The sequence below is a fragment of the Bradyrhizobium ingae genome, assembly GCF_055791185.1.
Genome location: NZ_JBVUBB010000005.1, coordinates 228,506 through 284,970, shown reverse-complemented (window position 1 = coordinate 284,970; position 56,465 = coordinate 228,506). Strand labels below are relative to the sequence as shown.

General features: G+C 63.4%; 51 protein-coding genes (1 of these 51 cut by a window edge). 31 read left to right on the top strand and 20 right to left on the bottom strand.

The annotated features are described in order from the left end of the window. A protein-coding gene (locus tag ACV1FX_RS10405) for a flavin reductase family protein (protein ID WP_473117461.1) crosses the window boundary here: on the top strand, positions 1-438 show its 3' portion. It extends 126 nt beyond the left edge of the window; only the last 438 of its 564 coding nucleotides appear in the window; the start codon falls outside the window, past its left edge; the stop codon is at positions 436-438. Positions 439-473: 35 nt separating this feature from the next. On the opposite strand, the gene ACV1FX_RS10400 is transcribed toward ACV1FX_RS10405, so the two are convergent. Next, positions 474-1,382 carry an NAD(P)-dependent oxidoreductase gene (locus ACV1FX_RS10400; protein WP_473117460.1) on the bottom strand — a complete coding sequence of 303 codons (909 nt, stop codon included), beginning with the start codon at positions 1,380-1,382 and terminating at the stop codon, positions 474-476. A 177-nt stretch (positions 1,383-1,559) separates the two neighbouring features. Between ACV1FX_RS10400 and ACV1FX_RS10395 the strand changes: the two genes are divergently transcribed. From ACV1FX_RS10395 to ACV1FX_RS10370, 6 genes are all read left to right on the top strand, one after another. Continuing rightward, positions 1,560-2,543, top strand: coding sequence for an ABC transporter substrate-binding protein (locus ACV1FX_RS10395; RefSeq protein ID WP_473117459.1), 984 nt, complete (start codon positions 1,560-1,562; stop codon positions 2,541-2,543). Positions 2,544-2,611: 68 nt separating this feature from the next. After that, positions 2,612-4,306 carry a dihydroxy-acid dehydratase gene (gene ilvD, locus ACV1FX_RS10390; RefSeq protein WP_473117458.1) on the top strand — a complete coding sequence of 565 codons (1,695 nt, stop codon included), beginning with the start codon at positions 2,612-2,614 and terminating at the stop codon, positions 4,304-4,306. 118 nt (positions 4,307-4,424) lie between these two features. After that, the gene (locus ACV1FX_RS10385) at positions 4,425-5,270 is read left to right on the top strand and encodes an ABC transporter ATP-binding protein (RefSeq protein ID WP_473117457.1); all 846 of its coding nucleotides are present in this window, start codon (positions 4,425-4,427) and stop codon (positions 5,268-5,270) included. Beyond that, complete coding sequence (locus ACV1FX_RS10380) at positions 5,267-6,052, top strand: ABC transporter permease (RefSeq protein ID WP_473117456.1); 786 nt, start codon at positions 5,267-5,269, stop codon at positions 6,050-6,052. The genes ACV1FX_RS10385 and ACV1FX_RS10380 overlap by 4 nt, the downstream gene beginning before the upstream one ends. Beyond that, a complete protein-coding gene (locus tag ACV1FX_RS10375) occupies positions 6,049-6,816 on the top strand; it encodes an ABC transporter permease (protein WP_473117455.1) in 768 nt (255 codons plus the stop codon). Before ACV1FX_RS10380 ends, ACV1FX_RS10375 begins: the two co-directional genes overlap by 4 nt. Positions 6,817-6,854: 38 nt before the next feature. Continuing rightward, positions 6,855-7,901, top strand: a complete 1,047-nt coding sequence (locus ACV1FX_RS10370) for a 2,5-dihydroxypyridine 5,6-dioxygenase NicX family protein (RefSeq protein ID WP_473117454.1) — start codon at positions 6,855-6,857, stop codon at positions 7,899-7,901. On the opposite strand, the gene ACV1FX_RS10365 is transcribed toward ACV1FX_RS10370, so the two are convergent. The 5 genes from ACV1FX_RS10365 to ACV1FX_RS10345 are packed head-to-tail and all read right to left on the bottom strand — an operon-like array spanning position 7,898 to position 13,630. After that, positions 7,898-8,890, bottom strand: coding sequence for a 3-hydroxybutyryl-CoA dehydrogenase (locus ACV1FX_RS10365; RefSeq protein ID WP_473117453.1), 993 nt, complete (start codon positions 8,888-8,890; stop codon positions 7,898-7,900). The genes ACV1FX_RS10370 and ACV1FX_RS10365 overlap by 4 nt on opposite strands. A 3-nt stretch (positions 8,891-8,893) precedes the next feature. Beyond that, positions 8,894-9,982, bottom strand: a complete 1,089-nt coding sequence (locus tag ACV1FX_RS10360) for an NAD/NADP octopine/nopaline dehydrogenase family protein (RefSeq protein ID WP_473117452.1) — start codon at positions 9,980-9,982, stop codon at positions 8,894-8,896. Beyond that, positions 9,979-11,514 (bottom strand): class I adenylate-forming enzyme family protein, encoded by a 1,536-nt coding sequence (locus ACV1FX_RS10355; protein WP_473117451.1) that lies wholly within the window; start codon positions 11,512-11,514, stop codon positions 9,979-9,981. Before ACV1FX_RS10355 ends, ACV1FX_RS10360 begins: the two co-directional genes overlap by 4 nt. 2 nt (positions 11,515-11,516) lie before the next feature. Next, positions 11,517-12,803: an acyl-CoA dehydrogenase family protein gene (locus tag ACV1FX_RS10350; RefSeq protein ID WP_473117450.1), complete on the bottom strand. Its 1,287-nt coding sequence runs from the start codon at positions 12,801-12,803 to the stop codon at positions 11,517-11,519. Beyond that, a complete protein-coding gene (locus tag ACV1FX_RS10345; protein WP_473117449.1) occupies positions 12,800-13,630 on the bottom strand; it encodes an alpha/beta fold hydrolase in 831 nt (276 codons plus the stop codon). The genes ACV1FX_RS10350 and ACV1FX_RS10345 overlap by 4 nt, the downstream gene beginning before the upstream one ends. 190 nt (positions 13,631-13,820) lie before the next feature. Between ACV1FX_RS10345 and ACV1FX_RS10340 the strand changes: the two genes are divergently transcribed. The 3 genes from ACV1FX_RS10340 (at position 13,821) to ACV1FX_RS10330 (ending at position 16,883) form a co-directional block, all read left to right on the top strand. Next, positions 13,821-14,582, top strand: coding sequence for an SDR family NAD(P)-dependent oxidoreductase (locus ACV1FX_RS10340; RefSeq protein WP_473117448.1), 762 nt, complete (start codon positions 13,821-13,823; stop codon positions 14,580-14,582). A gap of 38 nt (positions 14,583-14,620) precedes the next feature. Further along, positions 14,621-15,457, top strand: coding sequence for an enoyl-CoA hydratase family protein (locus ACV1FX_RS10335; RefSeq protein WP_473117447.1), 837 nt, complete (start codon positions 14,621-14,623; stop codon positions 15,455-15,457). Between the two features lie 175 nt (positions 15,458-15,632). After that, positions 15,633-16,883 (top strand): flavin-dependent oxidoreductase, encoded by a 1,251-nt coding sequence (locus ACV1FX_RS10330; protein ID WP_473117446.1) that lies wholly within the window; start codon positions 15,633-15,635, stop codon positions 16,881-16,883. Between the two features lie 14 nt (positions 16,884-16,897). Here the strand turns inward: ACV1FX_RS10330 and ACV1FX_RS10325 are convergent, their stop codons facing one another. Further along, entirely contained in the window at positions 16,898-17,350 is a 453-nt protein-coding gene (locus tag ACV1FX_RS10325) for a cupin domain-containing protein (protein ID WP_473117445.1), read from the bottom strand. A 37-nt stretch (positions 17,351-17,387) separates the two neighbouring features. Beyond that, the gene (locus ACV1FX_RS10320) at positions 17,388-18,563 is read right to left on the bottom strand and encodes an ABC transporter substrate-binding protein (RefSeq protein ID WP_473117444.1); all 1,176 of its coding nucleotides are present in this window, start codon (positions 18,561-18,563) and stop codon (positions 17,388-17,390) included. A 296-nt stretch (positions 18,564-18,859) separates the two neighbouring features. Here ACV1FX_RS10320 and ACV1FX_RS10315 point away from each other — a divergent pair, with 296 nt between their 5' ends. From ACV1FX_RS10315 to ACV1FX_RS10305, 3 genes are all read left to right on the top strand, one after another. Then, the gene (locus ACV1FX_RS10315; RefSeq protein ID WP_473117443.1) at positions 18,860-19,351 is read left to right on the top strand and encodes a MarR family winged helix-turn-helix transcriptional regulator; all 492 of its coding nucleotides are present in this window, start codon (positions 18,860-18,862) and stop codon (positions 19,349-19,351) included. Positions 19,352-19,498: 147 nt separating this feature from the next. Then, positions 19,499-21,190, top strand: coding sequence for a benzoate-CoA ligase family protein (locus tag ACV1FX_RS10310; RefSeq protein ID WP_473117442.1), 1,692 nt, complete (start codon positions 19,499-19,501; stop codon positions 21,188-21,190). A gap of 15 nt (positions 21,191-21,205) precedes the next feature. Next, complete coding sequence (locus ACV1FX_RS10305) at positions 21,206-21,661, top strand: RidA family protein (RefSeq protein WP_473117441.1); 456 nt, start codon at positions 21,206-21,208, stop codon at positions 21,659-21,661. A gap of 21 nt (positions 21,662-21,682) precedes the next feature. On the opposite strand, the gene ACV1FX_RS10300 is transcribed toward ACV1FX_RS10305, so the two are convergent. Further along, positions 21,683-22,411 carry a CBS domain-containing protein gene (locus ACV1FX_RS10300; RefSeq protein WP_473117440.1) on the bottom strand — a complete coding sequence of 243 codons (729 nt, stop codon included), beginning with the start codon at positions 22,409-22,411 and terminating at the stop codon, positions 21,683-21,685. 276 nt (positions 22,412-22,687) lie between these two features. Here ACV1FX_RS10300 and ACV1FX_RS10295 point away from each other — a divergent pair, with 276 nt between their 5' ends. Together ACV1FX_RS10295 and ACV1FX_RS10290 are read left to right on the top strand one after the other, a co-directional pair. Next, on the top strand, positions 22,688-22,957 hold the full coding sequence (locus tag ACV1FX_RS10295) for a hypothetical protein (protein ID WP_473117439.1): 270 nt from the start codon (positions 22,688-22,690) through the stop codon (positions 22,955-22,957). A 35-nt stretch (positions 22,958-22,992) separates the two neighbouring features. Then, positions 22,993-24,846, top strand: coding sequence for a PHA/PHB synthase family protein (locus ACV1FX_RS10290; protein WP_473117438.1), 1,854 nt, complete (start codon positions 22,993-22,995; stop codon positions 24,844-24,846). On the opposite strand, the gene ACV1FX_RS10285 is transcribed toward ACV1FX_RS10290, so the two are convergent. From ACV1FX_RS10285 to ACV1FX_RS10275, 3 genes are read right to left on the bottom strand one after another with little or no spacing between them, the layout of a single operon-like run. Next, the gene (locus ACV1FX_RS10285) at positions 24,843-25,817 is read right to left on the bottom strand and encodes a CHAD domain-containing protein (RefSeq protein WP_473117437.1); all 975 of its coding nucleotides are present in this window, start codon (positions 25,815-25,817) and stop codon (positions 24,843-24,845) included. The genes ACV1FX_RS10290 and ACV1FX_RS10285 overlap by 4 nt on opposite strands. Positions 25,818-25,825: 8 nt before the next feature. Beyond that, positions 25,826-27,367: a bifunctional aminoglycoside phosphotransferase/ATP-binding protein gene (locus ACV1FX_RS10280; RefSeq protein WP_473117436.1), complete on the bottom strand. Its 1,542-nt coding sequence runs from the start codon at positions 27,365-27,367 to the stop codon at positions 25,826-25,828. A 12-nt stretch (positions 27,368-27,379) separates the two neighbouring features. Continuing rightward, entirely contained in the window at positions 27,380-28,363 is a 984-nt protein-coding gene (locus ACV1FX_RS10275; protein WP_473117435.1) for a zinc-dependent alcohol dehydrogenase family protein, read from the bottom strand. Between the two features lie 173 nt (positions 28,364-28,536). Here ACV1FX_RS10275 and ACV1FX_RS10270 point away from each other — a divergent pair, with 173 nt between their 5' ends. The 5 genes from ACV1FX_RS10270 to ACV1FX_RS10250 all read left to right on the top strand — a co-directional run bounded on the left by ACV1FX_RS10270 (position 28,537) and on the right by ACV1FX_RS10250 (position 35,492). Further along, positions 28,537-29,379, top strand: coding sequence for a universal stress protein (locus tag ACV1FX_RS10270; RefSeq protein WP_473117434.1), 843 nt, complete (start codon positions 28,537-28,539; stop codon positions 29,377-29,379). Between the two features lie 195 nt (positions 29,380-29,574). Next, positions 29,575-32,268 carry a bifunctional acetate--CoA ligase family protein/GNAT family N-acetyltransferase gene (locus ACV1FX_RS10265; protein ID WP_473117433.1) on the top strand — a complete coding sequence of 898 codons (2,694 nt, stop codon included), beginning with the start codon at positions 29,575-29,577 and terminating at the stop codon, positions 32,266-32,268. 198 nt (positions 32,269-32,466) lie between these two features. Continuing rightward, positions 32,467-33,603 (top strand): ABC transporter permease, encoded by a 1,137-nt coding sequence (locus ACV1FX_RS10260; RefSeq protein ID WP_473117432.1) that lies wholly within the window; start codon positions 32,467-32,469, stop codon positions 33,601-33,603. 2 nt (positions 33,604-33,605) lie between these two features. Beyond that, entirely contained in the window at positions 33,606-34,385 is a 780-nt protein-coding gene (locus ACV1FX_RS10255; RefSeq protein WP_473117431.1) for an ABC transporter ATP-binding protein, read from the top strand. Positions 34,386-34,388: 3 nt separating this feature from the next. Next, positions 34,389-35,492 carry an ABC-type transport auxiliary lipoprotein family protein gene (locus ACV1FX_RS10250; protein WP_473117430.1) on the top strand — a complete coding sequence of 368 codons (1,104 nt, stop codon included), beginning with the start codon at positions 34,389-34,391 and terminating at the stop codon, positions 35,490-35,492. Between the two features lie 5 nt (positions 35,493-35,497). Here the strand turns inward: ACV1FX_RS10250 and ACV1FX_RS10245 are convergent, their stop codons facing one another. Next, entirely contained in the window at positions 35,498-35,815 is a 318-nt protein-coding gene (locus ACV1FX_RS10245; protein WP_473117429.1) for a c-type cytochrome, read from the bottom strand. 158 nt (positions 35,816-35,973) lie between these two features. On the opposite strand from ACV1FX_RS10245, the gene ACV1FX_RS10240 reads away from it, so the two are divergent. The 3 genes from ACV1FX_RS10240 (at position 35,974) to ACV1FX_RS10230 (ending at position 37,941) form a co-directional block, all read left to right on the top strand. Next, positions 35,974-36,687, top strand: a complete 714-nt coding sequence (locus tag ACV1FX_RS10240; protein WP_473117428.1) for a helix-turn-helix domain-containing protein — start codon at positions 35,974-35,976, stop codon at positions 36,685-36,687. 103 nt (positions 36,688-36,790) lie between these two features. Beyond that, positions 36,791-36,925: a hypothetical protein gene (locus ACV1FX_RS10235; RefSeq protein WP_473117427.1), complete on the top strand. Its 135-nt coding sequence runs from the start codon at positions 36,791-36,793 to the stop codon at positions 36,923-36,925. A 287-nt stretch (positions 36,926-37,212) separates the two neighbouring features. Beyond that, positions 37,213-37,941 carry a Crp/Fnr family transcriptional regulator gene (locus ACV1FX_RS10230; protein ID WP_473117426.1) on the top strand — a complete coding sequence of 243 codons (729 nt, stop codon included), beginning with the start codon at positions 37,213-37,215 and terminating at the stop codon, positions 37,939-37,941. Between the two features lie 12 nt (positions 37,942-37,953). Here ACV1FX_RS10230 and ACV1FX_RS10225 read toward each other — a convergent pair whose 3' ends face one another. Then, the gene (locus ACV1FX_RS10225; protein WP_473117425.1) at positions 37,954-38,730 is read right to left on the bottom strand and encodes a cyclase family protein; all 777 of its coding nucleotides are present in this window, start codon (positions 38,728-38,730) and stop codon (positions 37,954-37,956) included. 601 nt (positions 38,731-39,331) lie between these two features. Here ACV1FX_RS10225 and ACV1FX_RS10220 point away from each other — a divergent pair. The 4 genes from ACV1FX_RS10220 to ACV1FX_RS10205 all read left to right on the top strand — a co-directional run bounded on the left by ACV1FX_RS10220 (position 39,332) and on the right by ACV1FX_RS10205 (position 43,028). Further along, positions 39,332-40,303 carry a TRAP transporter substrate-binding protein gene (locus ACV1FX_RS10220; RefSeq protein ID WP_473117424.1) on the top strand — a complete coding sequence of 324 codons (972 nt, stop codon included), beginning with the start codon at positions 39,332-39,334 and terminating at the stop codon, positions 40,301-40,303. Between the two features lie 64 nt (positions 40,304-40,367). Then, positions 40,368-40,916: a TRAP transporter small permease gene (locus ACV1FX_RS10215; RefSeq protein WP_473117423.1), complete on the top strand. Its 549-nt coding sequence runs from the start codon at positions 40,368-40,370 to the stop codon at positions 40,914-40,916. Further along, positions 40,907-42,199, top strand: a complete 1,293-nt coding sequence (locus ACV1FX_RS10210; RefSeq protein WP_458151354.1) for a TRAP transporter large permease — start codon at positions 40,907-40,909, stop codon at positions 42,197-42,199. The genes ACV1FX_RS10215 and ACV1FX_RS10210 overlap by 10 nt, the downstream gene beginning before the upstream one ends. A 22-nt stretch (positions 42,200-42,221) precedes the next feature. Next, complete coding sequence (locus tag ACV1FX_RS10205) at positions 42,222-43,028, top strand: SDR family NAD(P)-dependent oxidoreductase (RefSeq protein WP_473117422.1); 807 nt, start codon at positions 42,222-42,224, stop codon at positions 43,026-43,028. A 13-nt stretch (positions 43,029-43,041) separates the two neighbouring features. On the opposite strand, the gene ACV1FX_RS10200 is transcribed toward ACV1FX_RS10205, so the two are convergent. From ACV1FX_RS10200 to ACV1FX_RS10185, 4 genes are read right to left on the bottom strand one after another with little or no spacing between them, the layout of a single operon-like run. Further along, positions 43,042-43,740: a molybdate ABC transporter substrate-binding protein gene (locus ACV1FX_RS10200; RefSeq protein WP_473117421.1), complete on the bottom strand. Its 699-nt coding sequence runs from the start codon at positions 43,738-43,740 to the stop codon at positions 43,042-43,044. After that, positions 43,737-45,866 carry a xanthine dehydrogenase family protein molybdopterin-binding subunit gene (locus ACV1FX_RS10195; RefSeq protein WP_473117420.1) on the bottom strand — a complete coding sequence of 710 codons (2,130 nt, stop codon included), beginning with the start codon at positions 45,864-45,866 and terminating at the stop codon, positions 43,737-43,739. The genes ACV1FX_RS10200 and ACV1FX_RS10195 overlap by 4 nt, the downstream gene beginning before the upstream one ends. Then, positions 45,863-46,333, bottom strand: coding sequence for a (2Fe-2S)-binding protein (locus ACV1FX_RS10190; protein ID WP_473117419.1), 471 nt, complete (start codon positions 46,331-46,333; stop codon positions 45,863-45,865). The genes ACV1FX_RS10195 and ACV1FX_RS10190 overlap by 4 nt, the downstream gene beginning before the upstream one ends. A 14-nt stretch (positions 46,334-46,347) precedes the next feature. After that, a complete protein-coding gene (locus tag ACV1FX_RS10185; protein ID WP_473117418.1) occupies positions 46,348-47,322 on the bottom strand; it encodes a tripartite tricarboxylate transporter substrate binding protein in 975 nt (324 codons plus the stop codon). Positions 47,323-47,547: 225 nt separating this feature from the next. Here ACV1FX_RS10185 and ACV1FX_RS10180 point away from each other — a divergent pair, with 225 nt between their 5' ends. Both ACV1FX_RS10180 and ACV1FX_RS10175 read left to right on the top strand, forming a co-directional pair. Continuing rightward, positions 47,548-49,638 (top strand): molybdopterin oxidoreductase family protein, encoded by a 2,091-nt coding sequence (locus ACV1FX_RS10180; protein ID WP_473117417.1) that lies wholly within the window; start codon positions 47,548-47,550, stop codon positions 49,636-49,638. Between the two features lie 128 nt (positions 49,639-49,766). Then, a complete protein-coding gene (locus ACV1FX_RS10175; protein ID WP_473117416.1) occupies positions 49,767-50,549 on the top strand; it encodes an enoyl-CoA hydratase/isomerase family protein in 783 nt (260 codons plus the stop codon). A gap of 179 nt (positions 50,550-50,728) precedes the next feature. Here ACV1FX_RS10175 and ACV1FX_RS10170 read toward each other — a convergent pair whose 3' ends face one another. After that, positions 50,729-51,157, bottom strand: a complete 429-nt coding sequence (locus ACV1FX_RS10170) for a GlcG/HbpS family heme-binding protein (protein ID WP_473117415.1) — start codon at positions 51,155-51,157, stop codon at positions 50,729-50,731. Then, entirely contained in the window at positions 51,150-54,158 is a 3,009-nt protein-coding gene (locus tag ACV1FX_RS10165; protein WP_473117414.1) for an FAD-binding and (Fe-S)-binding domain-containing protein, read from the bottom strand. The genes ACV1FX_RS10170 and ACV1FX_RS10165 overlap by 8 nt, the downstream gene beginning before the upstream one ends. 180 nt (positions 54,159-54,338) lie before the next feature. On the opposite strand from ACV1FX_RS10165, the gene ACV1FX_RS10160 reads away from it, so the two are divergent. Beyond that, the gene (locus ACV1FX_RS10160) at positions 54,339-55,538 is read left to right on the top strand and encodes a pyridoxal-phosphate-dependent aminotransferase family protein (RefSeq protein ID WP_473117413.1); all 1,200 of its coding nucleotides are present in this window, start codon (positions 54,339-54,341) and stop codon (positions 55,536-55,538) included. Positions 55,539-55,573: 35 nt separating this feature from the next. Next, complete coding sequence (locus ACV1FX_RS10155; protein WP_473117412.1) at positions 55,574-56,365, top strand: enoyl-CoA hydratase/isomerase family protein; 792 nt, start codon at positions 55,574-55,576, stop codon at positions 56,363-56,365. Positions 56,366-56,465: the final 100 nt, after the last annotated feature.

The window sequence follows — 56,465 nt, the reverse complement described above, 5'->3', positions numbered from 1 at the left end:
ATTACCGCCGCGGGTCCGGACGGCAAGCCCTACGGTTTGACGTGCAATTCGTTCGCTTCTGTGTCGCTCAATCCGCCACTCGTGCTCTGGAGCCTCGTGGTCTATTCGTCGAGCCTGACCGTGTTTCAGAATGCCAGCCATTTCGCGGTCAACGTGCTCGGCGCCTCGCAGCAGGCGCTTGCGAACAAGTTCGCAAAATCCTCCGATGACAAATTCGGCGGTGTTGACTGGAGTCCCGGGCTCGGGAATGTGCCGGTGCTTGCAGAAAGCGTTGCCAATTTTCAGTGCCGCTCCGTCAATCGATATTACGGTGGCGACCACGTGATCTTTCTTGGAGCCGTCGAGGCGTACTCCTACAATAGAAACGAGCCGCTGCTTTTCGCGCGCGGGAGCTACGGACGTTTTCTGGCGGAGGATGATCGTCAGAAGCCCTCGTAAGACCAATCGGTTCGGCGCTCTGCGCTGAAGCCAATTCAGCCTTTCGGCGCGGAGAGCTTGTAGATCTCCAGTGCGTCGGCATCCACTCCGCGGGTCGCACCTGCAAGCCTGAACAGCTGCCCCGCGAGCGAGGCCATCGGCACAGGCGTTGAGGTGGCGTGAGCGACATCGGCGATGGTGTCGAGATCCTTCAGCATGGTTGCAATGTGACCGAGCGGCGGGGAGTGAATGCCCTGAACCATCCGCGGGACGAAGAGCTGGAGAGGAATGGAATCGGCGAAGCCTCCGGCGAGAGCTTCCGGGAGCCGTGCTGCGTCGATCTTCGCGTTCACGGCAAGGCGCGTTGCTTCGGCAAGGACGGCCATCGCGCAGCCAACGATCACCTGGTTGCAGAGCTTGGTGGTCTGGCCGGCGCCAATCGGGCCCATGTGCGTGAGCCTTCGTGCCATTGCGAGGATGTACGGCCGCACCCGCTCGACGTCGGCGGCGTCTCCGCCCGCCATGACCGCTAGCGTACCTTCCGCTGCTCCCTTCGTGCCTCCAGAGACCGGCGCGTCAATCCAGCCCATACCATTTGCCTCCTTGAGCCGCGCGGCGATGTCGCGCGCGGCATCTGGGTGGATGGATGAGAAGTCGGCGACGAGCTTTCCAGCGCCGGGGACTGCCGAAAGTCCTTCGGGGCCGAAGACCACATCCTCGACCGCGGCGGCATCCGTCAGGCACATGAAAACGATGCTGGCGGTGGTCAAAACGTCGCGGGGGCTTGCTGCGCGTTTTGCGCCGGCTTCGACGAGGGCGGCCGCCTTCGCGGCTGAGCGGTTCCAGATCGCCACCTCAAAACCGGCATTGAGTAGTCGCCGGGCCATGGGGGTACCCATCAATCCGAGGCCGAGATAGCCGAGCTTCTCGGCCGGATGAGGGTTCGAGCCGACGGATTCAGCCATGGGTCGCCTCCTTGTGCTGGGGTGCAATGCTGGTTGAATGTCGACCTAGTATACACGGGAGCCAATGAGGAAGTTGCGCCGGTGTGCATGGCTTGCCTGAGTGTTTGAACCATGAAACATTTGCCTCCTGGTCGGGTTGGGTGGCGCCGACGGCGCCGAAGCAGCGGAGCGGGCAAGATGCGGACGGTTTCAAAGTGGATCCTGGCATTTGGGGCGGTGGCTGTTATCGCCGCGAGCACGGGCTCATCGCAGGCGCAACGGACAATCCGTGTCGGCTGGACCATTCCGGCCGAGGAATCCAAATATTGGATGATGCGGCGACCGACGGAATTTCCCGACATCGGAAAGACCTATAACATCGAGTGGACGCAATTCCAGGGCACGGCGCCCATGACGCAGGCGCTCGCCGCCGGCGCACTCGACTGCGCGACGCAAGCCCCCTTGTCGCTCGCCAATGGCGTGGTCGGCGGTAACCTCAAGGCCTACATCGTGGCCCAGCACGTGTTCGAGAAGCCGGGCGGCTTTTCGGTCTATTGGGCGGTGATGAACGACTCGCCGATCAAGACGATCGCTGATCTCAAGGGTAAGACGGTGGGCATTTCGGTGATCGGCGGCGGCACTCAGGGGCCGTTTAACATGCTGCTCAAGCAGAGTGGCGTCGATCCTGCAAAGGACATCAAACTCGTCGAGGTCGGCTTTGCGGTCTCGGAGGACGCTTTGCGGCAGGGTCGGGTCGACGCCGTCAACATGAACCAGCCGTTTGCCGCGCGTGCTGAAGCCAAGGGGGGCACGAGGAAGCTGTTTTCGCTATCGCAGGCCATGCCGAACATCGTGCACATCCTCGAAGCCTGCCGCGCCGACTTCGTCGACAAGAACCCGGAACTGGTGAAAGCCTATGTGCGCGACATCACCTCGGGCATGAAGAAAGCGCTGGCGAACCGCGAGGAGACGCTGAAAGTGGTCTCGGAGGTGCTCAAGGCGCCGATCCCGGTCCTCGACACCTACTTGCTGAAGGACAATGATTTCGGGAGAGATCCAGGGGCCGCTCCGAACTTCCCGGCGATCCAGAAGATGCTGGACATCTACGCCGAGACCGGAATGCTGCCGAAACTGGACGTCGCGCAGTTCAAGCATCCGACCATCGTTGCGCCGTTGCAATAGGCAACTTGGCGAATATCCGGAACGATCTGCGGCGTCCCAACATCGGGTCGAATGTAGACGATACAGGCATGAAGAAACTGCGCTCCCGGGTAACGACTGACGGCCTCGATCGCGCGCCGCATCGCGCGTTCATGCGTGCGATGGGGCTGGACGATGCGGCGCTGGCCAAGCCGATGATCGGCGTCGTCAGCATGAAGGGCGAGCAGACGCCCTGCAACATGACGCACGATTTCCAGGTCGACGCGGCCAAGGCGGGCATCGAGGAAGCCGGCGGGACCCCGCGCGAGTTCACGACGATCTCGGTGTCCGACGGCATCAGCATGAATCACGAGGGGATGAAGTTTTCCCTGTTTTCGCGCGAGCTGATCGCCGACTCCATCGAGGCCGTCGTTCACGGCCTTGCCTACGATGCATTGATCGGATTCGGAGGTTGCGACAAGACGCTGCCCGGCGTGATGATGGGTATGATCCGCTGTAACGTGCCGTCGATCTTCATCTACGGCGGCAGTGCGTTGCCAGGCCGATTGGAGGGACGAACGCTGACCGTGCTCGATTCCTACGAGGCGGTCGGCGGCTTTATGACCGGGGAGATCGATGGCACTACGCTCGAAAAAATCGAGCGGAGCTGCCTGCCGACCATTGGCGCGTGCGCCGGACAATTCACCGCAAACACCATGGCGATGGTTTCGGAGGCGATGGGTCTCACCATCCCCAACTGTTCGATGATCCCCGGCGTCTATCCGGAGCGTGCGCAGGTTTCGCGCCGCGCGGGCCGGCTCGTCATGGAGATGGTCAAGCGTGGCGGACCGCTGCCGCGCGATATCGTGACACGGAAGGCGCTGGAAAACGGTGCTGCGATTGTCGCTGCCACCGGCGGCTCGACGAATGCGGCCTTGCATCTGCCGGCGATAGCGAACGAGGCGGGGATTTCCTTTACCATCGATGACGTCGGTGAAGTGTTTGCCCGTACCCCCTTGATTGGAAATCTGCGTCCCGGCGGCAAGTACACGGCAAAGGACGTTTATGATATCGGGGGAACGGCCGTCGTGATCCGAGAACTGGTCCGGACTGGGCACATTGACGGAAGCTGCCTGACCATCACCGGTCAAACGATCGCCGACGAGTATGGCAGCTCCAACGCGCCGGATGGCGAAGTGATTTATCCGGCCACCGCACCCATTATGAGCGATGGAGGCGTTGCAGTGTTGAAGGGTAGCCTCTGCCCGGATGGAGCGGTGATCAAGGTCGCGGGACTGAAGAGTCTGTCCTTTGAAGGGCCGGCTCGCGTTTTCGAGGATGAGGAGGCCTGTGTCGAAGCCGTGCGCAATCGAAGCTACAAGGCGGGCGAGGTCCTCGTAATCCGCAATGAGGGACCGGTTGGCGGTCCCGGCATGCGCGAGATGCTTGGCGTCACTGCGTTGATTTATGGCCAGGGTATGGGCGAGAAGGTCGCCCTCATCACCGATGGGCGTTTTTCCGGGGCGACACGCGGCATGTGCATCGGCTACGTATCTCCTGAAGCCTTCGTGGGAGGCCCGCTGGCGCTGGTACGCGACGGCGATAGAATTAGGATTGACGCTAGCGGACGTCGCATGGACCTGTTGATCGATGAACCAGAGCTCGCAACGCGCCGACGTGACTGGAAGCCTCGGCCACCGCGCCATCGCGCCGGGGCGCTTGCGAAATATGCCCGCTTGGTTGGTCAGGCTCCGGGCGGAGCCGTCACTCATGAGGGCCCGGCGGAATGGCCCTGGTTCAAGTGAGCGGTTCGTGAGGATGGCATTCGTCTGGCAAATTCCTTGTTAGGTTCGGGCCAATCGTCAAGGGGATTGAACAGGTCGTTCGTATTCGGGGGCGCGCGTACATGAGGCAAGAGACAGCATGAAGGTGTTGCCTTCAAGATCGAGTGGGCTGGCGACTCCGGTGCCAGCGCGACAGCTAGCGACCGCCATGATCGAGATCGACCGCGTTTCGCAGATTTTTCAAACGTCGGCGCGCAAGGATCATCTTGCACTGTCGGATATCTCGCTGACGATCGAAGAAGGCGCTTTCGTCTCCATCCTCGGGCCGTCTGGCTGCGGCAAGTCGACACTTCTGTACATCGTCGGTGGTTTCGTCCATCCGACCAGCGGTTCTGCGAAGGTTAAGGGCAAGACGATCACGGCACCGGGGCCCGATCGCGGGCCGGTGTTTCAGGAGTTCGCGCTCTTTCCATGGAAGACCGTGCTCGGCAATGTGATGTACGGGCCGCGTCAGCAAGGCGTCCGCGCGACCGAGGCGGAGGCGCAGAGCCGCGCGCTGATCGAGATGGTCGGCCTCAAGGGGTACGAGAATTTCTTTCCAAAGGAGCTGTCGGGCGGTATGAAGCAGCGCGTCGCGCTGGCCCGCACGCTCGCTTACCATCCCGAAGTCCTGCTGATGGACGAGCCGTTCGGAGCGCTCGATGCTCATACGCGTACGCGGCTTCAGAACGACCTCCTCAACATCTGGGAACGTGACCGGAAAACGGTTCTGTTCGTGACACACTCCGTCGATGAAGCGGTGTTTCTTTCAGACAAGGTGGTTATGATGTCGCGATCTCCCGGCCGTATCCGGGAAGTGATCGACATCGACTTGCCGCGGCCGCGTCGGCGGACCGAGCTGTTGCTCGACCCGCGCTATCAGAAATACGTCGTTGATATCGAACGCATGTTCGACGACGGCGACGAGCCGGGTGTGAAGGCATGACTTGGCCTGCGGCCATTGGCCGGAGCGTTGCTCCCTTGCTTGCTTGCGTCGGGCTGCTCGCGGTGTGGCAGGTTGCAGCGCTTGCTCTGAAGAACGACAGCTTTCCGACCGCGCTAGAGGCCATGCGTGCGGTTCCCGCTATCCTTGGCGACAAGGAAGCCTTGATCAATATCCTGGCGTCGCTGCGTCGCATGGCGATCGGCTTTGCTGCAGCGGTCGCCGTTTCGATCCCGCTCGGGCTGCTGATGGGTCGGAGCCGGGCCGTGTCGGCTTTCTTCAATCCACTGCTGATGGTGATCTATCCCGTGCCAAAGGCAGCGTTGATGCCGATCATCATGCTTTGGCTGGGCGTCGGCGATGTCGCCAAGACGCTTGTCATCTTCCTCGGCGTCAGTCTGCCGGTAATTTATCACAGCTTTGAAGGCGCCAAGACGGTCGAAGAGAAGATGCTATGGTCCGGGGCCGCCATGGGCCTGTCGTCTATGCAACGCCTGGTCCGCATTGTGCTACCGGCGGCATTGCCGGAAATCCTGACCGGTTGCCGTACAGGACTTGTGCTGGCGCTCATCACCATGATCACCAGCGAGATGATTGCGCGCCAGTCCGGCGCCGGCAACATTCTCTTCAATGCGCTCGACATGGGGCAGTACGACACCGTCTTCGCGATGATCATTATCGTAGGTGCCATGGGAATCGGGCTTGATGCTGCCTTCGAGAAGGTCCGGGCACGCCTGGTGCGGTGGTCGGAGCCCCAGTTCGATATGCCGCTGAGCTTTTCATGAAGTCGCGCGCGCTCTCCATGGACGTCCTCCTCGGGCTTCTGCCGATCGCCTTGCTCATCGCATTGTGGCAGGGCCTGGTCTCGTTTGGAGTGGCTCCAGTCGCGTTGCTGCCTCCACCGGGATTCGTTTTTGCGCGGCTGCTGCAGCAGCTTGCCACTGTCGGTTTTCAGCAGGAGATCATCGCGACCCTGTTTCGGCTATTCGCGGGTTTCCTGATTGCTGTCGCGCTGGGCGTCAGCATCGGCATGGTGGCGGCCGCGAGTCCCGCGATCAACGCCATCGTGCGGCCGATCATACGGGTACTTGCGCCGCTGCCCAAGGTCGCGCTCTATCCGGCGCTGCTGCTCCTGCTCGGCTTCGGTCATGAATCAAAGATCGCACTGGTCGCAGCGGACGCACTGTTCCCGATCCTTCTGTCTACCTATTACGGTGCCTCCACCGTGGAGCAGAAGTTGATCTGGTCGGCAATGGCGGCCGGCACACCACGGCGGGAGATCATGCTCAAGGTCGTCCTGCCGGCCGCGATGCCGTCGGTCCTGACGGGTTGCCGGATCGGGCTTGTCATTTCATGCATCGTGGTGTTCCTGGCCGAGATGATCACGTCGACCGACGGCCTTGGCCATGTGCTCATCACGGCGGCCCGCACGTTCCAGGCCGTTGACATGTTCGTGCCGCTGATCACGATCTCCCTGTTGGGATTGATCCTCAACGCCTTGTTGCAAGCCGCACGGTCGTACCTGCTGCGGGGTTTTCCAGAAGCCTGATCTGACCGTACAGGAACTGAGAATTCGGGGAGTGAATCATGCTGGCGGATCGGATCGAGGCGAAATGGATCGACGCGTTCTGCGAGATTTTTGAGCGGTGCGCCGTCAAGGCCGGCGATACGGCTGCCATTCTTTCGGAAACCCAGTCGCGTGCGCTCAACGTGCATCTGGCGGAGCTCGCTCTGCTGCGCCTGGGCGCGCGACCGTTCCATGTCGTTATGCCGTCTCCGAGAAACCGCCATATCGTGCCCGTCCGTTCCACCGGGGCGAGCGAGGCAATTCAGCGGATGGCGCCCGTCATCAGCGCGCTCCAGCAGGCTGGCTTCGTGGTCGATTGCACCATCGAAGGCCTCATGCACGCCGTCGAGACGCCGGAAATCCTCAAGGCCGGTGCCCGAATTCTGGTGATCTCCAATGAGCACCCTGAAGCGCTCGAGCGCATGGTGCCGGATTCCGCGCTTGAAAAACGGGTTCGCGCGGCTGCGAAGATGCTGCGGGGGACGAAACGGATGCGCGTCACCTCGAAGGCGGGCACCGCGCTTGATGTCGACATGGTCGGAGCTTCGACGGTCGGGGTCTGGGGATGGACTGACAAGCCGGGCACGCTCGCGCACTGGCCAGGCGGCATCGTCGTCAGCTTTCCGAAAAGCGGGACCATCAACGGGACTCTTGTGATGGCGCCGGGTGACATCAATCTCACCTTCAAGCGTTACCTGACATCGCCGGTGAGGATGACGCTGAAAGACGACTATGTCGTCGAACTCGAGGGTGAGGGTACCGACGCTGCGATGATGCGTGCCTACCTCGCTGCGTGGGGTGACCGAGAGGCCTATGCGGTATCGCATGTGGGCTTCGGCATGAATCCGGGTGCCCGCTACGAGGCGCTGTCGATGTACGATCAGCGCGATACCAACGGTACCGAACTGCGCGCCGTCTCCGGCAACTTTCTGTTTTCGACCGGTGCGAACGAATTTGCCGGTCGTTACACGGCGGGGCATTTCGACCTGCCCATGATGGGAACGACGATCGAGCTCGACGGCGTTGCGGTCGTGCGTGACGGCGTGCTGCAGGACGTGTTCGGCTAGTCGCGGTCGAGCACTGGCGGCCGCGCGAGGCCGAAGTGCCGGAGCAGTTCGACCATCGCCTTGAGCCGCGTCTCGCGATAGGCGTCGACATCGAGGCCTGAATAGTCGAGGAAGCCCGCACCGGTACGGAGTCCGATCCGGCCTTCCTGCATGTTGCGGGAAATGACCTCGGGTGCCCGATAGCGGTCGCTACCGAGGGCGCCTTCGAGATAGCGGCTGGCGTAGAAGAGAATATCGCCGCCGCCCCAATCGATGAACTCCAGCAGCCCCAGGACTGCATAGCGGAAGCCGAACCCGTAGCGGATCGCCTTGTCGATCTCCTCGGCGCTGGCAACGCCTTCCTCGACCATGCGCGCAGCCTCGTTCATGGCGAGCGCCTGGATGCGCGGCACGATGAAGCCGGGTGTTGCGGCGCAGACCACCGGCACCTTGCCGATGCCTTCGAGCAGCGCCTTGACTCGATCGACAACGGCCGGATCGGTGCCGACGCCCGGTGAGATCTCGACCAGCGGGATCAGATAGGCCGGATTAAGCCAGTGCACGTTGAGGAAGCGATCTGCATGTTCGATCGCGCTCGAGAGATCGTCAACGAGGATCGTGGATGTCGTGGAGGCGATGATGGTATCGAGCCCAACCTTCCTTGAGGCCGCCGCGAGCACCTCGCGCTTGAGCTCGACGACTTCGGGGACGCCTTCGAAGACCAGGCCAGCGTCGGACAGGGCTGCATCGCTTTGACTGGCCGGAGCCACCGAGACACGCGTGGCCAGAGTGTCGGCCTGGGTATCGTTGAGGAGCCCCAGGCGCGCAAGACTCGCGAATGCTTTTCTGACCTCGCCCAACGCATCGGCCTCAAGCCTCGAGAAATCTTCTGCAGAGCGCGCTTTGATGTCGATCATGGTGACCGCGTGCCCGGCGTAGGCGAAGGCAACAGCAATCCCGCGCCCCATGCGGCCGGCGCCGAGGCAGGCGATGTTGGCGCGCGATGTCATTGGTCAGAACCCTTCCCGCAGCAGTTTCTGTAGTTCAGGCTGACTGAGTTTGCCGAGCCCCAAAGCCGCGAGCGTACGGCCTCCTTCCGCAAAATTCTCGCCGCAGATTGCACCGCCGATGGCGAGAAAGGCCCTCGCGAGCGGCGTTGCAACACCGGCCAGCTCCGCCACCGAGACGAGGAGCGAGAGCCCGAGGCGCAGATCTTCCCGCATGTAGCGGTGGTCCCTGAGCACGATCCGCTCGCGCCAATCGCCGGAGTCGGTAAGGCGTTCGTGCGAGCCGCGGCCATACATCCAGATCTCGCCCTCCTTTGCGTAATGATGGGCAAGCGGGAAGTGCGGAGCACCGTAGCCGAGCATTTCGCGCACAGCGATACGCTCGGCATCGAGCGTATCCGTTACCCGGCGAATCGCGGCTTGCGTACCTTCCTTGTGGATGTCCCAGCGTTCGAAATGCTCGATCGGACCCGCGTTCATGACGATCAACGGCGGATGGATGATCGGTCCCGCATTCATCAAGGCGCCGGAAAGGGCATCTCCGCAGGGCTCGATCGTGCCAGGAAAGGCGCGGCCGATCACCTCGAGGGCGCGCGGGGCCTCGCTCAGCGGGAACACGCCAACCGGCAATCGCTTGGCGCGGATCGTGATTGCGACCTCGAATGGTCCATGCTTGCGCGTCAGCCAGGGCAGTGTGCCGGTTTCGGCAAAGCTCACCTTGGCGCGGTTACCGCATTCGCGCAGAGCCAGAGCGAAGATCATCGAGCCGAAGGTTGCTGGCGGCAAAAACACGACCTGTCCATCCCGCAGGTGCGAGGCCAGCAGGCGAGCGATATCCGGCTGGGCAAAGGCCGGCGCGGGGCACAGGATCAGCTCGGTACCGTTGACCGCCTCGCCAATGTCGGTCGTAACCAGCGCGAGCTTTGCGTATTGCTGACCGGTATGATCCTTGACAACGATGTGCGAGCCCGCCGCGCGGTGGGCGGCCACTTGATCCCCATCGCGCCGCCAGAGCCGAACCTCGTGCCCGGCGAGAGCAAAATCGCCGGCGGCGGCGAAAGAGCCGTTGCCGCCGCCCAGTACGGCAATCTTCAAGAGACTTCTCCTTGTGAGGAGGACTGCGCATCGAGCTGCTTCAGCAGGAAATGCTGGACCTTGCCCAGCGCCGTACGCGGCAGATCGGCGACAAAGACGATCTCGCGCGGAATCTTGTAGCGCGCGAGCTGTGTCTGCAAATGCGCCTTCAACTGGTCGGCTTCGGGCCGCTGACCCGATCGCGGAATCACGTAGGCGACTGGGACTTCATCCCAGCGCGAATCGGGCCTGCCGATCACGGCGCATTCGCTGATGTCGGGATGCTCCAGCAGGACGCGTTCGACCTCGGCCGGATAGATATTCTCACCGCCGGAAATGATCAGGTTCTTCTTGCGATCGCGGATCCAGAAATAACCGTGGTCGTCGCACAGGCCGATGTCGCCGGTGCGATACCAGCCGTCATGCAGCGCGTCGCGCGTGGCGTCCTCGTTGCCCCAATACTCGAAGAAGACATTGGGGCCGCGCACTGCGATCTCGCCGGGCGTTCCAGGCGGCACCTCGGTGCCGTCAGTGCCGATCACTTTGGCCTCGCAGCAGAGACCGGGCAGGCCGGTCGAGCCCGCACGCGATGTATCTCCGCCGAGCCGGGTGTAGACGGCGATCGGGCAGGTCTCGGTCGAGCCATAGACTTGCAAGACCGGAACGCCGCGCGCAATGAAACGTTCGATCAGGTGTGGCGGCACGATCGTCGATCCCGTGGCGATGGCCTTCAAGGACGAAAGATCTGCCGTAGCCCAGTCGGGATGATCGCTCACCGCCTGGATGATCGCCGGTACCAATACTGTCAGCGTCGGGCGGTCGCGCTCAAAGCTGGCGAGCGTTGCCTCCGGCGTGAAGCGCGAATGAATCGTAACGGTTGCCCCCACGTGCAGAGCCGGCGTGGTCTGAATGTTGAGTCCACCAACATGAAAGAACGGCAGCACCGTCAGCACGTGATCGTCCGACGTCAGATTGTGCATGTGCTGGCTCATGGCGCCGTTCCAGAACAGCGCTTCCTGGCGCAGCACCGCGCCCTTCGGCCGGCCGGTCGTGCCCGACGTGTAGACGATGAGGAGCGGACAGGCGAGATCGGCATGCGGATTGCGTCCACCACGGTCGCCGCATTCCAGCAGTGAATCGAACGTGCTGCCATTCGGCGGCGTAAAGTCGAGACCAAGAAGGCTGATGCCCGGCAGGCTTCGCTCCAACTCCGGAATAACGCCGGCAAAAGCCTGCTCGAGCACCAGCACCTTGGCGCCGGCATCCGTGAGAATGAAAAGCTGCTCGGCGACCGCAAGCCGCCAGTTCAGCGGGGCCAGGATCGCACCGAGGCGTGCGCACGCGTAGAGCAGGACGAGGTAGTCGGGCCGATTCAGGCTCAGGATCGCGACACGATCTCCGCGGCCGACGCCGAACTCGGCCTTCAAGGCGGTGGCGGTTCGGTCGATGCGTGCGGCAAAGGCCGCATAGCTTAAGCTCTCGCCTTCGAAATGGATGGCGGGCTTGTCCGGCGCGAACGCCGCGTTGCGATCGATCAGATGACAGAGGTCCACAATCAGTCGTCCGATTCGCCGGGCTCGTACAGGGCCTCGCGCCCGATGCGATCGAGGCAGAGCTCGGCGGTCCAGGGCAGCATCAGTGAGCCACAACGGCTGTCGCGATAGATGCGCTCCAGCGGCAGCGATTTGAGCATGGCCTGGCCACCGCATGTACGGATCGCCAGCGCGGCAAGCTCGTTGGCACCCTCCATGACCGAATATTGTGCGGCATAGGCCCGCAGCACCTGCTCCTTGCTTGGATTGGCGCACGCCTCAGTGACCGCCTGAAACCAGATCGCCTTGACCTGCTCGAGCTTGATCTGCATCTGAGCGACTGCGATCTGCTTGGTCGGATACATCCTTCGCTTGACCGGCGGCATGCCGGGAACCTCGCCGCGCAAATAGCGCAGGGTGAAATCGTACGCCGCCTGCGCAAGGCCCATATACGTCGGCGACAACGTCAGGAACATGTGCGGCCAGCGCATCGCCGCCTGGAAATAGACGCCGCGCGGCATGAGGGCGGCGTCTTCCGGCACGAACACGTCTTTGAACAGAAGCGTGCGCGAGACGGTCCCTCGCATCCCAAGCGGATCCCAATCCCCGACCACAGATACGCCTTCCGCCTTGGCGGGAATGGCGAGGTAGAGCGTATTGCGCCGTGAGGCCTTTTCGCCCTCCGCTATCTCGGTGCACAGCACGCCGTAGTAGTCGGCGTGGCCCGAGAGTGATGCAAAAATCTTCTTGCCGTTGATGATCCAGCCGCCGCCAACGGGTTTCGCCTCGGTGCCGAACGCGACGCCGCCTGCGGCCGCCGCACCACCTTCGGAAAAAGGCTGCGAATAAATCGCACCATCCTCGACAATGCGCTTGTAGTGGACCGCGCGACGACGTTCGTGCTCCGCACGCATGGCGTCATCCATGTCGAGGTCGTCCGCGAGCGGCCCGGACCACAAGGTCGAACACACATGCATGTTCCAGGTGAGCGCGGTCGTACCGCAATAGCGGCCGATCTCAGCCGCAGCAAGGGCATAGGTCTGGTAGCCGGCCCCCAGTCCGCCATGCTTCTTCGGGACGGCGATGCCGAGCAAGCCGACGCGGTGCAGATCCCGATAATTCTCGGTCGGGAACACCGCGTCGCGATCATAGGCTGCGGCGCGGCCGGCGAACACGCTCTGACCGATCTCCCGCGCCCGCGCGATGATGGCTGTCTGCTCGCCGTCCAGGCGGAATGCGACGGGATCGAAGATCGGCGCGTCGAGCGCGAGCTTATCGGCTGTGCTGCTCTTGCTGACTTGCATGGTCATTGTCCAGTTACCCGTGTCTTGGTCTCGCTTGATCTCAGAAATTCGTCGATTGCCGCGTTGAACGCGTCAGGGCGTTCGAGATTGGCGAGATGGCCGACGCCGGCAAGATCCGCGTAATGAGCTGCCGGAATATAGCCCGCCATTTTCGCCATCATCGGCGCAGGCGCGTTGTTGTCCCTGGAGCCCGACAGGAGCAGCGTCGGAACCGCGATGTCCTTGAGTGCGCTTCGCCGGTCGAATCCGACCAAGGCGAGCATCATTGCGCGATAGCTCGCCTCCGGCACGCTGGCCATGCAGTCACGCGCGACATCCATGCCCTTCGTATCGGGATCCTCGCCAATCAGCTCGCTGACGAGGGAGGGGGCAAGCGAGCTCATGGTCTCGCCGCGATCGAGCGGGCCAAGCCGCGCCGCGATGAACGATTTTTGCCAGTCGCCGTCGGCCTTGCCGAAGGCCGGGCTGGTCTGCGCCAATACCACTGCGCGTGCGGTTTGCGGATGTTGCGTCAGCCATTGCTGCACGATCATCCCGCCGATCGAATGGCCAACCAGGACGGGCCTGTCGGCTTCGATCTGTTGCAGGAACTCCTGCAAGGCCTCGGCCAATGCGGCGATGCTGACCTCGGGGAGCGGTTTCGACCCGCCATAACCGGGCATATCCCAGGCTATCGCGTGAAAACGACTGCCGAATGTGACAAGCTGCTGGCGCCAGGCGCGCGCTGCACCGCCAATGCCATGCAAGAAGACCAAGGGCACCGCATCCGGGCTGCCCGCGACCTCATAGGCGAAGCGTCCATCCCTGGTTATCGTCGGCGTCGGTTGCTGCACGTGGCTTCCTCTTGCTCGGCCAGCCGATGCTAACAGGCCTGTTCGGGATGGGAAGAGACAACTTTATACTTAAAGCAATTTCTGGGCCGGCACTTCGCGAAGGGCTGAAATGGGGCCTTCCATTGCAATAATTTGAAGCTTAAAATATATCCAGAAGGCCGATCCATCCTTGCCTTCAGGGAGGCTGCGCATGTCCGGACTGCCGCGTTCTTCGCATGCACTCGTGACAGGCGGTGGCCGCGGCATCGGTCGTGCGATCGCAGCGGCTTTGACCGGAGCCGGAGCCATGGTCACCGTGCTCGGCCGGAACGCAGCGACGCTGGAGGAGGCCGTTGGTGTCGGAGCCGCGCATTTTGCCGCCGTCGCTGATGTCTCTGATGAGGCGGCGCTGGGGGCCGCGATCGCCAAGGCGGCCGAGCGACAGCCCATCGACATCTTGATTGCAAACGCTGGGAGCGCCGAGTCCGCGCCGTTCGCGAAATCAGACGCCGCGCTGTTTGCCCGGATGATGGATGTGAATTTCATGGGCGTGGTGCACGCCGTCCGGGCCGTGTTGCCCGGGATGAAGGATCGACCCTACGGCCGCGTCGTCGCGATCGCATCGACCGCGGGATTGAAAGGCTATGCGTACGTCAGCGCTTATGCTGCAGCAAAGCATGCCGTGGTCGGGCTCGTGCGTTCGCTGGCGCTGGAAATGGCAAACAGCAATGTCACCGTGAATGCCGTCTGTCCGGGTTTTACGGACACGGATCTCGTTGCCGACAGCATCGAGAACATCATGAAGAAGACAGGGCGGAGCCGCGAGCAGGCAATCGCCGATCTCGCGCGGCACAACCCGCAAGGCCGGCTCGTCACGCCTCAGGAGGTGGCGGACGCCGTGCTCTGGCTGTGTGGTGAAGGGGCCGGTGCAATCACGGGCCAGGCGATCGCCGTGGCCGGTGGCGAAATATAGACCGCAGGGTAGCGGAAGAAGAACGACAGGGAGTCCTCATGAGCAGACCAGCCAATCCCGTTACCGTGCCGTTGGCGGATTATTCGCCTCAGCATTTCCTGCTTGCGGTGGTCGACCATGTGGCCACGGTCACGCTGAATCGCCCGGACCGGAAAAATCCCTTGACGTTCGAGAGCTATCGCGAGCTCACCGACTTCTTTCGCGCCTGCGCGTTTGATGACGCGGTGAAGGCTATTGTCGTCACGGGTGCCGGCGGTAATTTTTCCTCGGGCGGCGACGTATTCGAGATCATCGGCCCCCTCGTCAAGATGGACACCAAGGGGCTCACAGCCTTTACGCGAATGACGGGCGATCTTGTGAAGGCGATGCGGGCCTGCCCACAGCCGATCGTCGCCGCGGTTGAAGGCATCTGTGCCGGCGCGGGCGCGATCGTTGCCATGGCATCGGACATGCGGCTGGCGGCAAGTGGTGCGAAGGTCGCGTTTCTCTTCAACAAGGTTGGACTCGCGGGCTGTGATATGGGCGCCTGCGCCATCCTGCCGCGGATCATCGGCCAATCGCGGGCCTCGGAGCTGCTTTACACCGGCCGTTTCATGACCGCGGAGGAGGGCGAGCGTTGGGGCTTCTTCAGCCGCATCGTCACGCCCGATCAGGTTTTGCCACAGGCGCAATTGCTGGCGAGGCAAGTCGCGGAGGGCCCGACCTTCGCCAACACCATGACCAAGCGGATGCTGGCGATGGAATGGGCGATGTCGGTGGAAGAGGCGATCGAGGCGGAAGCCGTCGCGCAGGCGCTCTGCATGACGACGGCCGATTTCGAGCGTGCTTTCGAAGCCTTCGCCAACAAGGTCAAGCCGGTGTTCAGGGGGGATTAGCCCTTTTCCGCAGCTGCATATGCGAGCGGCGAGATTTTCGAGGAGTTACGAATTAAGGCTAAGCCCAGGAGCCGGGCGACACGAAGGGGGAGGCCGATAAAGGCGCTTGCGGCCGAGTGATCGCCCATGCGACGTTAACCCCGTTGCCTGGCGTGTACCGAGTGGAGTTTGGGCGATGAAGGCGATTATCGTCGGTGGCGGTATCGGTGGTCTCACCACGGCGTTGATGCTGCGGGCGCGCGGCATTACTTGCGAGATTTTCGAGCAGGCCGAGACCATTCGCGAGCTCGGCGTCGGCATCAATACCCTGCCGCATGCCATGCGCGAGCTTGCCGGACTCGGTCTGTTGCCGAAGCTCGACGAGGTCGCCATCCGCACCGACCAGCTCTATTATCTCAATCGTCACGGTCAGGAAGTCTGGCGCGAGGCGCGCGGCATCGACGCAGGTCATGACGTGCCGCAATTCTCGATTCATCGCGGCCGCTTGCAGGGCGTCATCCATTGCGCGGTCGAGGAACGGCTCGGGCCCGAGATCATTCACACCGGTTGTCGCCTGGGCGCTTTCACCCAGGATGAAGGCGGCGTCACCGCCTATTTCTTTGATCGTTCCGGCGGACATGTCCACACGGCGCGTGGTGACATCCTGATCGGCGCTGACGGCATCCATTCCCGCGTGCGCGAAACGCTGTTTCCCAACGAGGGCCCACCTTGCTGGAACGGCCTGATGTTGTGGCGCGGCGCGCGCGACTGGCCGCTGTTCCTCACCGGCAAGTCGATGATCGTCGCCGGTGGCCTCAACGCCAAGGTCGTGGTCTATCCGATCGCGGAGGGCTCGAGCCCCGCGAGCCGTCTTACGAACTGGGCGGTGCTGGTGAAGATCGGCGAGGGCAATGCGCCGCCGCCGCGCAAGGAGGACTGGTCGCGACCGGGCCGGCGCGAGGAGCTGATGCCGCACGTCGCGCGCTTCTCGGTGCCCTATATTGACGTCAAGAGCCTGATCTCGGCAACGCCTGAGTTCTACGAATATCCCACCTGTGACCGCGATCCCTTGCCCTATTGGTCGTCGGGGCGGGTCACCCTGCTGGGCGATGCTGCGCATCCCATGTATCCGGTCGGCTCGAACGGCGCGTCTCAGGCCATTCTCGATGCGCGCTGCCTTGCGGATCTGCTGGCTCGCTCCGAGCACCCGCGCCACGCGCTGGTCGAGTACGAGAAGAAACGCCTGCCGATGACGGCCGAGATTGTCCGCTCCAATCGTCGCGGCGGCCCGGAAGGGGTGATCGATGCGGTCGAGCAGCTCGCGCCCGACGGTTTCGATAATGTCGAGAACGTGCTGAGCTACTCGCAGCGCGAGGCGATCGTGCGCGGCTATGCCACGAAGGCGGGCTTCGCCGCAGTGCCAGGCCTGGCCGCCGTCAGGGCGTGACGCCGTTCCCCCGCCTAGGACGGCGGTGGGGGCAGGAAGTGAATGTTGAACTCCGCGGCCATCGCCACGACGTCCTCGGGCTTCTGCTCCTTCATGTTGTGAAGGCCCCAGAATAGGTCATAGAGCTTACGGCTCGGTGAGACCCAGAACAGCACCTTCGCCGTCTGGTCCGACTTGTTGAAGATGCCGTGCGGAACGCCCATGCCAAGCCGGATCAGGTCCCCCGGCGTCGCCTGCGCTTCGGTGGTGCCGAGCAGGAAATCGAGCTTTCCCTCCAGCATATAGAGATACTCGTCCTGGTCCGGATGGATGTGCGGCGGCACGAAGGTGCCGGGCGGCAGCGTCGCATGCCAGGAGAAGCTGTGCTCCGCATAGCTCTTCGGCACATAGGTTTGGCCGAGAATGTTCCAGGAAATGCCCTGGATGCCCTCATTGGCTCTCGTGATGCCCGTGATCTCGCTCTTCACTTGAATTCCTCCCTTTGCTCGATCCTCAACGCAGCATTCAGTTCGCCGGCTTGCAATCTTTTGCGTAACGATCGCCATAGTTCTCGAAGACCTTTTGCACGATCTCGGTCTGGAACTTTCCGTCAGGGCGCTTGGCGACCTTGGTCAGATAGAAGTCCTGAATCGGATAGCCGTTGGTGTTGAATTTGAAGGAGCCGCGCAGCGAGGTGAAGTCGGCCTTCTTCAGTGCCGCGCGAACGGCGTCCTTGTTGGCGAGATCGCCCTTCACGCCCCTGACCGCGCTGTCGATCAACATCGCGGCGTCATAGGCCTGGAAGGCATAGGTGCCGGGCACGTTGTTGTAGGCGGCTTCATAGGCCGCGACGAACTTCTTGTTTTGCGGGTTGTCGAGATTCGGCGCCCAGTTCGCACCGCCGAACATGCCCACGGCCGCATCCTGTTGCGCCGGCAAGGTCGACTCGTCCACCGTGAAGGCGGACAGCACGGGGATCGTATCGGCAAGCCCTGCCTGCCGGTATTGCTTGACGAGGTTGACGCCAAGGCCACCTGGCATGAAGGTGAAGAGCGCATCGGGCTTGAGCGAGGCGATCTTCGAAAGCTCCGGCTGGAAGTCCAGCGTGTTGAGCGGCATATAGGACTCCTCGACGATCTCGCCCTTGTAATCGAGCTTGAAACCCGCCGCCGAGTCCTTGCCGGCCTGATAGTTCGGCACCATCACATACATGCGCTTGTAGCCGCGGTCCTGGGCCACCTTGCCGAGGATCTCGTGCACCTGGTCGTTCTGGTAGGAGGTCACGTAGAAGAACGGGCTACAGTCCTTGCCGGCGTAGGTCGACGGGCCTGCATTGGGGCTGATCAGGAATGTCTTGGACTCCGTGACCGGTCGATGAATCGCTTGCAGGATGTTGGAGAAAATCGGCCCGACCACGAAATCGACCTTGTCGCGCTCGAGCAGGCCCTTGACCTTGGTCACCGCCGCATCCGGCTTCAACTCGTCATCAACCACCACGACCTCGACATCGCGGCCGCCCATCTTGTTGCCGAGATCCTTGACCGCGAGCGCAAAGCCGTCACGAACCTGCTGGCCCAGCGCGGCGCCGGGACCCGACAAGGTTACGATCACGCCGAGCTTGATCTTCTCCTGCGCAAGTGCCGGATCCAGCGCGGCGCCGACGAGCAGGGCCAATCCCGCCAACTTCAGTTGCTTCTTCATGATGCCTTCCCCGATATGCTCGCGCTCACGCTACAGTCCCGTCATTCGACCAAGCTTATTCTGATGACGGCATCCGCGGCAAGCAGAGCCGATGCTGCTGCATCCTGCGTTGCGCCAACGGCACCGCGCGATGAGTTCGGCGCCATGCAAGCGGCGCGCCAATTGCTTGAAGCCTAAAGAAATTGGGCCCGCACTGGTTGTCCGGTACGTTTTGGGCTTGCGGCGGACCGGAAATTACTTGAAGCTCAAAACGACCGTTGGCCCAGCCAGTGCTGTGACAAAGTGACCGCGCCACGATGCTCGATTCCGAGACCAAGGCTGTCGAACTCCCGGAAGATCACGCCGAAGAGCTTCGGCTGTGGCTGCGTCTGTTGACCTGCACGACCCTGATCGAGGGTGAGGTGCGCGGCCGGCTGCGGGAGCGGTTTGACGTCACATTGCCTCGCTTCGATTTGATGGCGCAGCTGGACAAGGCGCCGGACGGCATGACGCTATCCGACGTCTCCAAACGCATGATGGTGTCCAACGGCAATGTTACGGGGCTCGTCGAACGCCTCGTGGAATCCGGGCACCTCGACCGCCGCACGTCCGATACCGACCGCCGCGTCCAGGTGATCCGCTTGACGAAGATTGGCCGCGCCGAGTTTCGCAAGATGGCTACGGAACACGAGACCTGGATTGCCGACGTCTTTGCTGATCTCACGCCAAAGGATGTGCGTGAATTGATGCGCCTCCTGGCCAAGACAAAGGCCTCGGCCCAGAAATCCGCCTCGCGCCGCAGAGCGTAGGCGTCGGCCGTTTCGCAGCAAACTCCCCCTGTCGTCATAAAAAAGCCCGTGACGTCCAAAATCTGCTATTGCGCCAAATTATTTTAAGCCTAAAATGATTTTCAGATAGTGCTGCCGGGTGCTCTCCAAGCTGAAAAGGAGCGTGCGATGGCTAACGCCGCCAAGGTTCAACTTCCGGGCTCATGTGACGGCAGGGCTGGGACGGCTCACGCCGATACCTTTGCCTTGCAACATCTGCCGCCCCGCGATCTATGGCCCGAGTTCATCTTCACGCGGCCGGAGCTGCAATATCCGCCGCGGCTGAACTGCGTCAGTTACTTCCTCGATCGCTGGGTCGGGCAGGGGCATGGCGATGCGCCATGCGCGATCAGTCCCTCCGTCAGCTACAGCTATCGCGAGCTGCAACGGCTCGTGAACCGCATCGCCAATGTGCTCGTTGGCAAGCTTGGTCTCGTGACCGGAGGGCGCGTCCTGCTCCGTTCAGCGAACAACCCGATGATGGTCGCGACCTATCTTGCGGTCATCAAGGCAGGCGGCATCGTGGTTGCGACCATGCCGCTGCTCCGTGCCAAGGAGCTTCTGTATCCGATTCAGAAAGCCGAGATCACATTGGCGTTGTGCGACGGCAAGCTGTCCGACGAAATGGAGAAAGCAAAAGCGGCCGCGCCCGGGCTGAAGCACGTGGTCTATTGGGGCACCGGCGCTGCGGACTCGCTGGAAGCGCTGACTGCGGACGCGAGCGCCGATTTCGAGGCGGTCGACACCGCATCCGACGATGTCTGCCTGATCGCCTTCACCTCGGGCACGACAGGCGACCCAAAGGGCACCATGCATTTCCATCGAGATATGCTGGCGGTCTGTGACGGCTATGCGCGCAATATCCTGCGGGCGAAGCAGGACGATCGCTTCATCGGTTCGGCCCCGCTCGCATTTACGTTCGGCTTCGGTGGCGTGTTGTTCCCGATGCATATCGGCGCGTCCTTCGTCGTCCTGGAGAAGACCACGCCGGACGATTTTCTTGCGGCCATCGAGCGCTACAAGACCACCGTCTGTTTCACGGCGCCGACTGCGTATCGTGCGATGCTCGGCAAGATCGCAGGCCACGATATCTCCTCCTTGCGCAAGTGCGTCTCCGCCGGCGAGACCCTGCCCAAGCCGACATTCGACGCCTGGCTCAAGGCAACGGGCATCAAATTGATGGACGGCATCGGCTCGACCGAACTGCTGCACATCTTCATCAGCGCGACGGAAGACGAGATTCGCCCCGGGGCCACCGGTAAGCCGGTGCCGGGCTACGAGGCCAAGATCGTCGATGATGACGGCAACGACGTGCCATGCGGCACGATGGGGCGCTTGGCCGTTCGCGGGCCGACCGGATGCCGCTACCTTGCCGACGAGCGGCAGCGCAAATACGTCCACAATGGCTGGAACATCACTGGTGACACCTATGTGATGGATGCCGACGGGTACTTCTGGTACCAGTCGCGCTCCGACGACATGATCGTTTCGGCTGGCTACAACATCGCCGGTACGGATGTCGAAACCGCACTTCTGACGCATCCGGCGGTCGCCGAATGTGGTGTCGTCGGAGCGCCGGATGAAGCGCGCGGCATGATCGTGAAGGCTTATATCATCCTGGCCCCCGGCGTCATGCCGGATGCCGAGCTTGCGACCGAGCTGCAGGAGCATGTCAAGCGCGAGATCGCGCCTTACAAGTATCCGCGTGCGATCGAGTTCGTGACGCAGTTGCCGAAGACCGAGACGGGCAAGTTGAAGCGCTTCGCCCTACGGCAGATGGCGCAGGCGGCGGCTTCATCGCCTCGTGCCGGCACCAAATAAGAGAGGAATGGACGATTGTCTGCAACGACGCCGAAAAGCCCGCAGCTCGCAACGCTGCCGATCAGGGAAGATGCACCTTCGACCCGGATCCTGCAGCCCTCCGGCTGGCCGATGCCGAAGGGCTATGCCAACGGCGTGGCCGCGGAAGGGCGCATCGTCGTCACCGGCGGGGTGATCGGCTGGGACACGGAAGAGCGTCTCGCCGAGGGCTTCGTCGCGCAGGTACGTCAGACGTTGAACAATATCGCGGCGATCCTTGCGGAGGGTGGCGCGCGGCCGGAGCACCTCGTGCGTCTCACATGGTATGTCGTTGATATGGACGAATACCTGGCCAACCTGAAATCGCTCGGCCAGATTTACCGTGAGATCTTTGGCACTCACTATCCGGCAATGGCGCTGGTCCAGGTCGTCAGGCTGGTAGAGAAGGCTGCGCGCGTCGAGATCGAAGCCACTGCCGTAATCCCGCGCTGAAACATCGATCAACCCGCCTTCTCAGCTCGCCTTGGCGAGATCGTCGTCATCCGGTGAGTTGAGATAGATGCCGGAGACGGTGTCGACCCAGCACAGATGGTCGTGCACTTTCTTCACGCCGTCGATGTTCTCGGTCAGGACGATCGCCGCCCGACGCGCGCTCTCGTCGGTGATGACGCCGCTCAGATGGACGATGCCGTCGCGCACGATGACGTTCAGTCCGAACGGGCACCAGTCGTTCTTTTCCATTGCATCAATGATGCGGCCGCGAATGTGATCGTCGTCAGCCGTGGGATCGGGCACCTGGCGGGCGAGGCTCGCGACAGCCTGGAGCAGATTGGCGCGAGAGACGAGGCCGACGACGGTGTCGCCGCGCACCACCGGCAGGCGCTTGACGTTGTTCTGCTCCATGATGTCCACGATCTCGGCAAGCGCCGTATCCTCGGTGATGGTCACCGGTGACTTCGTCATCACTTCGGAGACCTTGCGGCCGTGTTCCTGAACGAAATCACTGGCCGATTGGCCGCGGCCAAGGATGAACTTCAGCCAACGGCCACGCTTGCGTTGGGTCCCGATCTCGCTCCGCCGGATGAAGTCGCCTTCCGACACGACGCCGACCAGCTTGCCGGTTTCGTCGACTACGGGAAGTCCGCTGACATGGCGTTTCAGCATGATGTTCGCGGCTTCGACGATGGTGGTGTCGGGCGTGACCGAGATGACCGACCGGGTCATGATCTGGTGAGCGCGCATTTTGTAGCTCCGCATGGCTTGGCGAGAATTCGATGTCGCAAGCCTAGTGCAGGCCCGGCTTGGCGGTTTGACGCAGGTCAATGGGGCAGCCGCCGCGCTTGATGCAGCTCAAGGTGCATCGAGCCCTTGGTCGTATTCTCTAACCTGAAAGTTTCAGGGCCAGCCAGGAGGTTCATCTTGAGCGAACTCGCTAGACTGCAAGATTTTGCGCCGGAAACGCCGGTATCCGATCCCGCTCGGCGGTTTGCAGAGGCAAACCGGCGCGCGTGCGATCTCATGTTCGCCGCGCAGCGGCTGTTCCTTGACGAGATTGTTTTCGTCACCAACGAGCTCCTCGACCGGACGCAAACCGAGACGCATTTGTGTGCAGAGTTCCTGTCGAAACTGGCCGGCTCGCACTCGGTCAAGGATTGGAGAGCGCTCTCCACCGAATGCGGTCAACATCAGCTCGATTTCATCCGCCGCGACTGTGATCGGATTTTCAGGCACGGCGACAGAGTGATCGCGACGACCACAGGCCTGTTCAACGTCGCGACGCGCGATTAACCCGAGAATCGTAGAATACGGACGAAATGCGAGCCATGAGCGCTGGAACGACCTCTCTGCTCCAGCGGGCCGAGCAGCCCGCTCCGGTGGCGGATCTGATTGCCGCCGTGCCAGCAGGCACTGAGGCTTCAAAACCCGAAAAGGCATCGGAAGCGGTGGCCGCTGGCCCAATTTCGTCGGCGGATTCCTATCCGGTTGACCGAGCCTTGCATGCGATGCTGGCGCGGCTGACCGGCGGCATCTCGCCCATCGCGCTGTCGCTCGCCTATCTCGATTGGGCGTCGCACCTCGTGGCCGCGCCGCAGCGACAGATGGAGATTGCGAAGGATGCCGTTCGAGATGCGGGCCGGCTCCTCCAGGCCGCCGCACATGCTTCGCCGCCTGATCAGGACCCCTGGTCCCTGATCAAACCGCAGGCCCAGGATCGTCGCTTCGCCAGGCCCGAATGGGAAAGCCCTCCGTTCAACTTGCTGGCTCAGGCGTTTCTGCTGAGCGAACAATGGTGGCACAGGGCGACGACCGGCGTCCGAGGTGTGGCACCCGCCAACGAGGCGGTCGTCGAGTTCTCGGTGCGCCAGGTCCTTGACATGCTGGCGCCGTCGAACTTCGTCGCGACCAATCCTGAAGTACTGCAAAGGGCCTTTCGGAGCGGCGGCCAGAATTTCGTGTTTGGTTGGCAGAATTGGTGGCGCGATTTTCTGCAGATGCGCTCCGCCAACAAGGCCGCCTGTGACGGCGAGTTCGCGGTCGGCAAGACGGTGGCGGCTTCCGCGGGAAAGGTGGTCTACCGCAACGAACTGATGGAGTTGATACAGTATTATCCGACCACCGAGAAGGTCCGGCCCGAGCCGGTGCTGATCGTTCCGGCCTGGATCATGAAGTACTATATCCTCGATCTGTCGCCCCACAATTCCCTGGTGAAGTATCTCACCGGCGAGGGCTTTACGGTGTTCGCGATCTCGTGGCGCAATCCGGGCGCCGGCGATCGTGACGTTGCCTTCGACGATTATCGGAAGCTGGGCGTAATGGCGGCGCTTGATGCGATCGCCTGCATCCGGCCGCGTCGGAAGGTCCATGCCCTCGGCTACTGCCTTGGAGGAACCCTATTGTCGATCACTGCCGCCGCGATAGCGCGCGATGGTGATAATCGCCTGAAGTCCATCACATTGCTGGCCGCACAGACGGATTTTACCGAAGCGGGCGAACTGACGCTGTTCACCAACGAGAGCCAGGTCGCATTCCTCGAGGACATGATGTGGGAACGCGGCTATCTCGACACCCCGCAGATGGCCGGCGCCTTCCAGCTTCTGCGTTCGAACGATCTGATCTGGTCGCGGTTGTCCCACGACTATCTCCTGGGCGAGCGCGCCCCGCCGAGCGATCTGATGGCCTGGAATGCGGATGCGACGCGTTTGCCGTATCGGACGCACTCGGAATATCTGCGCCAGCTGTTCCTCAACAACGATCTGGCGGAGGGGCGCTACCAGGTCGACGCACGCAACATCGCATTATCAGACATCCACGCGCCGATCTTCGTGGTGGGAACGCTGAGAGATCACGTGGCGCCCTGGCGGTCGGTCTACAAGATTCACTACCAGGTCGATGCCGACGTGACCTTCCTGTTGACCAGCGGCGGCCACAATGCGGGCATCGTGGCGCCGCTGGGTGAGGCGGGGCACAGCTATCAGGTGATGACCAAGGCGGCTGACGCGCCCTATGTCGGCTGTGACGAATGGCTCGCTCGCGTGCCGCGTCACGATGGATCGTGGTGGCCGGAATGGAGCAAATGGCTGCTCGCGCGGTCCAGTGAACTCTGCGAGCCGCCTCGCATGGGGCTTGGCAGTGTCGATCATCTGCCGGACGCGCCTGGCGAGTACGTTCTCACCTAGTCGGCAGGCTCCGCGTCGAGCGTCAATCCGGACGCTCGAAAAGGCTTCGCCTTGTCGAGCTTCCTGTAGGCGGTCGCCGCCGTCTGCAGCAGTTTCTTCTCGCGCTTGCGACCGAGGAAGTGGAGGCTGACGGCCGATCCTTCGCCATTGAGCGCTTTGGCAAGCGCGCGGCCTCTTGCATTGTCATTGAGCTGCCCCAGGCTGCGTTGGGCCCGGCGGAGCTGTTTGAGGATGGCCTTCTGCTTCTCAAGCGTCTCGTCGACGAACAGGTCTTCGAGGGACTCGATTGCGTAGGTCAGCCGCTTGTTGCGAAGCCGCAAACGATGCCGCCTTTTCACGCCGAGCTCGTCAAGCTTGCGCGACTTCTTCAGAAGGATCGTTTCCCACTCTGCCAGCCGTTGGCCTGCGTGTTCGGCGAGTGGGGTGCGGCGCAATCTGATGGCCTCTTTGGTTCGTCTGGTCGACCAGGGCCCGCTCTCGATCCAGCCGGATGTCTGCTCGATCAGGCGACGACAGCGCGCCGACTGCAGCGCCCGCGCCAGAAGACGATGGCTCTCGGCCCGCTTTTCCTGCCACGACTGAAGCTGGGCAATCAGCTCAAGTTGCTCGCCGCTGGCAGCGACTATTCGCTCGATCGCGACATCGAGGTCACGCACCATGCCGAGCTGCCGGTGCAGCCATTTCAGCTCGGTCCAGACGACGGGCCGCACGGTATCGTCGACCATGGGAGAAAAGAACCGGATCGCGGTACGAAGATGCGTGAGCGCGATGCGAATCTGATGCAGGGCGTCGGGATCGCCGCTGCATGTCCCCTCGTGCTGGGCCATGACGGCGTTGAGGTGACGGCGGGCTACGATTCGAAATGCGGTATCGCAGGCCATTCCGGCGCTCAGGCGAGCAGGTGCGGTGCCCCGTGCCGATGTCGCCTTGACGCGGGCGGGAGCCTCCGTTGTCGTCGTGGGTCGCGCCATCGTCTTGGTTACCTGTCCCCCGCCATCCCCGTCCGACAACGGTCGCGTGTCTGTTCTGGTGTTCCCGAGGCGTCGACGATTGTCCAGTCCAGATCGCCGATATTATAGCGCTCTTGAAGCTCGGCAACCTCTCGCGTCGCATCGGAAGCATCGTCCCGCCGGTTGCCGATACGTGCCTGGCGCGTTGCCAGGTCCGCAACCAGGAACAGTCCGCTCAGAGGGACGTTGCACGCCCGCGCCAATGCGGCCACCTCGTTCCGCTCAGACTGCTGCGCAAAGACCGCATCGACGATGACCGAATGCCCCTGCGACAGAATGCGCCTCGCGCGCTGCCCCAGGGCGTCATAGACCTGTGCCGTAACCTCGGGCTGATATGCTGATTGCGGCAGCCGGTCTGTTTCGCCGACCCCGAATAGCTGCTTTCGAACGACGTCGCTGCGCAGCACGACGGCGCCGGGCTGTGGCGGGACGAGGGGCGCGAGCATGCGCGCGAGCAAAGATTTTCCGGTGCCCGAGAGACCGCCGACCGCGATCAAGCGGGGAGCCGGGGGATCGATCAACGCCTGGGCCAGCCAAAAATAGCGGCGCGCATCTTCGATGATTCCGGTCTCATCGCCGTGGGACCGCGCCAGCTTCGCGAGCAGCACCTGGGCGCGGATCGCAGCGCGGATGGACATGAACAGCGGAAGCGTGCCCAGCGCGTCATCATTTTCGACTTCGGTCGTGACGAGGTAGCGATTGAGCACCGCATTTGCGGTCGATTGCTGGTCGTAGTGCAGCAGGTCCATCAGGGTGAACCCAAGGTCATAGAGCACGTCGATCGAAGCCATCTCCGGATCGAACTCGATGGCGTCGAAAAGGGTCGGCTGATTGTCGATCAGCACGATGTTTCCGAGATGCAGGTCGCCGTGGCAGCGCCGCACAAAGCCCTGGCGTCCACGGTCCTCGAGTAACTCGCGAACACGCACGAACGCATCCTTTGAGGCGCGTGCCAATTCGTCGATCTCGGTCGTCTCGACGTGGCCGCCCCGCCGCAGACCCGCGCTATTTCCGTCGATGAGTGCGGGGATCTTTCCAATCCAGCGAGGTGCCTCGACGCGCGCCGCGATGGCATGTGAGGCCGAGATCGCATCGGCGATGCCCGTGGCAAGATGCGCGTCCAGCGGGCCCGCTTTTGCCAGGTGATCCAGCGTCCGGTTTTCGTCGAAGCGGATCATGTCCACGGCGAACTCGATCGCCGTACCGTCTCCTCCAATTCTCAGCGAGCCGTCGCGCTGCTCCGTGATCGCCACGACGCCACGGTAGATTTGCGGCGCGAGGGGCCGGTTGATCCTGATCTCCTCCTCACAGGCCGCCTTTCTCTTCTCCAGCGTGGAATAGTCGAGGAAGGGAAAGCGGACCGCCCGCTTGATCTTCAATGCGCGGTTGCCGTCGAGAAAAACGGAAGCCGCATGCGTATCGATCCGGGTGACGCCGGGATGCGTCGTCGGATCGGTCAGGAATGCGAAGATCCGCTCCTGCGCCACGGTGTCTGGGTGAGAGGGCGTCATCTGCCGATATCGTCAAGGCCGCAGCACGGCCGCTCCCAGGATCTGTCCGCTGCGCAGCCTGTCCAGAACCTCGTTGGCCTCGCGCAGCGCAAAGACGGTCGTCTCGGTCCGGACGCCGGCCTGCGGCGCAATCTTCAAAAAATCCAATCCATCCTGGCGGGTCAGGTTGGCGACGGAGAGAAGTTGCCGTTCGCCCCAAAGCAGGTCGTAGGGGAAGCTGGGAAGGTCGCTCATGTGAATGCCGGCGCAAACCACGCGGCCACCCTTGCGGACCGCGCGCAAGGCGGCCGGCACAAGCTGGCCGGCAGGCGCGTAGATGATGGCAGCATCGAGCGGTGCATCAGGCAGCTCGTCCGAAGCCCCGGCCCAGGCGGCACCAAGATTGCGCGCAAGATCCTGCGCCGCAATGTCGCCGCGTCGTGTGAAGGCGTAGACCGAGCGCCCCTGCCAAACCGCGACCTGGGCGACGATGTGGCCTGCGGCTCCGAAGCCATAGATCCCGAGCCTCTCCGCGCGTCCTGCCATCACCAGCGAACGCCAGCCGATCAGGCCAGCGCATAGCAACGGCGCGATCGCGACGTCGTCGCCATCCTCGCCAAGCGGAAACGCGTAGCGGGCATCAGCAAGGGCATGCGTCGCATAGCCACCATCGCGGGTGCAGCCGGTGAACAACGGATGGTCGCAGAGGTTCTCCATGCCCTCGCGGCAGAACCGGCAGTTCCCGCAGGTGTAGCCGAGCCAGGGGATGCCGACGCGATCGCCGATCCGATGCGTGGTCACATTGGGCCCGACGAGATCGACGCGGCCGACGATCTCATGGCCGGGGATGATCGGATAGCGGATGTCGGGCAATTCGCCGTCAACCACATGGAGGTCGGTGCGGCAGACGCCGCAGGCGCTGACCTTCACCCGAATCTGGCCGTCGCCAGGGATCGGGTCGGGCCGCTCATCCATCCGCAGCCGCGCTCGCGGGCCAGGCAGCACCATCGCACGCATCAGTCTCTCCGAAGCGCATCGCAGCGATTGTGCCTACTCTAGCGTGGGAACACGGCAAGTCCTTGACGCCCATCAAGTCTCCTCATCGGCTTTGCCATGTCCCCCTCGGCTTTGACAAGGATCAAGGGCCGGGCGGGGCGGCGGTCTATCTTGACTGACAGAGGAGAATCCCGATGCCCGTCAAGGACGTCCTTCTGCCGCTTGTTGGCGAGCCGAGCAAGGCGGCATTGGTCGCGATCGAGACCTGCGTGGCCGCTGCCGCCAATCTCGGTGCGAAGATCACCGCGTTGGCCGTGGAGGAGGATATTCTCGTCCGACCAAAAGTGGTGATCTCGTCGGACCTGGACAATGCGGCGGAGGCTCACGCCGTGCGCAGTGTGACGGAGGTTCGGGAGCTGTTGAATGCATTCAGGGCTGCGGCATCCCGCTTGAACGTTCGGACGGACGGCCAGTTGCACAAATTGGCGGCGGAGGCGATCGCGTCGGCGGTGGCGGAGCGCGCGCGCTACAGCGATCTCACGCTGGTTCCGGTCAAGGCCAATGACAGCCGGTCGGAACATCTGATCGAGCAGTTGATTTTCGAATCCGGCCGGCCCCTTTTGCTCTGTCCCGAAGCGCAAGCCGACAAGCTGCGGGTCGAATTCGAGAACATCATGATCGCGTGGGACCATTCCGCGCCCGCGGCGCGAGCCGTCGGCGATGCCCTGCCGATTCTGCAGGCGGCGGCCTCGGTTCGGATCATCACGGTGACGGACGAGACGACCGGCGACGTCATGAAACGCGGCGCGGGCCTCGTCGACCATCTGAGGGAGCACGGCGTTGCCGCGTCCTTTGAAACCGCAGGGATCGGCGGCAGCTCGATCGGCAAGGTGCTTGGAAGCTGGGCACGTGAGCACGCCATCGATGCGATCGTCATGGGGGCCTATCGTCATTCCCGCCTGAACGAGATCATCTGGGGTGGCGTGACCAAGACCGTCATCGGCGAGCCACCCTGCTGGGTTATGATGTCGCACTGAGCATGATCCGGAAAAGTGTGAAACGGTTTTTCTTCGCGACAAATGCGGAACGCGTTTGCGTGGAGATCATGCTCAAACAAAAACCTAAAAGCGCGATGACGATTCATACTAATCTCATCGCGCTTTAGGTGCTTCAGCCATCCGTCATGGCCGGGTTCCAAGCACGTGCCCTGGCGCCGAGTGAATGATTGCGACATGTCGACCTATCGCCTGAAGAATTTGCTGTCGCCCAGATCCGTGGCGCTCGTCGGGGCCAGCCCGCGCCACGTGTCAGTGGGGCGTGCGGTTCTTGAAAACATCCGCAAAGCTGGCTTCGAGGGCGAGCTCGGGCTCGTGAATGCACGCTATGCCGAGATTGCCGGCGTCCCCGCCGTGGATAGTCTCGACAAGCTGCCATTCGTGCCGGAACTGGTTGCAATCACTGCGCCGGCAAGCGAGGTTCCGGGTATCATCGAGCAGGCCGGTCGCCGTGGCTCGGCGGGCGCGCTGATCGTGACCGCTGGCCTCGGGCATGGTCCGGGATCCCTCGAAGAGGCGGCGCTCGTCGCGGCGCAACGCTACGGCATGCGGCTGATCGGTCCCAATTGCCTGGGGATCATGATGCCCGGCGTAAGCCTGAACGCAAGCTTCTCCGCTCACATGCCCGGCGCAGGCAGCCTCGCGCTGATCTCGCAGTCGGGCGCGATTGCCGCCGGCATGGTGGATTGGGCGGCACAGCGTGGCGTCGGCTTCTCCGGGATCGTCTCGATCGGCGACCAGCTGGACGTGGATATCGCCGATCTCCTCGACCACTTCGCGCTCGACCACAAGACGCGCGCGATCCTGCTTTATATCGAGGCCATCAAGGACGCACGGAAATTCATGTCGGCGGCGCGTGCCGCGGCGCGGGTGAAGCCGGTGGTCGTCGTGAAGTCCGGCCGGATGGCCCAAGGCGCGCGCGCGGCCGCGACACACACCGGCGCTCTCGCCGGCGCCGATGCCGTTTACGACGCGGCGTTCCGCCGCGCCGGCATCCTGCGTGTGTCAGATCTGCGCGAGCTGTTCGACTGTGCGGAGACGCTCGGGCGCGTCGAATCGCCGAGCGGAAAGCGGCTTGCCATTCTCACCAATGGCGGTGGTATCGGAGTTCTCGCGGTCGATCGTCTCGTCGAGCTCGGCGGCATTCCCGCGCCCATGACGCCGGACACGCGGAAAAATCTCGATGCGGTGCTGCCGCCGACCTGGTCGGGCGCAAATCCCGTCGATATCGTCGGCGATGCCGACGCCTCGCGCTACGCGGCTGCGCTCGAAGTACTGCTCGCCGATCCTGGCAACGACGCCGTGCTGGTGCTCAACGTTCAAACCGCGATCGCGTCCGCTTCTAATATTGCGACTACGGTGACCGAACTCGTCAGGAAATACCGCGAGCAACATCGTAGCTGGGCCAAGCCCGTGCTCGCCGCCTGGGTCGGGGCCGATCAGACGATCGTCGATACGCTCTCGAGCGCCGGCATCCCCAACTACCCGACGGAGGACGATGCGGTGCGCGGTTTCATGCACCTGGTGCGGCATCGCGAACTCGTCGAGGAGCTCACGCAGGTGCCGCCGGCGATGCCCGACGCCTTTGCGCCGGACGTCGAAGCCGCCAGACAGATCGTGAGGGACGCCATCGCGGACGGCCGCAAATGGCTCGAGCCGGTCGAAATCAAGCGGCTGCTCGAGGCCTACGATATCGCCATGGTGCCGACCTACGCGGCCGCCGATGTCGAGCAGGCGGTCGCCTATGCCAGGGAAATGTTCGCGCAAGGCGCAACCGTTGTGCTCAAGATCCTGTCGCGTGACATCGTGCATAAGTCTGACGTCGGCGGCGTCGTGCTCAACCTGACCACACTCGACGCCGTGCGCGCGGCTGCCACCGACATTCTGGCCCGGGCGAGGAAGCTGCGGCCCGAGGCGCGCATTTCCGGCGTTATCGTGCAGGCCATGGTCGTGAAGGCCAAGGCGCGCGAGATCATTCTCGGCCTTGCCGACGACCCGACCTTCGGCACCGTCGTCGTCTTCGGGCGGGGCGGCACCGCGGTCGAGATCATCAATGACAAGGCCCTGGCGCTGCCGCCACTCGACCTGCAGCTGGCGCGAGACCTGATCGAGCTGACCCGCGTCTCGCGCCTGTTGCGCGCCTATCGCGACGTGCCCGCAGTCAAGCAGGATGCGGTCGCCTTGGTGCTGGTCAAGCTGGCTCAGATGTCCGCTGACATTCCCGAGGTCCGGGAGTTGGACATCAATCCGTTGCTTGCCGACGAGACCGGTGTGACGGCGGTCGATGCGCGCGTCGCCGTCGGGGCGCCGCAGCGAAAGTTCGCAGGCTCAGGACCCGGCAATTTTGCCGTCCGTGCGTATCCGTCGCAGTGGGAGCGTCACCTCGAACTCAAGGAGGGATGGCGCATCTTCGTACGGCCGATGCGTCCCGAGGACGAGCCCACCATTCACGAATTCCTGCGGCACGTAACGCCGCACGACCTGCGCTTGCGCTTCTTCGCACCGATGAAGGAGTTCACCCATCAGTTCATCGCGCGCCTGACCCAGCTCGACTATGCCCGCGCGATGGCCTTCATCGCCTTCGACGAGGCGACCAACGACATGGTCGGCGTGGTCCGCATCCATTCGGACTCGATCTATGAAACGGGCGAATACGCAATTCTGCTGCGCTCCGACCTGAAGGGCAGGGGGCTCGGATGGGTCCTGATGCAGCTGATCATCGAATATGCCAGATCGGAAGGACTGAAGGTCATATCGGGCGATGTGCTACAGGAGAACATCGTCATGCTCGACATGTGCCGACAGCTCGGCTTCGAAGTGAAGCCGGACCCGGTCGAGCCCGATATCTGCGACGTACGGCTGAAACTCTAGCAGATCGCGATCACGCGGTTGGCCGCCGGTCGCGAGTGTCGCTGCCGGCTGCTTCGATGTGAGCGCCCCTCCTCGCGTTTGATTTGCGTCAAGCATGGAGACGCTATGGCCGCTTTGAGGCAGGTCAATCTGGCTGCCATGCGCCGGCCTAGAAACGCATCCTGGCCTGGGAACCGGTCGTCCCGAGGAGGTGTGATCTTGAGCGCTGAACCCCTGTTGGCGACGACGCCGTCCGGTAACGTGCTCGAGCTGCGCCCGGCCGGGCCGTGGATCGCAGCCAATGTCTCGAAGCTCGAATTGCTGTCGCGCTCGGTGATGGCTGATGTCGATCGGTCGAAGACCGTGAAGCTGGACATGAGCGGGGTGAGCGAGCTCGACACGCTCGGCGCGTGGCTGCTGGAGAAATTGTCCCGCCGCAGTCCGTCGAAGGGCGGCGCCGCCGAGATCGTCGGCATTGCCGACAATTACAGCGGCCTCATGGAAGAGGTTCGTCAGGTCAATCGTCACAACCCGGCGCCGCTGCCGATACCCAACCCGGCCTTGCTGCGGTTGAGCGATCTCGGGAGGACCACTGTCGGCGCGCGGGAAGATATCGCAATCTTCCTGCAAATGCTGGGCGCGCTGTTCATGGCCTTGATCGGTGTCGTGCGGCGGCCGCAATCGTTGCGAATGACGTCGCTGGTCTACCAGCTCCACCGCATAGGCTGGCAGGCGATCCCGATCATCATGCTCATCACCTTCCTGATCGGCGCGATCATCGCGCAACAGGGCTTTTTTCATTTCCGCAGGTTCGGTGCCGAGTCATATACGGTTGATATGGTTGGCATTCTGGTGCTGCGCGAGCTCGGCGTTTTGATCGTCGCCATCATGGTCGCCGGGCGCTCGGGCAGTGCCTATACCGCCGAAATCGGCTCGATGAAGATGCGCGAGGAGATCGATGCGCTCTCGACCATGGGGCTCGACCCGGTCGAGGTGCTGATCCTGCCGCGCGTTATGGCGCTCGTCATTGCGTTGCCTATCCTGGCCTTCATCGGATCGATTGCTGCGCTCTACGGCGGCGGCCTGGTCGCCCAGTTCTACGGCGGCATGGGGCCGGCGATCTATCTCGCGCGGCTGCATGAGGCGATCTCGGTCACCCATTTCGAGGTCGGCATCCTCAAGGCGCCATTCATGGCGCTGGTAATCGGCATCGTTGCCTGCAGCGAGGGATTGCGCGTGAAGGGCAGCGCCGAGTCGCTGGGCAAGCAGACGACGACGTCGGTGGTGAAGTCCATCTTCCTCGTCATCGTGCTCGACGGCCTGTTTGCGATCTTCTTTGCCTCGATCGGAATGTGACGATGGCTCATGCTTCCCAGGAGTTCGCGATCCGGGTCCGCGATCTCGTGGTCGGCTTCGGTCGCCAGATCGTGCTCGATCATCTGTCGCTCGACGTCCGTCGCGGCGAGATCCTCGGACTGGTCGGCGCATCCGGCGGCGGCAAATCGGTTCTCATGCGCACCATCATCGGCCTGATCCCACGCCGGAGCGGTGAAATAGATGTGATGGGCCAACCGATCGGCACCACGCACGACCGCAGTACCCAGAGCGTCGCGAGCCAATGGGGCATTCTGTTTCAGCAGGGGGCGCTCTTCTCATCGCTGACGGTGCGGCAGAACATCCAGTTTCCGCTGCGCGAAAATCTCGTCTTGTCGCAGGAATTGATGGACGAGATCGCGACCGCAAAGCTCGAGATGGTGGGATTGCGGCCGCAGGACGGCGATAAATATCCGGCCGAACTGTCCGGCGGCATGACCAAGCGCGTGGCGCTGGCGCGCGCGCTGGCCCTCGACCCGCCTATCCTGTTTCTTGACGAGCCGACGTCCGGCCTCGACCCGATCGCGGCCGGCGACTTCGACGCGTTGATCAAGACGTTGCAGAAGACCTTGGGGCTCACCGTATTCATGGTCACCCATGATCTCGCCAGTCTTACGACCGTATGCGATCGCGTCGCTGCACTTGCGGACGGAAAGATCGTGGCCATCGGGGCCATGCGCGAACTGCTTCAATCCGAGCATCCCTGGGTGCGTGCCTACTTCCACGGCAAACGCTCAAAGATGCTGCAACCCCAGATGAGATGAGACATGGAAACCCGCGCTCCCTACGTCCTGATCGGCGCCTTCGTGATGGCTGCGATTCTCGCAGTCTTCGGTTTCATCTACTGGCTGAACAGCACAGGCGGCATCGGACCGCGCACCAGCTACCACGTTCAGTTCCAGGGCCCGGTGCCCGGACTTCTGGTCGGCGCCGGGGTGCTGTTCAACGGGATCCGCGTCGGTGAGGTTACGGCGCTCGCGCTGGCGCCGGACAATCCGCGCTTCGTCTATGCGACGATCTCGGTGGCCTCGGTCACACCGGTCCGCGCCGACACCAAGGTCGGGCTCGATTTCCAGGGTCTGACCGGCGTGCCGGTGGTCGCGTTGGAAGGCGGCATGATCGTCACAAAGCCAGGTGAGATGCCGGTGCTGGTCGCTGATGCCGGCGCCGGGCAGAGCATGACGCAGGCGGCACGCGATGCTCTGCGCCGCGTGGATTCGGTGCTGGAAGAGAACTCAGGACCGCTCAAAGATACGATCGCCAATTTCAAGACGTTCTCTGACGGGCTTGCACGCAACACCGGCAAGCTCGACGGTATCGTCGCGGGATTGGAGAAAATGACGGGCGGTGGCGCTCCCGCCCAGAAGATCACTTACGATCTCCGTGCCCCGCAAAATATCGGTCCCGTCGGCAAGACGCTGGCGGAGCCGCTGGCGATCCCGGAACCGACCGCGGTCGCGATGTTGCAGACGCAGCGGATGTTGTTCTCGCCGACCGGCGACTATCCCGGCTTTGCCGAGTTCCTGTGGGCCGACAGCATTCCCAAGCTTCTGCAGGCGAGGCTGATCGACAGCTTCGAGAATTACGACATCGCCCACGCCCCGCTACGGACGAGCGACATCGGTCAGACTGATCATCAGCTCCTGATCGACATCAGGCGCTTCCGGATCGCGACGGATGGGGGGCCGGTTGCCGAGATCGGCCTCTCGGCCAGGATCGTCGACAAGAGCGGCAAGGTGATCGCCTCACGCCTTCTTGAGGCGAGCGAAAAGCTCGACAAGATCGAGCCGACGGCTGCGGTCGACGCCTTCAACGCCGCCTTCGCGCGGGTTGCGAAGGAGCTGATCGGCTGGACCGTGCAATCGGTCTAGAGGCGCTATTCCAGCGTCTTCAGATAGGACAGCAGATCGTGGATCTGGTCCGGATTGAGCTCGAACGCAGGCATGTCGGCGTGGCCGGTATAGATGCCTTCCGCGAGCGCTTCTCCGAGCGTCTCGATCGGGTAGCGTCGATGCAACGTCCGGAACGGCGGAGCGATCTGCAGCGGGCTTTCCGACCTGCGATCGATGGCATGGCAGCGCGCGCAATTGGCGAGCGCGTAAGCCTTGCCGCGTTGCTCGGCCTTGGAGGCTGCGGCTGCGGGAGTGGCCAGGAGAAGCGCGATCAGGATCTGACGAAGCGCAAATTGCAGCATGAAAGGATTGGTCTCGGAGGGGCGGTACACAGAGAATACGGAGACCGCGCTCTGCAAAATTGATCTGGGTCAACCGCATTCGTGACAGGGCAGTAAAATGCCGACGCGCGGCAGACTCGGCTTAGGGCCGAAGGGGCGGTGCCTGGCTGGAGCGATGGATGAAATCTTCCCTGATCGCAATCGAACCGAATGGGCATTTCTGCAAGGAGTGTTCGATACGTGAGTTCAGCGTGTGCGCTTCGCTCGATGCGGCTGAACTCAGGCAGTTCGAGCATCTGGGACGCCGCGTGCATTTTACCGCCGGCGAGACGGTGTTCTCCGAAGAGGACATCACGACATCGGTCTACAACCTTCTCGAAGGCGTGATGAGGCTCTACAAGCTGTTGCCGGACGGGCGACGGCAAATCGTCGGGTTCTCGCTGCCGGGCGACTTTCTGGGGATGAACGTATCCGGTCGCCACAACTTCTCTGCGGACGCGATCGGCGCCGTGACGGTCTGCCAGTTCGCCAAGGCCGCGTTCGGCCGTTTCATCGAGGAGAGGCCGCATCTCCTGCGCCGCATCAACGAACTCGCCGTGCGCGAGTTGAGCCAGGCTCGCGATCACATGGTCCTGCTTGGACGCCGTTCGGCGGAGGAGAAGGTCGCAACCTTTCTCCTCGGCTGGCGCGAGCGCCTGACACCGCTCAACGGGTCATCGAACACGGTGCCTTTGCCGATGAGCCGCCAGGACATCGCCGACTATCTCGGACTCACCATCGAAACGGTGAGCCGCACCTTCACCAGGCTCGAGCGCGCCGGCGTGATTGAAATCATCCAAGGCGGTATCAGCCTGCTTGACCCGGCCCGTGCCGGGGCACTGGCGGCAGCCTGAGAGATCTCTTTCCGCGGTGATCGCTGATTTTTGATCGCGATCAACGACGATGATTGGTCGCTGCGCATAATGCCGGGATGGTGAAAGCTGAGGGGAGAGGCACATGCCGATCGGTTCGCTGTTGATGACCATTGCCGTTGTGACCGTCTTCGTCGCCTTCGCGGCGGTGTTGGCGTGGGCGGACCGCCAAACGAGACCTAACCAGCTCAAGTCGAACGAAACAGCCTTCAAACATTGAAGCGGCTGAGGTCAAAGCCGCATTGGCATGGCCTGAAATGGAGTTGGCCGAGGGCCATTCTGGCTCGGCGAGTCATGGCAGCACGTCGCCGCGTTATGGTTAATTCGCAACTCAGCATCGCATATATCCTGCCGATACAGCCTGTGGATGCGGATTTTGGGCCGCGGGAACGCTCTCTCTCCCGGCCCCCTGTCCAAAAGTGCATATATGTGGTTTCCGGTTGAAAAGCCCGGTAACGTTGACTACGCAGGAACTCCAGTACCTCGCAGTCTTAGGAGTCCGGCGGCGTGCCTCAGGACAAGACCAGCGATCCCCGACAGTCGTCGGGTAACAAACTATCGGTGCTGCGTAAGCATCCGATCTTCGCTGATCTGGAGCCGGAGGCGCTCGATCAGCTCTGTCGCTATGCCAAGCACACCACCGTCAAGCGCGGTGCAATGATTGCGGCCAAGGGCGATCCCGGCAACAACCTCTTCGCGGTCATCTCCGGCACGGTGAAGATTTCTTCCTCTTCACCCGACGGCCGCAATGCCATTCTTAATTTGATCGGCCCCGGAGAAATATTTGGCGAGATCGCGGTGCTCGATGGTGCGCCACGGTCGGCGGACGCGACCGCCAATACCAACTGTGAGCTCTACATCATTGATCGCCGGGACTTCCTTCCCTTCGTGAAGAGCCAGCCGGCACTGGCGATGAAATTCATCGAGCTGCTCTGCGGCCGGCTGCGCTGGACCAGCCAGCAGGTCGAGCAGGTGATCTTGCAGAACCTGCCGGGACGGCTCGCCAGCGCGCTGCTCGGCTTGACCGAGGAGCGCAAGCTCGACTCCGGCAGTGGAACCCTCGCGATCACCCAGCAGGAGATCAGCGAGATGGTCGGCATGACCCGCGAAAGCATCAACAAGCAGTTGCGGGCCTGGGCCGCGCGGAGCTGGGTCCGCCTCGAGCATGGCGCCATCGTCGTGCTCGACGTCGACGCGTTGCGCGAGCTCGCCGAAAGCGGTCTCGAGGGCGAGTGAGAGCGTTCGGTGTCAGCCGTCGATGATGGCGACCGCCCGCGTCCAGCCCGCCGAGGCCCGCTCGATCTTCACGGGGAAGCAGGAGACCGTGAAACCCGTCGACGGCAGCTTATCGAGATTGTGCAGTTTCTCGAGATGGCAATAGCCGATGTGACGCCCGGCCTTGTGGCCCTCCCAGATCAGCTTCGCATCCTTGGTCTCCGCGTATTTCTTCGCGGTATGGACGAACGGCGCGTCCCAGCTCCAGCCGTCGGTGCCGGTCAGCCGCACGCCGCGCTCGAGCAGATACATCGTGGCATCATAGCCCATGCCGCAGCCTGAGCTGACGTAGTCGGCGCGCCCGAATTTCGCGCCGGCGCCGGTGTTGACGACGACGATCTCCAGCGGCGACAGCGTGTGCCCGATACGCCCGAGCTCCTGCTCCACGTCATCGGCGGTCGCCACATGGCCGTCCGGCAGGTGGCGGAAGTCGAGCTTCACGCCGGGCTGCAGGCACCACTCCAGCGGCACCTCGTCGATGGTCCAGGCGCGCTCGCCGCGGTTCATGGTCGGATGGAAGTGCCAGGGCGCATCGAGATGCGTGCCGTTGTGGGTCGACAGCGATATCTGCTCGACGGCCCAGCCTTGACCATCGGGAAGATCTTCCGCTTTCAGCCCGTCGAAGAACTGCAGCATGCGCGGCAGGCCCTGCTGATGATCGATGTATTGGATCGTCGGATGGTTGCCGGGCGGATCTGCCGGCACGTCATTCTGCAACGGCACCGAGATGTCGATTAGCTTCCGTGGCATGGCCATTCCCTCGTGAGGTCGTCCTGTTTTGGGGCATCTTGGAGGGGCTGATCGATCGATGCAACTCCTGCATTGATCGATGCCGGATTTGGCTTGGACACAGAATGCTGCCCGTCCTAGGGACGAAATTGGCGACATCGCGCTGACACAGCGCGTTCGCACCGGGATCGGGCGACCGTCTCGTCCGAACCTCCAAGCCGCAACCAATAGCGGTCGAGCATAAACCGAGAGGAACGTCCATGGATATGACGAGCATCGTTACCTCGCCTTCCGCATCGGCGCGGCAGCGAGGCGCGATTGCAAGGGGGCTGGCGCCTGCCGCACAGGTCCGCGCCGGCAAGCGGAAACATCGGCAGCCTGTTGCGCGGTCAGTTGCCGAGGTGCGGCACCGACCTGCGTCCGCCCGCTGGAAGCCCCGCGACAACGCCGAGGACTTCGCGGCGAAGATCATGAAGCAGCCGAATCCACCCGACTCCGTCCGCACAATGCTACCAAGGTGGTGCGTTTGTGACGCTTGACTTCGCACCTGAAGAGGAGCGCCTTAAGGCGGCCCGCAACACTTGCGCAACGACGACATAATCAATTGAGGAGGAAAGACCAGATGAAGACACTAACCGGCATCATCACAGCCGTTGCACTGGCGGTCACAGCGCCCCTGGCGACCGCACGCGATTTCCGCTCCGCCGACGTACACCCCGCCGACTATCCGACCGTCGAAGCCGTCAAGTTCATGGGCAAGCAGCTCGCAACGGCGAGCGGTGGCAAGCTCGGCGTGAAGGTGTTTCCCAACGGAGCCCTGGGCTCGGAGAAGGACACCATCGAGCAGCTCAAGATCGGTGCGCTCGACATGATGCGGATCAACGCATCGCCGTTGAACAACTTCGTGCCGGAAACCATCGCGTTGTGCCTGCCGTTCGTCTTTCGGGATACGCAGCACATGCGCAACGTTCTCGACGGGCCGATCGGCGATGAAATCCTGGCGGCGATGGAGCCTGCGGGTCTCATCGGTCTTGCCTATTACGACAGCGGCGCTCGCTCCATCTACACGGTCAAGGCGCCGATCAAGTCGCTCGCGGACGTCAAGGGCCTGAAGATCCGCGTCCAGCAATCCGACCTGTGGGTCGGCATGATCCAGAGCCTCGGAGCCAACCCGACGCCGATGCCGTATGGCGAGGTCTATACCGCGCTCAAGACCGGTCTGGTGGACGCTGCCGAGAACAACTGGCCCTCCTACGAATCGTCCCGTCACTTCGAGGCAGCCAAATTCTATAATGTCACTGAGCATTCCCTGGCGCCCGAAGTTCTCGTGATGTCCAAGAAGGTCTGGGACACGCTGAGCAAGGAGGATCAGGCGATGATCCGCAAGGCGGCCAAGGAATCGGTGCCCGTCATGCGCAAGCTCTGGGACGAGCGTGAGCAGGCGTCCCGCAAGACCGTCGAGGCGGCCGGCGTTCAGGTCGTCACGATCGCGAACAAGCAGGAGTTCGTGGATGCGATGAAGCCGGTGTACCAGAAATTCGCCGGCGACGAAAAGCTGCAGAGCCTCGTCAAGCGTATCCAGGACACGAAGTAAGATCACAGCGTCGGGTGCCGGCGTCGCCGAGCGGCGGCGCCGGACCCTTCGTGAGGAGCCGCCGATGACAGACCCACATGTCGCAAGCCACGAGCCGGAGACAGCGGAACGGCCGTCGACCGGCTTGTTGTCGCGGATCAATGCCACCGTCGCTCGCCTCGGGATGTATCTGTCCGTGAGCGGCCTGCTCGTCATCGTCACCATCGTGTTCTACCAGGTGTTTGGACGCTACGTGCTCAATTCCAGCCCGACCTGGACGGAGAACCTTGCGCTGGTTCTGATCCTGTACGTCACGCTGATCGGGGCCGCCGTCGGTGTGCGCGATGCCGGGCACATCGGGATGGACAGCCTGCTGGTGATGCTGCCGGATCATTTGCGAGAGAAGATCGAGCTCGTGATCCATGTTCTGGTGGCAGTGTTCGGCGTTGCGATGGTCTATAATGGGTGGATCCTCGGGGCGTCGGTCGGCACCGTGAAGATCCCCAATCTCGGTCTTCCCGAGGTCGTTCGCTACGTACCGCTGATCGTCTCCGGCGTCCTGATCGTCTCCTTTTCAATCGAGCACATCATTGCTCTCCTGCGCGGCGAAGAGGTCGTCCCCTCATGGAATTGATCATTCTCGGCGCCACCTTCTTCGGCTTCCTCATACTCGGCGTACCGGTCGCCTTCGCGATCGGCCTGTCGGCCATCTGCACCATCCTCTACGAAGGCCTGCCGGTTGCCGTGATCTTCCAGCAGATGATGTCGGGGATGAACATCTTCTCCTTCCTCGCCATACCGTTCTTCGTCTTCAGCGGTGAGCTGATGCTGCATGGCGGCGTCGCCGACAAGATCGTGCAGCTTGCCAAGAACCTCGTCGGACACATCCGCGGCGGGCTCGGTATGTCGAACGTGGTCGCCTGCACGCTGTTCGGTGGCGTATCCGGTTCGCCCGTGGCCGACGTGTCGGCGATGGGGGCGGTCATGATCCCGATGATGAAAAAGGAAGGTTTCGACACCGACTACGCCGTCAACGTCACCACCCACGCCTCGCTGGTCGGAGCGCTGATGCCGACCAGTCACAATATGATCATCTATGCCCTGGCTGCCGGCGGCAAGGTGTCGATCGGCGCGCTGATCGCCGCCGGCATCCTGCCGGCGCTCGTGCTGATGGCGTGCATGCTGGTTGCCGCTTACGCGGTCGCGGTGAAGCGAGGCTATCCGGCCGGCAAGTTCCCGGGCTGGGCCGAGGTTTTCCGCTCGTTCGCGGCCGCCCTGCCGGGCCTTCTGATCGTCGGTATCATCCTGGCGGGCATCCTGTCAGGCGTCTTCACGGCAACTGAATCCGCGGCCGTCGCGGTCACTTACACGATCCTGCTGACGTTCTTCATCTATCGCACCATGACCTTGAGGAACTTCCTGCGGGCCGCGGCCAAGGCGGTGAAGACGACGGGCGTGGTACTGCTGCTGATCGGCGTCTCCACCATGTTCCAGTATCTGATGGGGCTCTACGAGGTGGCCGACCTCGCCGGCGATATGATGAACAAGGTGTCCTCGGAACCCTGGATGATCTTCCTGCTCATCAACGTCATCCTGTTTTTGCTCGGCACATTCATGGACATGGCGGCGACCATCCTGATCTGCACGCCGATCTTCCTGCCGATTGCGATGAAGGCGGGCATGGATCCCGTGCAGTTCGGCATGCTGATGCTGATCAACTGCGCCCTGGGGCTGAACACCCCGCCGGTCGGAACGACGCAATTCGTGGGCTGCGCCATCGGCGGCATCTCGGTGGGCGCGGTGATGCGGACCATCCTGCCGTTCTACGCCGCCCTGATCGCAGCGCTCATGTTCGTGACCTATGTTCCCGCCTTCTCGCTGTGGCTGCCGCGCCTGCTGATGGGGTACAAGGGGTAGCAGCAACAGGGAGAATCCGTCCGTGACGGACTATCGCAAGCTCTTCGATCTCAGCGGCAAGACCGCGGTGGTGCTGGGTGCCGGATCGGGTATCGGCAAGTCCTCGGCCGAGGCGTTGGCGGCGCTCGGCGCGCGCGTCGTCTGCGCCGACCGAACCGCGAAGGACGCCGAAGCGACCGCCACGAAGATTCGCGACGAAGGAGGCTGGGCTGACGCCGCCGCCTGTGACGCAGCCAGCGCGGCTGACGTCGCGGCGCTCGCCAAAACGGTGATGCAGACATTCCCGCGGCTCGATATCGCGGTGACGACGCCGGGGCTGAACATCCGCAAGACCATTCTCGATTACACCGAGGAGGATCTCGACCGCGTCCTCAACCTGAACGTCAAGGGCACCGTCTGGTTCTTCCAGGCCTTCGGCCGCATCATGGTCGAGCAGAAGGGCGGCAGCATCATCGCCTGTTCGTCGGTGCGCGCGGTCACCATCGAGCCAGGCCTTGGCATTTACGGGTCGACCAAGGCGGCGATCGGCCTCCTGGTGAAGGGCTTTGCCTCGGAGGTCGGACATGCCGGCGTTCGCGTCAACGCGATTGCGCCGAGCATCGCCGAGACCGCCCTGACCGGCCCGTTCAAGCAGCGTCCCGACATCTACGATCTCTATGCCCGGCATACCGTCTTCAACCGCTGGAGCAGCGCCGACGAGGTCGCGACCGCGGTGGCCTATCTCGCCTCGGATGCCGCAAGCTATGTCAGCGGCAGCACGTTGTTCGTCGATGGCGGCTGGACCGCCGTCGACGGTCCGCCGACCGGTCTCACGCAGCTCAGCAAGTAGTGCGCGCCGCGATCTAGCCTGCAAAGCCGATGCGCCGGCGCAGCTCTCTCTGGTCTGCTTCGGTCAGCAGCCCGATCAGGGCGCGCGCTGCGGAGGCATGTGCGGCGGGTGTCGTCACGCCCGCCGTGTACATCGTTGCGAGCTCGTGTCCCGGAGGTAGCGAGCCGGACAGCACAATGCCCTCTGTCGCAATGATCTCGGTCGCCTGCGTGCATCCGATCGGGCGTTTGGTATCGCACGCCGCAAGCTGCCGCATTGCGGTCGCGCCGTTCGGAAAGATCTTGAGGCGCGACGCGACCTCGCCGGCGATGCCGAGCCGGTCCAACACCTTGGCAACATGAATTCCAGCCGTGGAGGCCTTGATGTCGGGGACAAAGATCGCATCGGCCGCGCGCAGCGCGTCCCGCAGATCGGACTCGGTCTTGACGGTGACCTTGGGGTCGTTGGCGCGGACGGCGAGAGCCGTCTCGACCACGCCGACATCGGCGATGGAGGCCGCATCGACGAGCTTTTCGTCGGCAAGCTTCGTCACGAGCGCACGCGTCAGGATGACGAGATCGGCAGGCGTACCACCACGCAACTTGTCCGCCATCATGCCGACCGCGCCGAACTCGCCCTCGATGCCACAGCCAGTACGCGCCTTGAAATTCTTGGCCAGCTCGGCGACGAGGCCCTGCGCCGCGCCGCCGCTCAAAATATGGATCGCCGTCATGATGCAAACTCCATTGCCGCGATCAGCCTCTCGCGCGTGATCGGAAGGTCGCGCACGCGGACGCCGAGGCAATCGAACACCGCGTTCGCAATCGCCGCCGTCACCGGGCCGTGGGCAGCTTCGCCGGCGCCGACCGGCGCGACCTCGGGCCGCTGGATGACCTCCACGTCGACGGCGGGCACCTCGCTGAATGTCAGGATCGGATAATCCGTCCAGGACGTGGAGGTGATGCGCGTGCGGTCGAAGCGGACGCGTTCCTTCAAGACCCAGCTCGTTGCCTGGATCGCACCGCCCTCGATCTGGTTGATCACGCCATCCGGATTGATGGCCTCTCCGACGTCGACCGCGAGCGTCAGTCGCCTGACGCGAATGTCCGCTTCGCCTTCGATCTCGGCGATCGCCGCGCAATAGGCCCCGGTGTTCTTGTAGCGCGAGAAGCCGAGGCCGTAGCCGATCCCCGCTTTCTCTTCCGGTTTCCATTTCGCGCGCGCCGCAGCTGCGCGGATCACGTCCTTGGCGCGCTCGTCGCGCAAATGGCGCAGCCTGAGCTGGACGGGGTCTTCACCGCGGATGGACGCGATCTCGTCGAGCATGGATTCGATCGCGAACACATTGCCTTGCGCGCCAAGCGTTCGTAGCGCCGAAGTGCGTATGGGCATGGTCAGGAGGCGATGGCTCTCGATCGTCCAGGCCGGAAAATCATAGAGCGGAACGGAGTTGCGGTCGCTGCCACCGCCATTGGCCGCCGGAGGGTCCGACGAGATCAGGCGCGGGTAGGGCGCGGCGAGCTCGGTTGCCGCGAGCAGGGCAGGCTGCGTCGCACGTCCCGGCCGCGCGGTATGGCCGTTGCTCCAGATCCGGTGCCACCAGCCAACGATCTCGCTCTGCGAGTCGAGATCTGCCTCGATCTCGATCGCCATCGCCGCACCGAACGGCGCGTGCGACATTTCATCGTGCCGTGACCACTGCACCCGCACCGGACGTCCGCCGGTCGCCTTCGCCAGCAGCACCGCGTCCAGCGCGACGTCATCGGCCGCATTATGGCCGTAGCAGCCGGCGCCTTCCATGTGCTCGACAGTGATGTTCTCGGCCGGCAGCTTCAATACGATCGCAAGGTCGGCGCGCAGCATGTAGACGCCCTGGCTGTGCGTCCAGACGCGGACGTGATTGCCCTCCCATTGCGCCATCGCGCATGACGGTGCGATCGAGGCGTGTGCGATGTAGGGACGAGTGTATTGCCGTCGGATCGTACGCGCGATTTGCCTGGGCGTGGCTGCGTCTCGTATGTCGATGATCCTGGTTTCGACCGGCTGGCCCTTCAGGAAGCCAGCCAGATCATCCTCGTCGGGCAGCGGCTCGCCGGCTGACCATGTCGCGCCCCTACGCAACGCTTTCAACGCAGCCTCGGCGCCGTCCTCGGTCTCGCTGACGATACCTGCGAAGCTGCCGTCTCGCACCATGGCGACGAAACCTGCAACCCCCCGCGCTGCCGCTTCATCGAGAGCGACGAGTTTTGCGCCGGATAGCTCCGGCCGCAGGACGCGGCCATGCACCATGTTCGCCAGCGGCGCGTCGTGAATGAAGCGCGGCCGGGCGAACACCTTGTCGGGAATGTCGATCCGTTGAACGGACTGCCCGGCAACGCCGCGCGCGGCGGCCGGTTTCGTGACGACTTCCGTTGTCACGTTGCGATCGAGCGAGACCTCGCCGGCGAGCTCCCAGTAGCTGGTCCGGACATTGCCCGGTCCGGAGATTGTGCCGTCGTCGATGTCGAGCGTCGATGCGTCGACGCCGAGACGCTCCGACGCCGCTGCGAGGAACAGCCAGCGCACCTCGGCGCAAGCCTGGCGCAGCGCGCGGCCCGATTGCTGGATCGAGAGGCTGCCTGAGGTGACGCCTTCGTTCGGGCTCGCAGCCGTCGACGCGCGGATCATCGCGATCCGGCCGATATCGACGTCGAGCTCGTCGGCGGCGATCTGCGCCAGTGCCGTGACGATGCCCTGGCCGATCTCGACCTTGCCGGGCGAGATCGCAACGCGTCCGTCGGGCGTGATTCTCACCCAGGACGACAGCCTTGGATTGGCAGCCAGACTGGGCGGCAGTTGCGGAGCACCGGGCGTGGTCATGGCGACGCCATTTCCGACGCTGCGCGCAGCACAGCGCGCACCATGCGGTTCTGCGAGCCGCAGCGGCAGAGGTTGCGATCGAGCGCTTGCCTGATCTCCGCCTCGGTCGGTGATGGCTTGCGCTTCAGCAGTGCTGCCGCGCTGATCAGGATACCCGGAACGCAGTAGCCGCATTGCATCGCCTGTTCGGCGATGAAGGCGCGCTGCAGCGGGTGCGGATGCTCGGGCGTGCCGAGACCCTCCACGGTCGTGACCTCCTTGCCGGCCACCGACCACAGCGGCATGTCGCAGGAGGCGAGCGCGTGGCCGTCGACCATCACGTAGCATGCGCCGCATTCACTGGCGCCGCAGCCGAAATGGCTGCCCGTGAGGCCAAGTCTGCCGCGCAGCGCTGCGAGCAGCGTCTGATCGGAATCCGCGTCGATCGCCGTGTCCGAGCCGTTCAGGCGAAATCGAATGGTTGGCATTGCCGGCGAAGACCTCAGGACTTATCGAACTTCTTGACGACATCGGCCCATTTCACGATGTCGCCGCGCAGGAACTTGTCGAACTCGCCCGGCGTCATCGCCATCGGCACGGCACCCTGTTCGGTCCACAGCTTGACGATGTCGGGCCGCTTCACCAGTGCCGTCACGGCAGCATTGAGCTTGTCGATGATCGGTTTCGGCGTGCCCGCCGGCGCCATAAGCCCGAGCCAGATAGTCGCTTCATAGCCGGGTACGCCGGCTTCGCCTGCGGTCGGAACGTTCGGCAACACCGCGGAGCGCTCTTTGCCCGTGGTTGCGAGCGCACGCACCTGGTTCTCCGTCACGTTGGGGGCCATCGCCGGCACCGCATCGATCATCATCTGCACCTGTCCGCCGATGACGCCGCTGCGTGCCTCGCCGCTGTTGCGATAGGGCACGTGCACCACGTCGATATCAGCCATTGCTTTGAACAGCTCTCCGGCCATGTGATAGGGCGTGCCCTGTCCCGATGATGCGTAGTTCAGCTTGCCCGGCTGCGATTTGGCGAGCGCGATGAACTCGGAAAGCGACTTTGCTTCTACGCTCGGATGAACCACGATGACGAGGTCGGAATAATTCACCGGCGCGATCGGTGCGAGGTCGTGCATCAGATCGTATTTGCGCTGGGCGGGCGTCAGCAGGGATTCGTTCGCGGTCTGGGTGTTGGACATCATCAGGAGCGTGTAGCCGTCGGCCGGCGACTTGGCGGCCTCCAGCGTGCCGATGACGCCGCCGGCCCCGGTGCGGTTCTCGATCACGAAGGGCTGGCCAAAACGTTCCTGCAGAACGTTGCCGATCAACCGCGCTGCAACATCTGCCGGGCCTCCGGCGCCGAAGGGAACGATGATCCGGACCGCATGCGCGGGATAATCCTGCGCGAAACAGCACGGCGCGGACATTAGGGTTAGCAGGCCGGCGGCCAATGCCAGCGCGAATCTTGGGCCTGTCATGCCCGCCTCCCTGACGACGTTCTTGTTGCCGCGTACTGTAGCGACAGGCCAAGCCGCCTGTCGACGCCTCACAAAGTCGATTTGACCGGAAAACTTGGCCAGGAATATTGCACGGTTTCCGGGTGGCCGTGCCCGGAACAGGCCGGGTCGGCCCCAGCAATTTGTATGGGCAATCCCGGATAAATGCGCTCGGCTGGCCGGTGCTTTGATGTTACGGGTTCGGCCATGAACCAGCACGCCAAGATCGCGATCCGCCATTCCACCTGTCCGCACGACTGTCCCTCGGCCTGCGCGCTCGACGTCGAGGTCATCGAGGGCCGCAGCATCGGTCGCGTCCGCGGCTCGAAAGAGCAGACCTATACGGCGGGCGTCGTCTGCGCCAAGGTCGCGCGTTATGCCGAGCGCATCCATCATCCCGAGCGGTTGATGTATCCGATGCGCCGCACCGGACCGAAGGGCTCGGGCCAGTTCGCGCGGATCTCCTGGGGCGAGGCACTGGATGAGATCGGGCATCGCTTCAACGCGGTCGAGCGCGAATTCGGCGCCGAGGCTGTCTGGCCCTATTACTACGCGGGCACCATGGGACTGGTAATGCGCGACGGCCTCAACCGCCTCACGCATGTGAAGAAATATTCGCGTTTCTATTCGACGATTTGCGCCAACGTGGCGCGCGTCGGCTTTGCGGTCGGAGCCGGCAAGATCACCGGCGTCGATCCGCGCGAGATGGGTGTCTCCGATCTCGTCGTGATCTGGGGCACCAACCCCGTGAACACACAGGTCAACGTGATGACGCATGCCTCTCGCGCGCGCAAGGAACGCGGCGCGAGGATCGCAGCCGTCGACATCTACAACAACGACACCGTGAAGCAGGCTGACATCAAGATCATCCTGCGTCCCGGCACCGATGGCGCGTTCGCGTGCGGCGTCATGCATGTCCTGTTCCGCGACGGCTATGCCGACCGCGCCTATATGGACAAGTACACCGATTGTCCCGGCGAGCTCGAAGCGCATCTGAAGACGCGCACGCCGGAGTGGGCGTCCGCGATCTCTGGAGTTCCGGTCGCGGAAATCGAGGCCTTTGCGAAGGCGGTCGGCGAGACCAAGCGGACGTTCTTCCGCCTCGGCTATGGCTTCAGCCGCAGCCGCAACGGTGCGGCCCAGATGCATGCCGCGGCCTGCATTCCCGCGGTGACCGGCGCCTGGCAATATGAGGGCGGTGGCGCCTTCTTCAACAATTACGCGCTATGGCACTTCGACGAATCCATCATCGAAGGCCATGACGCGATCGATCCATCGACACGCGCGCTCGACCAGTCCCAGATCGGTCGCATCCTCACCGGTGATGCCGAGGCCCTGCACGGCAAGGGTCCGGTCAAGGCGATGCTGATCCAGAATACCAACCCGATGACGGTCGCGCCGGAGCAGGTGCGGGTAGCGCAGGGTTTTGCGCGCGAGGACCTGTTCGTGGCGGTGCATGAGCAATTCATGACCGAGACGGCGCAGATGGCCGACATCGTGCTGCCGGCGACCATGTTCATGGAGCACGACGATCTCTATTACGGCGGCGGCCATCAGCACATCTCGGTCGGGGCCAAGCTGATCGACCCGCCCGGTGAGTGCCGCTCCAACCACGCGGTGCTGCAGGCGTTGGCGCCGCGTCTCGGCGCGAAGCACCGCGGTTTCGAGATGTCGCCGCGCGAACTGATCGATGCGACGCTGAAGCTCAGCGGCCACGGCGATATCGAGGCGCTCGAGGCGGATATCTGGCGCGATCTCCAGCCGGATTTCCGCACCTCGCACTTTCTTGACGGCTTTGCGCACGCCGACAAGAAATTCCACTTCAAGGCGGACTGGGCGCATCCGCCGTTCGGTCTGATGATGGGCGATTTCGACAAGATGCCGTCGCTGCCGGACCATTGGGCCGTGATCGAAGAAGCCGATCAGAACCATCCGTTCCGGCTTGCGACGAGTCCCGCGCGCAGCTTTCTCAACACGACCTTCAACGAGACGCCGTCCTCGCAGGCCCGCGAGGGCAAGCCGAGCGTGATGATCCATCCCCTGGATGCTGCCGCGCTCGACATCGCCGAGGGCGATGCCGTGACGCTCGGCAACACCCGCGGCGAGACGGCACTGATTGCAAGGCTGTTCGACGGTGTGCAGCGCGGCGTGCTGATCGCGGAATCCGTTCATCCGAACAAGAATCACATCGACGGTCGCGGCATCAATGTGCTGACCGGGGCGGACACGATCGCGCCGATCGGTGGTGCGCCGTTCCACGACAACAAGGTCTGGCTCAGGAAGGCAGTTGGTGCCTGAGCACGTCCCACGGCGTTGCAGGGTTGCTTCGAGGCGCTAAAGCGGCAGGTCGTCGTAAATTGCGCTTGCGCCGGCCGTCCTGCCTGCCCCAAATGTCGGGCAAGCGAGAGCCAACAAGCGAGCGTGCCATGACAGTCACCACAAGCGTCATCACCGAGAAGCGCGGGCAGGCATTCTGGATCACCATCAACCGTCCGGAGAAGCGCAATGCGCTCAATGGCGAGGTGATCGCTGGCATCGCCAGGGGCTATCGCGATGCGCATGACGACAAGGATGTCCGCGTCATCGTGCTGACGGGCGCGGGCGACAAGGCGTTTTGTGCCGGCGCCGATTTGCAGAATTCCGGCGCCGCTTTCGCGATGGATTTTTCCAGGCCCAACGTCGACTACGCCGATCTGTTGCGCCTCTCGCAGGATGCGACGAAACCTGCGATCGCGCGCGTTGGTGGCGTCTGCATGGCCGGCGGCATGGGCCTGTTGTGCATGACGGACATGGCGGTCGCCGCCGATCACGTCATCTTCGGCCTGCCCGAGGTCAAGGTCGGCGTGTTCCCGATGCAGGTGCTCAGCCTGCTGCAGAACATCGCGCCGCCGCGGCTCGTCAACGAATGGGCGCTTTCGGGCGAACCGTTCGAAGCCAGGGCTGCGCAAGCGGCGGGACTGCTGAACTATGTCGTTCCCGCGGCCGAGCTCGACGCCAAGGTCGACTGGCTGATCGGCCGTATCGTCGACAAGTCGCCGACCGCAATCCGCCGCGGCAAATACGCCATGCGCGCCATCGCCTCGATGTCGTTCGACGAAAGCATCGCCTACACCGAGAGCCAGATCGCGCTGCTCGCGATGACCGAGGACGCCAAGGAAGGCCTGAAAGCGTTCAGCGAAAAGCGCAAGCCGTCCTGGACCGGGCGGTGAGGGGACGTTTCCACGAACGGGCCACATGAAGACTGTCATGCCCCGCGAAGGCGCGAAGGCGGGGCATCCAGTACTCCGCGGCTCCTCCGTATCCCCGCGCCGTCTCTGGAATATTGGATCGCCCGCCTTCGCGGGCGATGAGGTCGATTCTACGGCACGGATGCGGGCGTCCCGCAGCTCTATCCCGCATTCGCCTTGAGGCCAGCAGCGGCGATGCCCGCAACGGCGCAGGCTTCGTCATTGTCCGAGGTGTCGCCGGAGACGCCGACGGCGCCGAGCAAGGTGGTGCCGTCCTGGATCAGCACGCCGCCGGGGACCGGGACCAGCGCGCCCTTGGCGATGGTGTTCACGGCGTCGATGAAATAGGCCTGCTCCTGGGCGCGCTGGAACAGGGCGCGCGATCCCATGCCCATTGCAAGCGCGCCGTAGGCCTTGCCGTGGGCGATCTCCGCACGCATCAGGCTGGTGCCGTCCTGGGCCGCCGCGAGCTTGAGGACGCCACGCGCGTCGAGGATGGTGACGACGAGCGGCTTCAGCTTCAGCTCCGCGGCCTTCGCGAAGGCAGCGTCGAGGATATTGCGGGCGGCGTCGAGGGTCAGTTCAGCCATTTGGAATGTCCTTGTGTGATGACGTTGTCGGATTTGCGTTGACGCGATCGAGGCTCATGGCGAGCACGCGCGCGACATGCAGCGCATCGCGCGCACTGCCGTCGTGGATCTGATGCCGGCACGAAGTGCCGTCGGCGACCACGAGCGTCGCCTGGTCCGCACGGCGCACGGCCGGCAGCAGTGACAGCTCGGCCATCTCGAGCGAGGCATCATAGGTGTCAGCTCCGTAGCCGAATGCGCCGGCCATGCCGCAGCAGCTCGACTCGATTGTCTCGACCTTCAGGCCGGGGACGAGGCGCAGCACCTGCTCGACCGGCTTGAAGGCGCCAAAGGATTTCTGGTGGCAATGGCCGTGCACGAGCGCCTTCTCGGCGATCATGCCGAGCGGCAGTTGCAGGCGTCCGGCTTCCGCCTCGCGCACCAGAAACTCCTCGAAGGTGAGGGCGTGGGCGCTGACCGCCTTGGCGTCATCGTCCTTGCGCAGCGACAACAGCTCGTCGCGCAGCGTCAAGAGGCAGCTCGGCTCGAGCCCGACGATCGGCACGCCCCGCGCGGCAAACGGGGTGAAGCTCGCAATGAGACGGTCGAGCTCGGCCTTCGCTTCCTCGACGAGGCCCGCGGACAGGAACGTGCGGCCGCAGCACAGCGGCCGGGCGCCGCTGACGGGTTTTGGCAGATGCACGCGATAGCCGCCTGCGACAAGCACGCGCAGCGCGGCATCGAGGTTCTCCCGCTCATAGACCCGATTGAACGTATCGGCGAACAGCACGACCTCGTGGCCATCGACAGGTCCGACCGCCTCCATAGGCGGCGCAAACACATCGCTGCGGAAGGCGGGCAAGGCGCGGCGTGCGCTGATTCCCGCAAAACGCTCGAACAGCTTCCGCAGCAGAGTGCTGCGGTTGCGCAGGTTCGCAAGCGGCGCGAACCGCGCGGCAAGGCCCGCATAGCGCGGCAAATAGCCGACCAGCCGGTCGCGCAGCGTCAAGCCGTGAGACGCGGCGCGCGCGGCCAGCACCTCGATTTTCATCTTGGCCATGTCGACGCCGGTCGGGCATTCATGGCGGCAGGCCTTGCAGGAGACGCAGAGCTTCAAGGTCTCCATCATCTCGTCGGAGGAAAGCGCATCGGGGCCGAGCTGGCCGGAGATCGCGAGCCGCAGCGTGTTGGCGCGGCCGCGGGTGACGTCCTTCTCGTTGCGCGTCGCGCGATAGGACGGGCACATCACGCCGCCCTCGAGCTTCCGGCAGGCGCCATTGTTGTTGCACATCTCGACCGCGCCCTGGAAGCCGCCGCCGGCGCCGGGATAAGCGGACCAGTCGAGCTTGGTCTTGAGCTCAGTGATGCGATAATCCGGCCGGTAGCGGAACAGCGAGCGGTCGTCCATCCTAGGCGCATCGACGATCTTGCCGGGGTTGAGCACGCCATCGGGATCGAACCGCCGCTTGACCTCCCTGAAATCCGCGACGAGACGCTCGCCGAACATCGTTTCGTGAAACTCCGAGCGCACGATGCCGTCGCCATGCTCGCCGGAATGCGAGCCCTTGTACTCGCGCACCATGGCGAAGGCGTCTTCCGCGATGGCGCGCATCGCCTTCACGTCCTTCTCCAGCTTCAGGTTCAGGACGGGGCGCACATGCAGGCAGCCTTCGGAGGCGTGCGCATACATCGTGCCGCTGGTGCCGTGCCTGGCGAAAACCTCGTTCAGCCGTGCGGTGTAGTCGGCGAGATGCGGCAGCGGCACGGCACAGTCCTCGACGAAAGAGACCGGCTTGCCCTCCTGCTTCATCGACATCATGACATTGAGGCCGGCAGCGCGGAAATCGGCGATGCCGCTTTGCAGGGCGGGCTCGGTGATCTCGACCACGCCGCCCCATTTGCGCTTGTCGTTATTCCAGCCGAAGCCGAGATCGCCCATCAGCTCGGCGAGCTGCTTCAGGCGCGCGAGATTGTCCGCCTGATCCTCTTCGGCGAACTCCACCACCAGCACCGCATCCGGATCGCCCTTGATGGCGGCGCCGATGATGGGCCGAAACATCGCGATGTCGCGACCGAGCGCGATCATGGTGCGGTCGACGAGCTCGACCGCGATCGGCTTGAGCTTGACGAGATGCTGGGCCGCATCCATCGCCTCGTAGAAGCTGCCGAAATGGCAGACGCCGAGCGCCTTGTTGCGGATGACGGGCCACAGCTTCAGCTCGACCTTGGTCGTGAAGCCGAGGGTGCCCTCGGACCCGACCAGGAGATGCGCCATGTTGTTGGGCGCATTGCGCGGAGTGAGCGCATCGAGATTGTAGCCGCCGACACGGCGCTGCACCTTCGGAAATCTGTCTGCGATCTCATCGGCCTCACGCGCGCCGAGATCGAGCATGTCGCGGAACAGCGCCAGCGCAAGGTTGCCGGCGCTCACGCCGTTGAGGTCGCGCGGCACCTCGCCGAAGCCAGCTATCGTGCCGTCGGCAAGGGCTGCTTCCATCGACAGCGTGTTGTCGCGCATGGTGCCGTAGCGCAGCGAGCGGCCGCCGCAGGAATTGTTGCCGGCCATGCCGCCGATGGTGGCGCGTGACGCCGTCGAGACGTCGACCGGGAACCACAGGCCGTGTTTCTTGAGCTGGCGGTTGAGATCGTCGAGAACGATGCCGGGCTCGACCACGCAAGTCCGGTTCTCGATGTCGAGCGAGAGGATCCGGTTCAGGTGCTTTGAGACATCGATGACCAGGCCGTCATTGACGGTCTGGCCGCATTGCGAGGTGCCGCCGCCGCGCGGGGTGATCTTCAGGCCCTCGTCGCGGGCAATAGCCAGCGCCCGCAGCGCCTCGTCCATGCTGCGCGGCACAACCACCCCCAGGGGCATGATCTGGTAGAAGGAGGCATCCGTCGCGTAGCGGCCGCGGCTGAAGGCGTCGAACAGGACCTCGCCCGTGATTTCACGGACCAGACGCGCAGCCAGGTCGCTCTTTTGTGCCGAATTTCTCGGTTTTTCGGCCACGTCAGCCGTCATGATCCGCTCTCGCTCCTTCGCCGGTGACGTCTTGCCTAGGGTCTGCCGGCTTGGCAAGGCGAGCCCTGCTTCTTGCGCATTGACGGGCCTCCCCAGGCGGGGGACAAGCCCGGCGAATAGTGATATTCGAGCGGCTCGCCGAGACCCCTCGGAAGGCTCTCAAGACCGGGAAGGACGCCTATGACCGTGCACACTGGAAGGCATTTTCTCCAGATTCCAGGACCGACCAACGTGCCCGACCGGGTGCTGCGGGCGATGGACATGCCGACGCTGGACCACCGCGGTCCGGAGTTCGCCGAGATCGGTTTTGCCGTCCTGGCCGCGATGCAACGGGTTTTCCGCACCAAGCAGCCCGTGATCATCTTTCCCTCCTCCGGAACCGGCGCCTGGGAAGCGGCGATGGTCAATGTGCTCTCGCCCGGCGACAAGGTCTTGATGTGCGAAACCGGCCAGTTCGCCGTGCTGTGGCGCGGCATCGCCGACAAGTTCAGGCTCGACGTCGACTTCATCCCGAGCGACTGGCGCCATGGCGCCGATCTCGCCGAGATCGAACAGCGCCTGTCTGCCGACAAGCAGCACAAGATCAAGGCGGTCTGCGTCGTGCACAACGAGACCTCGACCGGCTGCGTCACGCCGCCCTCGGAAGTGCGCAAAATCCTCGACCGCGTGAAGCATCCGGCGCTGTTGATGGTCGACACCATCTCCGGCCTCGGCTCGATGGAATATGAGCACGATGCCTGGGGCATCGACGTCTCGGTCGCAGGCTCGCAAAAGGGCCTGATGTTGCCGCCCGGGCTCGGCTTCAACGCCGTCTCCGAGAAAGCGCTGGCCGTAGCCAAGGCTAATCAGGGCATGCGCTCCTATTGGGACTGGCAGGAGGTCATCGCCTTCAACAAGGCCGGCACCTTCCCCTACACGCCCGCGACCAACCTGCTCTTCGGACTGCGCGAGGCGGTCAAGATGCTCGAAGAGGAGGAACTCGAGAACGTCTGGACGCGCCACAAGCGCCATAGCGCCGCGACGCGCGCGGCGATCAAGGTCTGGGGCCTGGAGACCCAGTGCGCCGATCCCAACGCGCATTCGCCGGCGCTCACGGGTGTGCGCATGCCCGAGGGCCACGACGCCGACAATTTCCGGAAAGTGGTGCTGGAGAACTTCGACATGTCGCTCGGCACCGGCCTGAATAAGGTCAAGGGCAAGGTGTTCCGGATCGGCCATATCGGCCATTTCAACGATCTGATGCTGATGGGCACGCTGTCCGGCGTCGAAATGGGCCTGGATCTTGCCAAGGTCCCGCACCGGAGCGGCGGCGTGCTGGCGGCCATGGACGTCCTCAAGGGACGCGACGCGGTGCCGATGACCAAGGCTCAGGTCGCCTGATCTAACCTGAGTGAACTGAAGAAAGAGAGCGCGCGATGAACGCACCGGTGACTGAAGACCTGCTCTATTCCGTCACGGACGGCATTGCGCGCATCACCTTCAACCGTCCGCAGGCGCGCAACGCGCTGACCTTCGCCATGTATGAGCGCATGGCGGAGATCTGCCAGGCCATCAATGCAGACCGTTCGATCAAGGCATTGATCCTGACCGGTGCCGGCGACAAGGCATTCGCCTCGGGCACCGACATCTCGCAGTTTCGCGCCTTCAAGACCGCGCAGGATGCGCTCGATTACGAAGCGCGGATCGATCGCGTGCTCGGCACGCTGGAGCAGTGTCGCGTCCCCGTCATCGCGGCGATCGCGGGGGCCTGCACCGGCGGCGGCGCGGGGATTGCGGCCTGCTGCGATCTCCGCATCGGGACGGAAACCACCCGCATCGGCTTTCCGATCGCGCGCACGCTCGGCAACTGCCTGTCGATGTCGAACATCAGCCGCGTCGTCTCATTGGTGGGACCTGCCCGCACCAAGGACCTGATCTTCAAGGCGCGCCTCGTCGAGGCGCCGGAAGCCCTGGCGCTCGGCCTGCTCAACGAGGTCGTGCCTGACGTCGAGACGCTTCAGCGCCGCGCCGACGAAACCGCCAAGCTCGTCGCAAGCCACGCGCCGCTCACGCTGGAAGCCACCAAGGAGGCGGTACGCCGTATTCGCCGCACGCTCTCGCGTGAAGAAGGCGAGGATCTGATCCTCAAGGCCTATATGAGCGAGGATTTCCGCGAAGGCATGGATGCCTTTCTCAACAAGCGCCCGCCGAACTGGAAGGGCAAGTAGGACCCGGTCGCCGCGCGTCCCGTCAGCCGAAAGTCATATGCGGCGGAATGCCCGGCTGCTTGAACTCCTCAGCATTCCTCCGCACAATGCGTTGACAAAT

Bases quoted from the DNA above. Each gene is read 5' to 3' on its own strand.
- ACV1FX_RS10400 (WP_473117460.1), bottom strand. From the start codon at position 1,382: ATGGCTGAATCCGTCGGCTCGAACCCTCATCCGGCCGAGAAGCTCGGC.
- ACV1FX_RS10395 (WP_473117459.1), top strand. From the start codon at position 1,560: ATGCGGACGGTTTCAAAGTGGATCCTGGCATTTGGGGCGGTGGCTGTT.
- ilvD (WP_473117458.1), top strand. From the start codon at position 2,612: ATGAAGAAACTGCGCTCCCGGGTAACGACTGACGGCCTCGATCGCGCG.
- ACV1FX_RS10385 (WP_473117457.1), top strand. From the start codon at position 4,425: ATGAAGGTGTTGCCTTCAAGATCGAGTGGGCTGGCGACTCCGGTGCCA.
- ACV1FX_RS10380 (WP_473117456.1), top strand. From the start codon at position 5,267: ATGACTTGGCCTGCGGCCATTGGCCGGAGCGTTGCTCCCTTGCTTGCT.
- ACV1FX_RS10375 (WP_473117455.1), top strand. From the start codon at position 6,049: ATGAAGTCGCGCGCGCTCTCCATGGACGTCCTCCTCGGGCTTCTGCCG.
- ACV1FX_RS10370 (WP_473117454.1), top strand. From the start codon at position 6,855: ATGCTGGCGGATCGGATCGAGGCGAAATGGATCGACGCGTTCTGCGAG.
- ACV1FX_RS10365 (WP_473117453.1), bottom strand. From the start codon at position 8,890: ATGACATCGCGCGCCAACATCGCCTGCCTCGGCGCCGGCCGCATGGGG.
- ACV1FX_RS10350 (WP_473117450.1), bottom strand. From the start codon at position 12,803: ATGACCATGCAAGTCAGCAAGAGCAGCACAGCCGATAAGCTCGCGCTC.
- ACV1FX_RS10340 (WP_473117448.1), top strand. From the start codon at position 13,821: ATGTCCGGACTGCCGCGTTCTTCGCATGCACTCGTGACAGGCGGTGGC.
- ACV1FX_RS10335 (WP_473117447.1), top strand. From the start codon at position 14,621: ATGAGCAGACCAGCCAATCCCGTTACCGTGCCGTTGGCGGATTATTCG.
- ACV1FX_RS10330 (WP_473117446.1), top strand. From the start codon at position 15,633: ATGAAGGCGATTATCGTCGGTGGCGGTATCGGTGGTCTCACCACGGCG.
- ACV1FX_RS10320 (WP_473117444.1), bottom strand. From the start codon at position 18,563: ATGAAGAAGCAACTGAAGTTGGCGGGATTGGCCCTGCTCGTCGGCGCC.
- ACV1FX_RS10315 (WP_473117443.1), top strand. From the start codon at position 18,860: ATGCTCGATTCCGAGACCAAGGCTGTCGAACTCCCGGAAGATCACGCC.
- ACV1FX_RS10310 (WP_473117442.1), top strand. From the start codon at position 19,499: ATGGCTAACGCCGCCAAGGTTCAACTTCCGGGCTCATGTGACGGCAGG.
- ACV1FX_RS10300 (WP_473117440.1), bottom strand. From the start codon at position 22,411: ATGCGCGCTCACCAGATCATGACCCGGTCGGTCATCTCGGTCACGCCC.
- ACV1FX_RS10295 (WP_473117439.1), top strand. From the start codon at position 22,688: ATGTTCGCCGCGCAGCGGCTGTTCCTTGACGAGATTGTTTTCGTCACC.
- ACV1FX_RS10290 (WP_473117438.1), top strand. From the start codon at position 22,993: ATGAGCGCTGGAACGACCTCTCTGCTCCAGCGGGCCGAGCAGCCCGCT.
- ACV1FX_RS10285 (WP_473117437.1), bottom strand. From the start codon at position 25,817: ATGGCGCGACCCACGACGACAACGGAGGCTCCCGCCCGCGTCAAGGCG.
- ACV1FX_RS10280 (WP_473117436.1), bottom strand. From the start codon at position 27,367: ATGACGCCCTCTCACCCAGACACCGTGGCGCAGGAGCGGATCTTCGCA.
- ACV1FX_RS10275 (WP_473117435.1), bottom strand. From the start codon at position 28,363: ATGCGTGCGATGGTGCTGCCTGGCCCGCGAGCGCGGCTGCGGATGGAT.
- ACV1FX_RS10270 (WP_473117434.1), top strand. From the start codon at position 28,537: ATGCCCGTCAAGGACGTCCTTCTGCCGCTTGTTGGCGAGCCGAGCAAG.
- ACV1FX_RS10265 (WP_473117433.1), top strand. From the start codon at position 29,575: ATGTCGACCTATCGCCTGAAGAATTTGCTGTCGCCCAGATCCGTGGCG.
- ACV1FX_RS10255 (WP_473117431.1), top strand. From the start codon at position 33,606: ATGGCTCATGCTTCCCAGGAGTTCGCGATCCGGGTCCGCGATCTCGTG.
- ACV1FX_RS10250 (WP_473117430.1), top strand. From the start codon at position 34,389: ATGGAAACCCGCGCTCCCTACGTCCTGATCGGCGCCTTCGTGATGGCT.
- ACV1FX_RS10245 (WP_473117429.1), bottom strand. From the start codon at position 35,815: ATGCTGCAATTTGCGCTTCGTCAGATCCTGATCGCGCTTCTCCTGGCC.
- ACV1FX_RS10240 (WP_473117428.1), top strand. From the start codon at position 35,974: ATGAAATCTTCCCTGATCGCAATCGAACCGAATGGGCATTTCTGCAAG.
- ACV1FX_RS10235 (WP_473117427.1), top strand. From the start codon at position 36,791: ATGCCGATCGGTTCGCTGTTGATGACCATTGCCGTTGTGACCGTCTTC.
- ACV1FX_RS10225 (WP_473117425.1), bottom strand. From the start codon at position 38,730: ATGCCACGGAAGCTAATCGACATCTCGGTGCCGTTGCAGAATGACGTG.
- ACV1FX_RS10220 (WP_473117424.1), top strand. From the start codon at position 39,332: ATGAAGACACTAACCGGCATCATCACAGCCGTTGCACTGGCGGTCACA.
- ACV1FX_RS10215 (WP_473117423.1), top strand. From the start codon at position 40,368: ATGACAGACCCACATGTCGCAAGCCACGAGCCGGAGACAGCGGAACGG.
- ACV1FX_RS10210 (WP_458151354.1), top strand. From the start codon at position 40,907: ATGGAATTGATCATTCTCGGCGCCACCTTCTTCGGCTTCCTCATACTC.
- ACV1FX_RS10200 (WP_473117421.1), bottom strand. From the start codon at position 43,740: ATGACGGCGATCCATATTTTGAGCGGCGGCGCGGCGCAGGGCCTCGTC.
- ACV1FX_RS10195 (WP_473117420.1), bottom strand. From the start codon at position 45,866: ATGACCACGCCCGGTGCTCCGCAACTGCCGCCCAGTCTGGCTGCCAAT.
- ACV1FX_RS10190 (WP_473117419.1), bottom strand. From the start codon at position 46,333: ATGCCAACCATTCGATTTCGCCTGAACGGCTCGGACACGGCGATCGAC.
- ACV1FX_RS10185 (WP_473117418.1), bottom strand. From the start codon at position 47,322: ATGACAGGCCCAAGATTCGCGCTGGCATTGGCCGCCGGCCTGCTAACC.
- ACV1FX_RS10180 (WP_473117417.1), top strand. From the start codon at position 47,548: ATGAACCAGCACGCCAAGATCGCGATCCGCCATTCCACCTGTCCGCAC.
- ACV1FX_RS10175 (WP_473117416.1), top strand. From the start codon at position 49,767: ATGACAGTCACCACAAGCGTCATCACCGAGAAGCGCGGGCAGGCATTC.
- ACV1FX_RS10170 (WP_473117415.1), bottom strand. From the start codon at position 51,157: ATGGCTGAACTGACCCTCGACGCCGCCCGCAATATCCTCGACGCTGCC.
- ACV1FX_RS10165 (WP_473117414.1), bottom strand. From the start codon at position 54,158: ATGACGGCTGACGTGGCCGAAAAACCGAGAAATTCGGCACAAAAGAGC.
- ACV1FX_RS10160 (WP_473117413.1), top strand. From the start codon at position 54,339: ATGACCGTGCACACTGGAAGGCATTTTCTCCAGATTCCAGGACCGACC.
- ACV1FX_RS10155 (WP_473117412.1), top strand. From the start codon at position 55,574: ATGAACGCACCGGTGACTGAAGACCTGCTCTATTCCGTCACGGACGGC.